Raw genomic sequence first — 57,671 nt, forward strand, 5'->3', positions numbered from 1 at the left:
ACCCCATGTCAGTCTAATACTATATTTTCTCAGTCTGGGTTTGATATCTTCTTACGCCTTCATATTCAGCAGCATCAGCCAACTATCCCGTCGAGAGCACATGTAATAAAAATGGCATTAGCCCGGTGGCTTTCCATGATTAAACGAAAAACAAACTTTTTAGGGTATCTCATACGTCGTTCATATGTAAGGCAAGCAAATGATAAATGGAGGTTAAAAATATGAAAAATCAACACGTAAAGAAACTTTCTTTTTTGGTACTCGCGGGTTTTATTTGTGCAGCAGGAGTGGGAAAACTCCAAGTTGCTTCTGCAGAACAGACAGCTCAAGCCCCAAAAGTGGAAATTGGTCAAAAATTTATAGCGCCCGAACTTAAACTAAAAGAAAATACGTATGTACTTGATTACAAAATGGCCGATGTGAACGGTGATTCTGTTGAAGACAAAGTGATATTGGTTGGAACAAAAGAAATGATTGATGGAAGATTAGATGCTTATGCCGACAATTTATCTATTGTAGTGCAGGATGGAAAAACCCAAGGATACGTAAAACATGATTGGGTGAACAAAGGGACAGATGGAACATTGGATGAGCAGTTTGGAAGAGAACCAAACCTAATTATTGGTGACTATACGGGTGATAAGGTGAACGATATTATTGTAACGGCTCCACAAGGAGGAAATGGTGGATACGTGGATCATCTTGTCTTAGCTTTGGAAGAAAGTAAACTGAAAATGGTTTTTTCTGATAACCAAAGCACTGTAAAACAATAAAACGATTAGTGATACACATTCCCAGCAAACTTACAATTATTCAACAAGAAACTCGATTTCCTTAAAGGGGCATCGAGTTTCTTGTTGATTCAAACTCTTCGTTCGTTAATCCACCTTTCACTCGAAAATACATTGCGGGTGATTTCAGGGACTCTCATATTTCCCATTTTTGAAAAACAAACTTTTTGGTTAGCTCAGTCGTCTTTTACAGGTAAGGAAAGCAAATGATACGGCGCGTATCAAGGGGAGAATCTTTAAATGGATAGAAAATTAGAAAAATTACTTATCCGTTTTATTACGGAAAATAAACAGAATGTGTATCAGTTAGCTTTCAGTTATGTAAAGAATGCAGATAACGCACTGGATATTGTTCAGGACTCTATCCACAAGGCGTTGTCATCTTCACACACCTTAAAATCCGAAGGTTCGATGAAAGCCTGGTTTTACAGAATCGTGGTGAATACATCTCTCGATTTCCTTAGAAAACAAAAGAGGATTCAACTAGTAGATGATCAGACGTTGGAATTACACGGCCTCATAAGTGAAGACGCCTACCATGACATCGATCTGGAGAAGGCTTTGGAGCAATTGCCTCAAGCCTTTCGAACTGTGGTTGTACTTAGATATTTTGAGGATTTAAAAATTGAAGAAATTGCGGAAGTGATGAACGAAAACATCAACACGATAAAAACTCGATTGTATCAATCACTCCGCAAACTTCGAATTCAAATGAGCGACGAAATTTTACAGGAGGTAAAGTAATATGAGCGAACAACTGGAACAATTGAAAAGAAAATATAAGAATACGCCTATCCCCGATGAATTGGATTTCGTTGTGAAGAAAGCTCTTAAACAAAGCAAGAAAAAACATGCGAACAAGAGGACGAAGAGTCTCGTTGGTGTTGGGGCAGCGGCTATTATATTTATAACAGGGATTAATGCTAGCCCCACATTTGCAAATGCCTTATCGGAAGTACCGTTGATTAGCTCGCTCGTCAAGGTACTAACTTTTACAGAATTTAAAGTAGATGAAGAAACGGCCAAAGCCGATATAAAAGTACCTGCCATTACAAACATGGAAAACAAAACCTTAGAAGCCACCTTGAACAACAAATACCTGGAAGAAAGTAAAAAACTGTATAACGATTTCACGGCTGAGATGGAGGAATTAAAGAAAAATGGCGGAGGTCATGTAGGTGTAAAAAGCGGTTATGATGTCAAAACCGACAATGATCAGATCCTTGCTTTAGGTAGATATGTTGTAAGCACGGTTAATGGTTTATCAAAATATACTTACGACACGATAGACAAGAAAAATCAGCTTTTGATTACCTTGCCGAGTTTATTTAAAGATGAAAGTTATATAAGCCTAATCAACGAAAATATAAAAGAACAGATGAGACAGCAAATGAAAGCAGATCCCGAAAAGGTTTATTGGTTAGATGAGAAGGGAGGCAACTTTGAAACCATTGCTAAAGATCAAAGCTTCTATATTAATAATGATGGCAAACTTGTCATCTGCTTTGAAAAATACGAGGTCGCACCCGGATTTATGGGCGTGCGTGAGTTTATCATACCAACCAATGTCATTACCGATGCATTAGTAAGTAACGAATATATAAAATAAAAATCGAAATCGAGTCATAGGTTCCATCGCGTATCCTGTGAAAACGAATCTAATGACTACATTGCCGCGGCTAACTGCATTACCTACGAAGGTCGTGCTGACAGCACCGTATGAAGTCTGGTATTCACTTCGGACCCGAAGTACATATATCGGGTTCGTCGTACATGTATTCTATTAGTTACTCGTCAGCTTAGTTGAAACCTAATTATTGTGATTGAAAGGGTAGAATACAGATGCATAGCATGAAACGAATGAAACAGAACTGTAGTAGCCGACTCGCGGTGGAGAACGGCATGATAAACGAACAATTCCCGCCATTCGCGGCAAACGTCGATATAGATGGGAAGGGCAGCCGGTATGCCTAAGCCGCTGAACGACAATGGCCGCTACATGCCTGGGCTTGACGGATTGAGGGCGCTTGCTGTATTAGCCGTCATCGTCTATCACCTCAATGGCAACTGGGCTCCTGGAGGGTTACTAGGTGTCGGCGTGTTTTTCGTATTGTCCGGGTACCTTATCACGGACATCCTCATTGCACAATGGAAAAGAGACGGGAAGATTGATTGGAAAGACTTCTGGTTAAGACGGGTACGGCGGCTGATGCCCGCGCTGCTCGTCACAATTGCGGTCGTCATGGTATGGATTACGTTACTCGATCGCTCCCAACTGGCACCGCTTCGTGGGGAGGTCCTGTCGACGCTGCTCTATGTCAACAACTGGTGGCGTATCTTTCACGAGGTTTCGTATTTTTCGAGCTTCGGTCCGCCTTCACCGTTTGGTCATTTCTGGTCGCTCGCCGTGGAGGAGCAGTTCTACCTACTGTGGCCGCTGCTTCTTGTTATCGGTCTCCACTTTTCACCGCGGAGATGGCGGCTTCTCGGGTTGACTTTCGGTCTCGCGCTTATTTCGGCGCTAGCGATGGCGTTGCTTTACGAGCCAGGTACTGACCCGAGCCGGGTCTACTACGGAACAGATACGAGAGCGTTCGCCCTGCTCATCGGCGCCGCGCTCGCAATGATATGGCCGAGCCGCAATCTCTCCGTAAAAGCTGCGCCTCAAGCACGTTTACTCATTGATTGCTTCGGGGCGGCTGGTCTGGTCACAATTGTGGTCATGATCTGGCAAACCGATCCGTACGACAGCTTTCTTTACCGAGGAGGATTTGTGCTGCTATCCGTCGCAACGGCCGTAGTGGTAGCGGCGCTCGTCCATCCGGTCAGCCGACTGGGAAAAGTGTTGGGGTGGAAACCGCTGCGGTGGTTTGGCGTTCGCTCTTACGGTATTTATCTTTGGCATTATCCGGTTATCGTCCTGACAAGTCCTGTGGTCAACACCGGCGGGACCAGTATTGTGCGCAGCATATTGCAGGTAATAGCGAGTGTTGTACTTACCGCGCTATCGTGGCGGTTTATCGAGGAGCCGATTCGCAACGGCGGTTTGGGTAAAATATGGATGCAGATGAGTGATCGGAAAATGCGGAGGAATCGGGTATCGATCGGTCGCAACATGGCTTCGGTGTGTAAGCTACTCGTACCTATACTTTTTTTAGTCACTATAACTAGCTGTGCTTATAGCGCGACGACGAGTTCAGTTTCACAAGGCGCCAGCAACCTTCAAACGGATGGGACAGCGTCGCCGAACTCTCAGCAAGAATTCGCTACAGCACTCGACAGCAAAGAACATTCGGGACTTGATGGCTCATTGCCACCGGACCATCCTGCCCGACCGGACGACTATACGAGGCCGGACGACAAACTTATTTCGGAGCCAAACGACTCAAAACAGCCCGTTGAGACTCCGAAGCCGGATACGGGCCAGGGAGTGACCGCGATCGGCGACTCGGTCATGATCGACGTTGCTCCTTATCTGAAAACTCTTCTTCCTGGAAGCACAATCAACGGCAAAGTGGGCCGGCAGTTGTCTGAGGCGCAGGACGTAGTCGATCAACTCAAGACCAACGGCAAGCTAGGCGACGTAGTCATTATCGAGCTCGGCACGAACGGACCATTCTCGGAGAAGACACTTGTTAATCTAATGAATTCGCTCAAAGACGTTCGGCAAATTGTACTTGTAAATACACGAGTGCCGCGTAATTGGGAACAAGTCGTCAACTCAGAACTGGAGGAGGCAGCTAATCAGTTCTCCAATGTGACACTCGTCGACTGGTACGCGGCCAGCGTCAACAAAGATTCGTATTTCGCACGGGACGGCGTGCATCTTGTCGAGGAAGGCGCCAAGGTATATGTTTCTCTGGTAGTGGAAGCGATCAAACCGCAACAAAACGGCGATACCGGAAGCCGCACAACTGTAACCGACCGTTAATTGCGAAAGCTGCCGAGACAAAGAGAAAGTCAGTGACATTCTATATACAGTCTAATACTATATTTTCATCGAACAGTTGAGTTATGTTCAAAAAGGATCTTTCCCTTCGCATCAATAGCTTCATCGCAAGGAAACCGAAACATAGGATAACCGCCTAAGTTAGCAAGATTGTTTAAAGCCGTTAGGATTTCCTCCATTTGCTGTTTACCAGTCGAAATTTGTTCTTTAGCTTTTGCGAGCTCGGATAAATTTTGTTTCTTGACTCAACTGCTCGATTTTCAAGAGAGGCCACTTTTGGCATTTCAACATCTATGTAGCTTACCTAGTCCATTTTACATCTGCACACGGGCCATTTGACACTCCAGTAAAATATATACTATAATTCCTACCAGAATGAAAATTCATTCCGCACGAAAGGAGTCATGACCTTGTCTGAAACCAAGCGCGAAATAATCTTGGAAGCAGCGCTCGTTCTGTTTGTAGAGCGCGGTTTTGATGGAACGACCGTCCCGATGATTTCCGAAAAAGCAGGAGTCGGTGCCGGTACCATCTATCGTTATTTTGAAAACAAAGAAGCGCTCGTTAATACGTTGTTCCAAGAAAGTGTGGGGGAGTTTCTTGAGACACTCCAAGATGGCTATCCTCGTACAAGTGACGACTTACGTGAGCAATTTCGGCATATTGCGAAGCAGACGATTCGCTACTCCAAAAAGAATTTGAACGCCTTGTTGTTTCTGGATTCCCACACAAATGGTCACTACCTGGACGAAGCCAGCCGAGCTGCATACATGAAGCTGCGCACATTTTTATTCGAGTTCATTGAACAGGGGCAAAAAAAGAAGGTCATTCGTCCGTTGCCAGCGGATGCATTGATTGCAATTGTCGACGGTGCATACATCGCATTGAACAAGTGCATCATGGCTGGCGAAATCGAAGAAACCCCCGAATTGCTTGCAGGCGTAGAGGAAGCTTGTTGGGATGCGATCAGAATTCATTAATTCTGATCCTTCTTTTGAACAATACGGAATGAATGTTCATTCCGAATATCTTTATCACAGAAAAAGAGAAGAAACGTATAGGAGTGAGTCGCTTATGGATAAGTCGATCAGAAAAAGTATGGGGCTTCTGGTGCTGGTCTCCCTTGCAGTAATGACGACGGCTTGCACGAACAATCACGATATGACCTCGTCTGCTGGGAGTATAGCCCAAGCTGAGGCCAAATTCGTAGAAGCGCATCTGATTCAGCTGAAAAGCTTTCAATCGACTAGTGAACTGTCGGGGACACTTGCGCCCATGGAAGAAACGACGGTTTCGTTTGAAGTAGCTGGTGAAATCAAGTCGTTGCCGTACAAGGAAGGAGACACAGTCAAAAAAGGAGATGTGCTGGCCCGTCTCCATTCTACTGACTACTCCCTCCAGCTCGCATTAGCAAACGCCAATGTGCATGGCGCAAACGCACAGCTTTCAAAAGTAAAAAATGGTGCGCGCGAACAAGAGGTCCAGCAAGCAAAAGTAGCGGTCGAAGCGAAGAAAATCTCACGGGATCAAGCACAGAAAGATTATCAGCGCATGGAACAGCTCTATAAAAACGGGGCGATTTCCGAAACCGAATTTGAAAGTGCCAAGCATGCGTTTGAACTAGCCGAAAAAGATTACGCCCAGGTGCAAGAGACCTATTCATTGGTGAAAGCAGGCGCTCGTACGGAGGATATCAGTGCCACAAACGCCAGCTACCAGGGAGCCATGGTGACCCGAGATCAGGCAGCAGCTACTTTGGCAAAAACCGAGGTGAAAGCACCTATTCAGGGAACTGTGCTGGCAAAATTGGCTGATGTAGGGCAGTTGGCAAATCCAGGTGCTCCTGTCTACCGAATCGGCAATATCCATCAGCTGAAAACAATCTTGCCTGTACCTGACAAGGACATCTCATCGTGGAAGGTAGGAGATGAAGTCGAGATTCGCTTGTACGAGGAGAAACGAAAAGGAAAGGTAACCAATATATATCCGGCCACGAACGAACAGACGGGCACGATTAGCGTGGAAGTAGTCATCGATAACACCAAGAAAGACTGGTTTGCTGGGCAAGTTGTCACTGTAAAGCGAACCCTGTCGCAAAAGAAAGGGATTTTTGTCCCTGCGGAGGCAGTTTTTAGCCGAGGCTCGGAACCCTATGTCTTCTTGCTAACAGATGGAAAAGCGACCAAAACGACTGTCACGATTGGTCAGTATGTGGACAATCATTTTGAAGTTACTTCTGGCTTGCAGGAAGGGGACATGTTGATTATGAAAGGTGCTGATCGCTTGCTTAACGGGGACTCTGTTACCGTAAAAGGAGGCAATCAGCCATGATCGAGTTTTTCATCCAGAAGCGCAAAATCACCCTCGTTTTCTTTACGATGCTCGTGCTGATCGGTTTGTCCATTACGGTTTCACTGCCGCAACAGGAGCAGCCAGACATCATTGTCAGCATGGCGACCATCACCACCGTGTATCCGGGAGCGACTCCGGAGAAGGTGGAGCAGACGGTCACGAAGAAGCTGGAAGAAAAAATCAACGAAGTACATGGCATTAAATCGATTAGCTCCGAGTCCCGTTCGGGCGTCTCGATTATCCATGTGAAAACCGAGAATGACGTTGTGCCGAAAAAGGTGTTTGAAGATGTACGGAAAAAAGTGAAGGATGCGGAGGCCGACTTACCGGATGAAGCAGAACAGCCTATCATCAATGATGACTTGAGTCGTACGTTCATCCAAACATTTCAAGTCACAACCGATTCTTTTGAAGAGGTTCTCCAATTACGCGATACACTGGATCTGTGGAAGGATCAGCTACGAACCGTTCCGGGCGTTTCCGATGTCACGATTCAAGGATTGCCAGAGCAAGAGGTGAAAATCGCTGTCGATGCCAAAAAGCTGCAACAGTACGGCATTTCCTGGGCGCAAGTAATGAATGCTGTGCAAACCAAAAATGAAACAACGCCGCTCGGTGATGTCAACATGGATACGCGGAAATACCAGCTCACATTACCTGTCAGCACCGATGTGGGGACCTTTGAAAAGGTAGTCGTAACACGTACGCAGGAGGGCATGCCCGTCTATTTGAAGGATATTGCCACCATTTCCGACAGTACCAAACGGGTGGAGTACCGGACGTACTATAACGGGAAGCCTGCTGCGACGATTAGCATCAATGCCGAGCTGGGAAGCGACGTTCCAAAGGTACATAAAGCAGTCAATGAGAAGCTCGCGGCGCTGGAAAAGAGTCTACCGTCATGGGCGAACAGAGAACCCGTGTTTGCGCAGGTGGATCAAATTGACAGTGTTTTTACTGAATTGTACGTGGAGATGATCATTGCCATCGTAGCGGTTCTTTTCATTTGTATGCTAGGTTTGAATTTGACGACATCCTTGATGGTCGCATTGGCAATTCCAATCTCGCTGGCCGCAGGGATGGTGATCCTGCCGTTCTTTGGCATTACGCTCAATCAGATGACCGTTTTTGGGCTCATCATTGTTCTTGGTATTTTGGTTGACGACGCAGTCGTAGTGAATGACAACATTGAGCGAAGGCTATCTGTATTGGGAGAGGACCCGTATACCGCTGCTGTAGCAGGGACGAAGGAAGTTGCGGTCTCCATCATTACGGCTACCCTGGCTACTATCTCAGCGTTTGGACCGATCATGTTTCTCCCAGGTGATGCAGGCCAGTTTATTTTTCCGGTACCACTCATTATCATCTTTACGATGGGGGCCTCGATGTTCATGTCCCTCACCATTATTCCGATTTACCGGGAATGGAACGAGCGAAGGAACAAGAAGCGGAGCAAAACAGAGACAGACTATCGGAAGCCAGCTGGCTTGCTGGGCAAACAAATCGATACACTGACGAATTGGTATGGCGATCGTGTTCTGAAAGTGATGTTAAAAAAGCCGCTGAAAACAGGATTGAGTGGGGTACTGATTGCTACTGCGGCCTATGGACTCGTTATGTTCGTCCCAGTACAGCTCTTTCCGGATGCTGACAGGCCACAGATGGTTGTGAATATAACGACGCCAGTTGGCGGTAATTTACAGGAAACGGATCGGATTGTTCTTGGTGTTTCCGAATGGATTTCGCAGCAGGCGCATATTCAAAAAGTCTCGTCTTTTGTAGGGGGCAACGCACCACAGATGCTGCCCTCTGCGCCGCCAGTTGGAATCGGAGAAAATGTCGCGCAATTGATCGTCACATTTGACCATAACAAAATGGATGCGCGAAAAGTGCTTGCGCCGTGGTCCGAGCAGTTTAAGATGATGTATCCAGAAGCGAATATCATTCCTTACAGTGCGAAGGATGGTATGTATACGGGAAGTCCGGTAGGGATTCGGGTGTACGGGGATGATTTGCAGGAGCTATACACGATTTCTGAGCAAATCAAGAAGCTCATCATGGAGATCGAGGGAACTTACAACACCAACGACACGCTGGGAAATGAACAGTATTCCCTCCAGTTCCAAGTGAATCAGGGAAAGATGGATAAGGAGCTGATCAATGAAGCGGATTTGACCAGAACATTGCGATTGATCAGCCAAGGCATTCCAATGGGGCAATTTGACAATGGGAAAAACTTGGTCGATATTACGCTGATAGCCGATCAGTCGGGAATGACGACAGAGCAAGTCTTCGCTCAACTCACGGTTCCAAATGCGCGTGGGCAGCTCATTCCGGTTTCACAAATAGCCGAAATGAAGCCAGACTTATCGATGCAGAGTATTCCTCGTTACAATATGTCCCGCAGTGTCACCATCACGAGTGATGTCCGAGATCGGACGGCCGCTGATGTGATGAGCGAAGTGAACGCGAAAATGAAGCAGCTGGAACTGCCGGACGGGTATGCTTGGAATGTGACAGGTGAAACAGAAGAGGAATCGGAAGTATTGCTCGATTTGGGAGTGCTTGCGGTTATTGCGGTCTTCCTTATCTTTTTGCTGATCGTCGTGCAGTTTAATTCCTTGTCTATTCCTGTTTTGGTGATGAGTACGGTATACCTCGCGATCGCGGGCAGCTTGATCGGACTATTCATCACGTCGACACCGATTGGATTCATGACGGTGGCGGGTTTTATCGCATTGGCAGGCATCGTCGTCCGAAACGGGATTGTCTTAATCGAATTCATCGAGGAGGCGAGGCATGAAGGCGTCGCTCTGCACGATGCGGTGATTGGAGCAGGGAAAGCCCGTTTGCGGCCGATTTTACTTACGACCTTCGCCGCAGTAGCAGGTTTGTCACCGATGGCGATTAAGGGGAGTGTGTTGTTTCAGCCGCTCGCCATTACAATCATTTCTGGCTTGCTGTTCTCGATGCTGCTCACGCTGATCGTCGTTCCTTCTCTCTATACAGTTGTAGCCATCCAAAAAGAGAAGAAGCGGGTAAAAAAGGAAGCGCAGAATCAGCTGTCAATCTAAGCTATTCAGGAGGAATGTTCAGACAAATGGAGAAAGGGGTAGAGGCACGAAGACGAACATTCACCAGGAAGCGAGGAAATGCAGATGGACCAAGTGAAATGGAACGTTGGGGTTATTGGCGCAGGCGTCATGGGCGAGCGCATGATGAACGCGATCCGTACCCACGAAAAATTTCGAGTAGCCGCAGTGAGTGATGTATCTGCGGAAAGAGCACAGGAAGCCGCGCAAAAGTCCGGCGATGTGCCTTGGTACACAGATTATAAGGAATTATTGAAAAAAGTAGAGCTGGACGTCATCTATTTGGCTGTCCCTCCCAAATTCCATCACGCCATTGCGCTTGATGTACTGGCGCACAAAAAGCATTTGCTCTGCGAAAAGCCATTGGCCAATTCGTTGACAGAAGCGCAAGAAATGCTGGAAGCAGCAAATGACGCAGGGGTTGTCCATGCGATGAACTTCCCGCTCTACTATCAAGGCGTTTTTCCTGAGCTCTCCCGCAGACTCGAAGAAATCGGAGAGATCCGCCGCATCGATATCCTGACACATTTTCACCAGTGGCCGCGTCCATGGCAACAAACACCTTGGCTGGCTGGTCGCGAGCAAGGCGGTTTCATCCGTGAAGTGCTACCGCATTTCACTCACCTGACTTACGAGCTCTTCGGAGACCTGCATGTAGTCCGCTCAGAGGTAGATTATCCAGCAGATCATGACCTATGCGAGACAGGTGTATCGGCCTTCCTGCGTCTGACAGATGGTACTCCGGTTACGATCAATGGCTTAGCCGGTATCGCACATGAGGAGCATTTGGATTATCGTGTGTACGGGTCAAAAGGGACATTGAGTGTCGTGAACTGGAGCAATCTGTTTGTGGGTGGACACGGCGAAACGCTCGTTCCGGCTGAAGTTCCACAGCAAGACCGTCTCTCCCTGCTGTTGGATGAGCTGTCCATTGCGATTAACGGTGGAGATGCCCGACTGGTTACGTTTGAGACAGGCGTGAAAGTACAGCAAGTGCTGGAAGCATTGCTCGGACATGAAAAAGTACACTACATCAAATAGAAATTAGCAGGAAAAGTCCACGAAAAAAGAGCAGGTAGGCAGGGGTATCACATCCTAGCGACTGCTCTTTTCTTTTGTTAGGGCTTGTATGTTTGTAAAAGCTGCTCAATATGCTTGATGGCAAAATGGACATGCTTGTTATCGTGTGTGAGTCTGCTTGCCATTATAGCCCCTTCAATCGAAGAGAAGATAACCGAAGCGACGGCTTCTGCGTCCATTGCGGAACGAAATTCTCCCTCGGCGATTCCTTCTTCCAGCAAGCCCTGCATGAACGATATGGTCTCTTGGTAAGCGGCGAGGGCATACTCGCGAAGTACAGGGAACGAGTGGTCACTTTCTACGGCTGTGTTGAGAAGCGGGCAGCCACCTTGGAGCGGGGGATTGTTTACCGCATCAGAATATACCTTTGCCATGGCTACGAGTTTTGCAGTGGCCGTGTCCTGTTTTTCCAGTGCAGCTGCAAAATGCGCATGTAACACTTCACCCGCATATTTGAAGGCCTCTATAGCGATTTCATCTTTACTGGCAAAACCCCGGTAGAGTGCGCCTTTGGTAAGTCCCGTTGCATCCATGATGTCTTGCATGGAGGTTCCTGTATAACCGTTTTGATTAAACAGCTCTGCTGACTTCTGGATAATATGCAGCTTTGTTTTTTCGCCTTTGCGCATCGCGATAGTCCTTTCATTCGGCCAACACGGTCTATATTCGTCCAAGTTATTGTAACATTTCTCGCATGTACGAAAGAAGGCAATCATGTAAAATCAAAAAGAGACCGAACGGTTCGGTCTCAAAAATCGAACAAAGGGTTGTGTGGCAGGATGAACCGAATCAAACCATATTCGATTGTCATTTTCGTCGCTTGTATGGCGATCACGTATGCACTCGTGCAAAACTTTATCATCGATCCAGAAGCGAAAGGCTTCCTCAGTCACAAATCTGTTTACAACAAAGAGCGAATGAACACATCGATCTGGCTTACGGTCATGTATGTCCATTTGTTTTTCGCCCTGATTGCTCTGGTCTGTGGAGTGGCTAACTTTTCGGACAAGCTGCTCGCAGAGAACCGCAAGCTACATAAAGTAACAGGCTATGTCTATCTTTTTAGTGTGTTGGTTGTGGTAGTCACATCCGGATATATGGCCCCTTATGTAACGGGCGGAAAAGTAGCGAGTTGGCCCTTCCATTTATTGAACATTATCTGGCCGGCTATCACCATTACGGCGCTCGTCAAAATTAAAAAGCGTCAAGTCATGAAGCATAAGGAATGGATGGTCAGGAGCTTCGTCTTCTTGTTCACCAACATGCTGATTCATCTATTAAAGCCGATCTTTGAAAAGGTGGTAGGTTTGCCGTATGAGATCAGCTACACAATCGGCGTCTATGTCGCCATGATTGGGCTTGTCTTGACGGCAGAGATGATCATTCGTACGAAACTGCGCGCACCGAAAAAAGCATGATAGACTCAGCGTTTCCTAAAAAGCTTCGCATCAACCAGTTTCATTGGTTCAGATGTGAAGCTTTTTTAGGAGGTAAGCCCATGGTTCTTTCCTACTGCTGCAAAGCCTTGCTCTGCATCAAAAAATCGATAAACGTACGCATAATCCCGTGAACAGGTGTATCCTTGAGGTAAATCAGCTCGAAGTTCCGGTTGATTTGCGGCAGATTCAGGACGTCTACTTCCTGCAGCTCGCCTTCGCTTAAATCTTTGGAGATGGCAAAGCGAGGCAAAAAGGCGATGCCCAGCCGTTGTTTGACCATCCGCTTCACGACCTCGATGTTGTCAGCCTCCATGACGACATTGTTTTGTAGCTGAAAATGGCTGAACGCATTGTTGATCAGCTTCCAGTCGAGCGAACCCCGATTGAACAAGATCAGTCGTTCACGTGCGACTTCTTCAATGGAAACCTGATGGCGGAATCCAAACGGATGATCGGGATAAATCGCTAAGACCATGTCATCCGGCATCAGCTGAATCCGGTTAATCTGTGGATGGGTAACGGCACGAGCAATTCCGAATGACACCTCGTGGTTCAGAACCATATCGAGCACCTGATGGGAATGCCCAGTAAGGATCGTCAGTTTGATTTTGGGGTACAACTGCTGGAATTGCTGGACGAGGTCAGGCAAAATGTAAAAGGCGGAGACAAAAACGGTGGAGATGGTCAATTCTCCCTCTACATCGCCTTGCGATCGCTGAATCGCTTGCTGTCCCTCTTGCAGCATATGCATGATGTTTTTCGCATAAGGAAGGAACAGATCGCCTTCTTTTGTAAGAGAAATGGTATGACCCGTACGCTGAAACAGCTTGCAGCCCATAGTCGTCTCGAGTGCTTTGATCCGCATGCTGACCGTGGGTTGTGACAAATAGAGCAAATCAGCTGTTTTGCTGAAGCTCCCGGTCAGGGCGACAAAGATGAATGCTTCAATTTGCTCCATATTCATGAGTAGTGGCTCCATTGTGTGAATTTTTAAACTTTCCGCGCAAAAAGGCGGTCGCTCCTCCTCGAATAAGCCTCGATAATGTTTTCTTAAGTGACTTATAGCAATAATTTATTGGATTCGCTCTCCAAAATACATTACCTTAACATTAACAGAATAGGTAGTGTTCTCAAAGGAAATTAGCACAAGGGATGGATACAAATGGCCAAAATGCCGATTATCGATTTGCACTGTGATGCACTGCTGAAAATTTGGGAGAAAAATGGGGCTTTGTCCTTTGCGGATGCGGACGAGCTGGATGTCAACAGGAAACGGCTATACGATGGCGGGGTAAAGCTACAGTGCTATGCCATCTGGACATCCCCTGAATTGTCCACGGAGCAACGTTTTCAAAAAGCTTTGGATCAAATTCATTACTTTTATACAGAAGTTCTCGGGAAACATCCAGAAATGAAACAAATCCGTGATTGGAGCGATCTCGACCTTTTGCAAGAGGGAGAGATCGGGGCGTTGCTGACATTGGAGGGTGTTGAGCCAATCGGCAACGATTTGAAGAAGCTGCACATTTTGTATCAGTTGGGGGTACGCTCTGTGGGCCTCACCTGGAACTTCGCGAATCTTGCTGCGGATGGTGCGCTGGAACCGAGGAATGCCGGATTGACGACCTTTGGTAAGGAAATCATTCAGTTCCACAATGAGCATAAAATGTTGACGGACGTCTCGCATCTAGGAGAGGGCAGCTTCTGGGATACGATTGAACTCGCTACATACCCGATCGCGAGTCATTCAAATGCACGAGCGATTTGCGACCATCCACGCAATCTGACGGATGAACAGGCAAAAGCGTTATTTGCCAAAGGCGCGAATGTACATGTCGTTTACTGCACCCAGTTTATCAATGAAACGACACCAACCACGATAGATGATCTGATCAAGCACATCGATCATTTTTGTTCACTCGGTGGCGTGCGACATATTGGGCTCGGCTCTGACTTCGACGGCATTACCGCGAAGGTCGTGGGCTTGGAGCATGCAGGGCAGAGCCAAAACCTGATCAACGAGCTGCTCAAGCATTATAAGGAAGAAGAAGTGCGCGGGTTTGCCTATGAGAACTTTCTGCGCAATCGTCCCGTGTAAGTGTTCGGCATAGCCTTACGAAAGGAATGGAATGCATGACGAAAAAAATTCGGCAGCTCGGTGCGACAATCGGGAGACTGCCGGTCGGTGAGAAGAATGACATAACGGATGTAGCCGGAGTCCGAGTAGGACATGTAACGATTCAGCATGAGCTGGACAACGAGGATTATGCATGCACGGGTGTGACAGCCATTTTGCCACATGGCGGTAGCTTGTTTCGTGAAAAGGTAACCGCAGCCAGCTATGTGATCAATGGCTTCGGCAAAACGACGGGACTCGTGCAAGTAAATGAGCTGGGTGTATTGGAATCGCCGATCATGCTCACCAATACGTTTTCCGTTCCAGCGGTTACACAAGGGACTCTGCAATACATGCTGGATACGAACGAAGAGATCGGGGACACGACCGGGACGATCAATATTGTCGTGGGCGAATGCAACGATGGTCATCTCAATTCCATTCGCCGCTGTGTCGTGCGCCCGGAGGATGCGAGAGTAGCGATTCAGAACGCAACGGACCAGGCCGTAGAAGAAGGCGCTGTTGGGGCAGGGACGGGGATGATTGCTTTTGGCTACAAAGGTGGGATCGGTTCGTCTTCTCGTATCGTAGTGGATGAGGAGCAAGCGTATACATTGGGGGCTTTGGTACTCAGTAACTTTGGCAACAAGAATGATTTCTTGGGAGCGAATCTGTTCACAAGCTGCAAAAACAATGAAAACGCAGTAGAGAAGTCCGAGGATGGCTCCATCATCATTGTACTTGCGACAGATGCTCCATTGAGTGATCGCCAACTGCTTCGGGTAGCGAAGCGCGCAGGAATCGGCTTGGGACGCACGGGGAGCCATTTTGGGCATGGGAGCGGCGACATCGTCATCGCTTTTTCCACCGCGCAAACGATTCCACACCAGACAACAGCCGTTACAGAAACACGCGTGCAACTACGTGAGGATCACCCGATCATGAACGAACTGTTTGCTGCTGCGGCAGAAGCGACAGAGGAAGCCATCTACCATTCTCTTGCGCAAGCAGTCACGACTATGGGAAGAAAAGGACGCATCGTTCATGCGTATCCGAGTCCGGACATAGGTGAGTAGTAACATAACCCTACAACTGTTGACATACCTTGAGTGTAAAGAGGTGCATGGTGTGAAATAGGAGGTAGGGTTATGTACATTGAAGTCGAAAAGGGTGTCACGATTTTTGTTGAAGACCTCAATCCTGGCCCGAATAGCAAAACGATTTTTTTCGTTCACGGCTGGCCGCTCAACCATAACATGTTTTCCTACCAATTCAACGTACTGCCCCAGCAGGGGTTCCGCTGTGTTGCCATGGACATACGCGGCAACGGCCAATCGGACAAACCGTGGAACGGCTATACGTATGATCGCTTAGCAGATGACATCTATGTCGTTTTGGAAGCACTGAAGATACGGGATGCCGTCTTGCTAGGTTTTTCGGTGGGTGGAGCCATTTCGATTCGGTATATGTCTCGTTATGAGGGGCGTCATATTTCCAAATTAGCGTTAGTGGATGCAGTTTCTCCTTTCTTTGTGAAAATGCCGGGTTCTCCATACGGCGTCCCGAAGGAGCAAGCAGATGGGCTGATCAGTCAGATGTACGCCAATTTGCCTGAGTTATTAAACACGGTTTCTTTGCAGTTTTTCAATCGAAATTTAGGGACGGCTACACTCCAGTGGTTTGTCAAAATGGGGCTGGACTCCGCATCCTATGCGCTCATCAAAATCATGCAAGCCGCAGCGAGAGAGAATGTAATCAATGACTTGGGTCAAATCCGTGTGCCAACCGGAATTTTTCATGGGATTCACGATCAATTGATTCCATTCAAAAGCGCCGAGCTCACCCAGCAGCAAATCAAAGGGTCGAAGCTGTTTCCGTTTGAAAACAGTGGGCACGGCATGCCGATTTGTCAGGCGGATGATTTTAATAAGAAGCTGGTGGAGTTTATTAACTCTTGAATGAGTCGAGTTAGAAGGCCAATATTTCTGCCTTGGTGCAGGATATTGGCTATTTTTTATTGAATTTACTAATATATGGTTTTCAATATATATGAAAAAACAACGATTAAGGATGGGGAAATTGAAGAAGAAACTGTGGATTTTTGTACTACTTATAGCAATATTTATGGGAGGTTTTTATTTTCTTGTGAAAGGTAATTCGCCATTGGATATTGGTACCCTTGCTTCAAGCAATGATCATAAATCTGTTGTTGTGGGAATTGGTAATAAGGGTTTTGGTGAAGTGAAAATATTGGATGTTTCAGTCAATAACGATGAAAAACCATCAAAAACAAAAGTACAAGTTAGTAATGCTTTACAAGGATTCATTGTAACTGACGATTATGATAATAAGGAATCAATACCCTATGGATTTCAGAATATTGAGGATATAGCGATGAAAGCTGGCACATCTACGAAAAACGATGAAATTTATGGACTGAGTGTTATTTATCATGAAGCAATAAACAGAGTGAATATAAAATACAGCTATCTTGGGATTACATTTGATGAAATGGTGTTCTTTAAAGCGGAGGTAAATCGATGAGCCAAATGAAAGTTGTACCTGTCGGAGTTCCTTGGATGATCAGTCCCTCACATGATTTTGCGAGTTTTACTGGTTATGAGGATCGGGAAGTAAGCGTGGAAGTGATGTGTGGATATAATAAAAAGCGCTACGACGAGGTTATGACTAAGCTACACGAGCAATACGGGGATGACATTCCAGACGACGAATACAATAAAGCAGGTAATGCTATGATCAAAATTACATTCAAGGCGATCGGTCTTTTTACGAAATACGGTAAAATGTACGGTTACGAACGATATGATTTCAGCATGCTTGATCCGTACTATGACGGAAGCTTATCTATCAGTGATGAATGGAACGAAACGGATGTTTGCCCAAATCCTGGATTCTATGAGGTTGTGGAATCTAACGTGAAAGAAGCATTTGGTTTTACATCCCCCAGAGTCAAGCATTGGGTATTATGCGCGCATGACTCATGTATCGATGTGTTGGCCTATTCATTTGAATGGGAAGAGATCGAATGGGGGAAAGCAATGTAAGGGTATCTCTCGGCTGGAAATAATGAGAAAAAATCAAAAGGCATTGCCCGTTCTTGCAAACAAGAGGGCAATGCCTTTGTTTTTCGTCCTGAAATTGAACAATTTGTTCAACATGAGCTAAACGATTTGTTCAAATCGTTCAAAGGCAATCGAACAATGTACGCATAGAAAAAGTACGGAATTCGTTCATTTTCAGTTGAAAAATATGATTGGCATGAAAATTGCTAATAGAATAATCCTCGGAGAAGAGAAACTATATTTTACTCTCGACGCACAACACTCGATTGGATTTTTCTTCATTTCCTACAGTAAGGTGTCATATTCATGTGTCTTTACGAAATTATAAATGAATCTGGTAGGAATCCTCGAAAAATGATCGAGTGGTGCGAAGAAATCATCGGAGGGGATATATTATGCAAATGAAAGCTGCTGTTACTCACGCAAAAGGTGAAGAATTTCATATTGAAACGATTCAACTCGATGAACCTAAGAGCGGAGAAGTTCTGATTCGCGTCGTAGCTTCTGGAATTTGCCACACAGATATGATTGCGCGCGATCAAGAATATCCAGTTCCACTTCCAGCGGTTCTGGGCCATGAAGGTGCGGGTGTAGTTGAAAAGGTAGGCGAGGGTGTTACTTATGTACAGCCTGGCGATCATGTGGTGCTCGGTTTTGCCCATTGCGGAAAATGCCATTATTGCTTGAGCGGACGTCCGTATGTATGTGAAAGATTTTTCGAGTTGAACTTCCTAGGAAACATGGAAGATGGGACAAAAAGACACCACTGCGGAGAGAAAGGGTTGTCCAACTTTTTCGGTCAGTCCTCTTTCGGAACGTACACGATTGTAAACGAGCGCAATCTGGTGAAAGTAGATAAAGATGTAGATTTGGCTCTTTTGGGACCGCTTGGCTGCGGTATTCAAACAGGTAGTGGTACGGTCATAAACAAGCTGAAGCCAGAGGCAGGATCAAGCATTGCCGTATTTGGTGCAGGAGCGGTTGGGCTTAGCGCGATCATGGCTGCGAATGCAATCGGCTGCGGTACGATCATTGCGGTCGATGTGCATGATAACCGTCTTGAGTTGGCGAAAGAACTGGGTGCGACCCATGTCATTCATGCGCGAAACGTTGATCCGGTGGAAGAGATCAAGAAGATTACGAATGGCGGCGTAAACTATGCTGCAGAAACTGCTGGTCGACCAGGCGTATTGCGTCAAGCTGTGGATGCCCTCACTTTCTGCGGAGTCGTAGCGCAAATCGGGGCACCGCCACTCGGAACTGATGAGAAAATCGATACGAACGACTTGCTCTTGCTCAACAAAACCATTACTGGCGTAGTAGAAGGGGCTTGCGTACCACGCATTTTCATTCCACAGTTGATCAATTTGTACAAACAAGGGAAATTCCCGATGGACAAGCTGGTGAAATTCTATCGTTTCGATGATATCAACCAAGCGGTGGCCGATTCTCATAGCGGTAAAACAATCAAAGCAATCATCAAGATGGACTAAGCTAGGAGGACACTTCATATGAGCAACATTTTCAGCGAATACACAAAACAATACATGGATGGAGAATGGCAAGAAGGAAAGAGTCAGAATAGCTATACCAACCGCAACCCATACGATCAATCCGAGCTGGTGAGCATCAAGCTGGCTACGGTTGAGGATGTAGAGCAGGCGTATCAATCTGCAAAAGCAGCACAAAAAGAGTGGGCAAAAACAAATGCATACGTTCGCTCTGGCATCATTCACAAAATCGCAGAAGTGGTAGAAAAAAATCGTGAGCTGCTCGTGAGTATTTTAGTATCCGAGACAGGCAGCACATTTGCAAAAGCGAATGCGGAAGTTGATTTTGTGGTCGGCGATATCAAGGAATACGCGTCCTTGCCATTACGAATGAAAGGTGAAATCCTGCCTTCCTTCATTCCAGGCAAAGAAAACCGCGTCTACCATCTGCCAGTTGGGGTCGTAGGTGTAATCAGCCCGTTTAACTTCCCGCTGTACTTGTCTATCCGCGCCATTATCCCTGCTCTGGCTACTGGTAACGGCGTTGTGGTCAAGCCGGATCTGCAAACATACATCTCCGGTGGATTGGTCATCGCAAAACTGCTCGAAGAAGTCGGCCTGCCAAAAGGCTTGTTTAACGTAGTCGTTGCAGATATTGCGGAAATCGGCGATGCCATGATCGAAAATCCGATTCCAAAAGTGATTTCCTTCACAGGCTCTTCCACTGCTGGTCGTCGAATCGGCGAAATCTGCGGCAAAAACTTGAAGAAAGCTTCCCTCGAATTAGGCGGAAACAACGTGATGATCGTCCTGGAAGATGCGGATGTCGAGCAAGCAGCAAGTGCGGCTGTCTTCGGGAAGTTCCTCCACCAAGGACAAGTTTGCATGGCGTTGAACCGCATTATCGTCCATCGCAAAATCTATGATCAATTCGTTGACGCCTTTGCGAAAAAGACTTCCATGATCCAAGCTGGAAATCCACAAGATCCGAACACATTTGTGGGTCCACTCATTAACGAAAGACAAGTGGAAAAAATCCAAGGCTTGATCGATCAAGCAATCGCGGAAGGTGCGCGTGTCGTTAAACGAGGTGAAGTACATGGTACATTGATGGAGCCTGTCATTCTTGCAGATGTCACCAATGATATGGCTACTGCGAAAAATGAAGTGTTCGGTCCTGTCGCTAACATTATACCGGTAGATAGTGAAGAGGAAGCAATCCGCATTGCAAACGAAACTGATTTTGGCTTGAGTGGATCTTTGTTTACACGCGATTTGGAGCATGGCGTAGAAGTCGCTCTGCAAATCGAAACGGGTATGATGCATATCAACGATCAAAGCATCAACACCGAGCCGAACGTACCATTTGGCGGAGAAAAATCATCTGGCTTGGGACGCCATGGCAGCGACTGGTCGCTGCATGAGTTTACATCTCCACGCTGGGTATCCGTTCAGAAGGAAACTCGTCCGTTTCCGTTTTAATAGATAGGAGCCAAATCCCTTCCGTTCAAAAAAACGAAGGGATTTGTTTTTTGTTTGAGGTGCTGTAGTGTGGGGAAGAAGCGCATTTCCAGTCTACGCTTCGGCCTACGCCCCGTATGGGGGATTGACTGTCCGCTCCGGAATAAATGGCGGGAGCGCTTCAAACGTAGAAGTTTCGAGGAAGAGTTCCATAAGTGAAGCTTAAATTCCCCGCCATTTATTCCTACGCTGGGTTGGGCTCCAGAGGCGCTTGGACTGGAAATGCGCTTCTTCTACGCAGCTTCTGTCAAATTCCTCGTTAGTTCATTCATGAGGGAATGCAATAATCTTTTAAGCGAGCACAACCACTCAGGCTGGTAAGAGAAAAAAGAAGAAATAAGCGAAAGTCTTTGGGATACCAACCGAAGCGTAATGGAAAAAAGGAAACCTGTCTTTAGCGTCCACCTCTGAAACGCTCCTTTGATGCGCGACTTTGGACGCGGGTTTCGTTTTTTACATGGAGCTGGGCAGGGATGACCCCCTAGCAGGTAGCCCAAGAACTTGAGCGTTTTCTTCTTTTTGCTCTCCACCACTATAGCCCGACATAGAGGTATAATAAAATAAGGAGAGATAACTAGATGGGAGGGTAGGCTATGTACAAAAATCGGATGAACGCCAGAGATACGTTTCTCTCTGCTGGACAGGTAAAAGCTGATGTTCCCGTCAGTATTTCAGAGTCATGGAGCAGGAGCCTGTCCCATAAAATCGATCCGAATTTGCGAAAAACGCCTGAAGTACTCAACCAAATGGATGTCCACATGCTACAGGAATCCAGCTTGTTATACCATGCGTATCAATCGATTATTCCAAAAATCCAATCATTCATTCATACAAAATATTCCATCATACTAGCAGATCATAAAGCGAGATTACTCCATGTCAATGCCGACCACCAATTGATGGAGCTGTTGACCAGCTTCAATGCAGTTCCAGGCGGAGTGTGGAGCGAGGAATTGTGCGGAACGACTGCATTTGGCACCACCCTCGTGGCTGGACAGCCAGTCGTCATCCACGATGCCCAACACTTTTGTGAGAGCTGGCAAAACATTTCTTGTGCGGGTGTGCCGATTTTTCATCCGATTACTAAACAGGTCATTGGCGTATTGGATTTGACGAGCTTTGCAGAGGATTTTCCTGCCCATGCCTTGGTCTTAACGCAAACGGTTGCGAAAAGTATGGAGATGGAGATTTTCAATCAGCTACAGATTCATCGGCTTTATCTGGAAAATACATTTCTCGAAAAAGAGCTAGCCATTTCCAATGATTTACTAGTGGCTATTGATTTGGATGGTCAGATCGTGCGGAGCAATGACCCGGCTACGACAGATCAACAAGAATGGTGCAACCGATTCGAGTGGCTCCACTACTTCCAATCCTGTCAGGAGCAATCCGATCTATCCCTCTTATCCACCATCGTTTCGACTGAGCGGCCTTTGCCTTTTTCACCCGATCCTGCTACAGGCAGACTTCAGCTCGTATCTTACAAAAATCGGCTGATCGGTGCGCTTGTTCAAATGCGCCGTCAACCCTCACGTTCTGCGAAAATCGTTGAAATTGCCGACATTCCATCCCAAAACAGTGGACTGCCGCGCAAGGAAGCTGCGAAAGAAATGGTGGGAGAGTCACCACAGTGGCTTGGCTTGCTGCAAAAATTGGACAAGGTCGCTGGGCGTGATATGTCTGTGCTTTTAATTGGGGAAAGCGGAACGGGGAAAGAAGTGCTATCCCAGTACATTCACGACCATAGCTTGCGAAGACATAAGCCTTTTGTCGCGGTAAACTGTGCAGCCTTTGCCCATGATCTGGTTGCGAGCGAGTTGTTTGGCTATGCACCGGGGACGTTTACGGGCGGCTTGAAGGAAGGAAAAGTGGGGCTGTTTGAAGTTGCAGACGGAGGCACCTTGTTTCTGGATGAAATCGCGGAGCTCCCATTACCCATTCAGGCGATGCTACTGCGCGTATTGCAGGAGAAGCAAGTGACCCGCATCGGAGAATACAAGGCTCGCCCTTTAGATATTCGGATCGTCGCTGCCAGCAATAAGGATCTGAAAAAAATGGCTGACGTCGGACAATTCCGTTTGGATCTTTACTACCGGTTGAATTCAATAGAACTAAAAGTCCCTCCACTGCGCGAGCGAAAAGAAGATATCGTCCCAATGGCCGAACACTTTTTGGGCGCACACAGGCACGGATCTTTTGCATACCGCTTGATGCCGGACACGATGGACGCATTGCGACTGTACGATTGGCCGGGGAATGTCCGAGAGCTGAAAAATGCGATCGAGCATGCTGTCGTCTTTGCGGAGGATGACCGAATCTTCCCATGGCATATACCAGATATGATCCAGGAGTCAACAGGGACAACCGAAGACAGCAAACGGCTTTTGCAGTCCACGCCGCTAGATAATGAACGTGCGCAAATCGTGGAAGCATTGAACGACAGCCGCTACAACTACACAAAGGCAGCCAAGCTGTTGGGGATTTCCCGGGGCACGCTGTACAATAAAATGAAAAAATATGAGATTACGTAGAAAAGGAGTGTTCCTAGAGCATGTTGAATGGCTTTTGGAACACTCTTTTTGCTAACTAGAATCTTAGAGCCAAAGGCAGGGGAATGGAATGGACCACGCATGCGTTTCAGCACTGGAAGCATTTGTGAAGCAGTTCATGGAAAAGGAAAAGGTGCCGGGGCTCTCCATTGGCATCTCCCGGGATGGGGAGACCATCTATCAAAAAGGCTTTGGTGTCACCGATCTGGAGACGAATCAGCCAGTAACACCTGATACCATTTTCGGCATTGCTTCGGTTACCAAATCGTTTACGGCTGCAACCATCATGCAGCTCGTGGCAGAAGGCAAGCTGACTGTTGACGACTCGATTCGCAACTATTTGCCTGATTTACAAGTAAAGGGGGACATACATACTGACAACATCACGATTCACCATTTGCTCTCTCACACTTCAGGTGTTCCGCCGCTATTGCGCCGTGAAGAGCTGACGAGACTCCCCGAGCATATTGCCTATTTGAACGAAGTCCAGTTTGCCCCCCTTGGTGTGCCGGGTGAGTATATCAGTTACAGTAACGACATGTTTCTCCTCCTGGGAGCGATTATCGAGCGTGTCACTGGGCAACGCTATCGTACCTATGTAACAGAACAGCTGCTAGCGCCACTCGAAATGAGTCGCTCGACCTTTAACCTGGAAGAAGTCGCTCGCTTTGCCGATGTCTCCGTCCCTTATATCAAAGGGGAGGATCAGCAATTGAAAAAGGTAACGTGGCCCACGCTCGGCAACTATGAAGTGGGGGGAGGCATCCGATCTTGCGTCGTTGATTTGCTGAAATACGGACAGCTCTATATTAATGCTGGGCGCTATAAAGAGAAGCAGGTAGCAGATGGAGCCTCGCTTAGCGCCATGTGGCAGCCAGTTCATCGAGTGACAAAGGACGCGTGGTATGGCTATGCGCTCAAAACAACTCCCCATTATGCAGGAGTAACGCTAGTTGAGCATGGGGGCGGCCAGCCCGGGGTATCGTCGAACTTCGGGTTTGTACCGGAAAAAGGGCTAGTCGTCAGCGTTCTTTCTAATCTGGAAAACGTGCCGATCCGCAACGTCTGGCTGGCTGTTGTGAATGCTGCCCTTGGTTTACCGCTTGCATACAAAGAAGACGAAGCTCCGCTCTATACGCCAACGAGAGAAGAGCTAGAGAAGCTCGTCGGGACGTACACGTCAGGGGAAGGCGGAAGATTGCGACTCTTCCTTCGAGATGATGCTCCTGTTGCAGAGGTAGCTGGTATTGAGTACGAGTTACGGGCCAGCAGCCACGATACGCTGATCGATGTACAAAACGGTCAACCGCTACGCTTCTTTTTCAAAAAACAGCAGCAAGCATGGGCGGTCCTCATGGGGCTGAGGATGCTTTGTAGGAGCGAGTAGGCTATGTATTTTGTTGACATACCAGCGGCGACCTAAGACATGATAATAAAATCTTTGACTCGCCACTGGTATGACTGTATCCTCAGTTTGGTTGGTATTCCCCTCCCTAGACTAAAAATGATACGTCGAGATTAAAAAGGAGAGACAGCAAAGAACGAGCGCCGGTATTGCTTTCGGAAAAGGATCTCTAGCAATCACAAGTAGGATGAAGGCAGCTACCAACATGGTCACGCCTAAAAGCAATCCTGATAGTAATGCAACGGTCGAAAACCATATGCCAATAATCAAGCCTATGGAACTGATGATTTCAATAAAGCCAGTTAAGAAGTTAAAGAGGGGAGGGAGTCCAAATCGATCAAATTCATTCGCCATTTTACCGGAAATAATTTTTGTACCTGTAAACATAAAGAAGATCGCAACGATGACTTGCAAAATAATTATGGTCATGACGGCTTCCTCACTTTCGTTATTCAGTATCAAATTTAATATATGCTATAGCATGTATTTGATGGAGAAAGTATCTGCCTCTCCATTTATTCATCCTTTACTACTTGATAGAGTTTATCGAGCAAAGCATGCAATTCCGCAATCTCTACATCGGTAAGTTTTTGCGTGACATGACTATGCGCTTCGGTAACGACGGGTATAAGCATTGATTTTAGCTCCATCCCTTTGTCACTCAGCAACAAATTATGAGAGCGTCTATCCTCGTCATTTAAAGTGCGAATGACGATTCCCTTTTTTTCAAGCGAGTAAATCATTCTGACGACGGTGGTTTGATCTCGGTCAATAGCATCCGAAAGTTCCTTTTGTGTTATCGCTCTTTCTCCATCCATTACACTAAGAATTCCCCATTGCTCTGGCGTGATCTCAAATTGTTTTAACCTCTTCTTAAAATAGTTCGTCATTTTCATATCTGTGCGGTGAAGAAGAAATCCGGTCAGATTGAATAATTCCATAGAAAATCCAAGCTCCTTTGTTTACATGCTATAGCATATAAAATGCTAGCTTATTTATTCCAGTTAGTCAAATAAAATAGTGTCGGGAAAGCCTCAGTGAAAAAAGAGTAAAGAAAACGAAAAAACTGGTAAAGATATTAAAACTTATAATTCAGAATATTTAATATAATACGAACTATCTCGCAAAAAGATCATGAGGGGGTTCGTGTATGGGATTTCGTTCCTGGATTTCTGTGGCGCTCCAATTAACGATGGCGACAGCATTGCTTGTAGGCTGTAGTCAGCCGGCGGCCACTCCTGACTCAGCATCGCCGTCAGGTGCGAATGGCGTCACGCTAAAAATGGTCGAGAGCATTACTAGCCCACAACGAACTGCGCTGTTAAAAGAAATGCTAGCCCAGTTTGAAGCAAAGAATCCGGGGATCAAAGTCGATTTGATTTCACCTCCCTTTGAAGGAGCCGATCAGAAGATCACACAGATGCTGATGGCAAAAGAAGAGCTGGACGTACTGGAGGTTCGTGAATTCAATGCCAAGCAGTTTTCGATGAATGGCTTTATTGAAAATTTGAAGCCCTACACAGACAAATGGAAAAATTACGATCAACTGACCGACGTCGCTAAACGTCGAGCCACTTGGGTGGACAAAACACCTTATTACATTCCGAATGGACTGTACCAGCGCGTCTTATATTATCGGACGGATTGGTTTAAGGAAGCTGGGATCGAGGTGCCGAAGACGTGGGATGAGCTCTTGGTCGCAGCCAAAAAGCTGACGGACCCAGCCAAAAACCGCTACGGATACAGCTTCCGGGGAGGGGCGACTGGGTGGGATTACGCGCTGATCACCATGTGGGCCTACAACGGGACAGAGGTCGACCCTGACTCTGCCTTTTTCATGAAGGATGGACGCACGCTCTTCTCCACGCCGCAATCACTAGAAGCGATGCAGTATTACAAACAGCTTTACAAGGAAGGCTCTCCAAAAGATTCGGTAAGCTGGGGCTTTCAGGAGATGGTACAGGGGTTTGTAGCGGGTTCGACTGCCATGCTGATTCAAGACCCTGACGTCATCGATGGAGCCAAGGAGAAGATGCAGGAAGGGACGTGGGCGACCGCTCCGATTCCGATTGGTCCTTCGGGCGTCGCTCAACAAGTAGTTGGTGGGCCAGGTTGGGGAATGACGTCGTACTCGAAGCACAAGGAAGAGGCGTGGAAGCTAATTGAATTCCTCTCTGATCCAGAACAGAGCACTCATTTTGCGAAAAAGACTTCCACGATTCCTGTCGTGAAAAGCGCGGCAGAAGATGAATTTTACAAGACTGGTTACTTCCAGCCGTTTATTGAGATGAGCCAGCAGCCGACGAAGTTCCTTGATGTTTCACGTCCTGTGGACTACAAAGGCTGGGGAGCTTGGCAAAGCACGGCGGATAAAGATATTCAGAGCTTTTTGCTCGATCAGCTCACCGCAGAGGACCTGCTGAAAAAATGGGATCAATACTGGACGAAAGAAAAAGCCGAACGAAAGTAGACGTGGGGGGATGGTAGCTTGGACACACAAAAACCCATCGTCATGACGACGAAGCAGGTTGTGCCGGAAGGGAAGAAATCGTTCCGGATTTCCAAAGAAGGTCGCTTCATATTTTTGTGCCTCTTGCCCGCCATTTTGTTTGTTTCGGTCTTTACGTATTATCCACTCGTGCGTGGAATCATCATGTCTTTTCAGAACTACACGCTCTTTGACTTGATGAATATTCAGTTCATCGGGCTGGACAACTTTGTGAACGTACTGACAAGTCCAGACTTTCCGCGAGTTGCCATGAACAGCTTTTACTGGGTGTTTTTCTCCCTCGTCTTTCAATTGATGTTTGGCTTTATGCTGGCCCTCTTGATGCGTAAAAAATTTCGCGGAAGAGGGATTTACCAGGCATTTGTCTTTTTCCCGTGGGCGATGTCCGGTTTTCTGATTGGGCTGATTTGGCGGTGGATGTTCAATGCCCAGTTTGGCGTCATTAATGATTTGCTCTTGAAAACGGGTCTGATCGATGCGCCGATTTCCTTTTTGGCGGATGGCACTTGGGCGATGGCTGCCGTCATTATCGCGAATATTTGGTATGGAGTCGCGTTTTTTGCCATCATGATTCTGGCTGCCCTGCAATCGATCCCAGAGGAGCTGTACGAAGCGGCGGCAATGGATGGAGCGGGGCGGATTCAGCAGTTGTGGAGTGTGACACTGCCGTATATCATGCCTACGATGCTTGTGACAATCCTGTTGCGGGTCATCTGGATTCTCAACTTCCCAGATATTATTTATGCGATGACAAATGGAGCTCCTGCAGGCTCCACGCATATTTTCGCTACCTACATGATCGATAAAGTCATCTTTGGACAAGACTACGGGCAAGCCTCGGCAGTAGGTGTCATCATCGTGCTGATTTTGATGTTGTTCTCGATCTTTTACGTGAAAGCGACCAAAGTAGAGAAGGGAGGGGACTTCTGATGCACCGTGAACATCTAGGGTGGAGGACTGGCAGAGCGATTGTATTGACCCTGTTTCTTGCTTTTGCGATTTTCCCGCTGTATTGGATTATCATTACGTCGCTCAAAGGTCAAAAGGAAATCTTTTCGCTCCCGATTCAATATTGGCCGGAACAGGTGACGTTGATCAACTACTTGGAGATCTTCCAGATTTCCCACTTTCAGGTGTATATCTGGAACAGCTTTCTCGTTTCCTTGGTCGCTTCGGCTATGGTCGTATTCATCGCGATGCTCGGTGGTTACGTGTTGGCCCGCTTTTCGTTTAAAGGAAAGCGGCAGGTAATGTTCGGATTTCTCGTCACCCAAATGATCCCGATGTTCATTGGCATGGCGCCGTTGTATATGATGATGTCCAAGATGCACATCTTAAACAGCCTGTTTTCGTTGATGCTCATCTACACGGTCATGCTGATTCCATTTTGTACGATCATCATGTCTGGCTTTTTCCAACGGATACCCAACGCTTTGGAGGAAGCAGCAATGATGGACGGCTGTTCCCGGTTGAGCGCCCTGTTTCACGTCATCGTGCCGATCATGCTCCCCGGAATTGCGGCCACGTTTATTTTCGCGTTCGTCCAATGCTGGAACGAGCTGATTATGGCAGTTCTGTTCATTGATGAAGAGTCAGTCAAAACGATTCCCGTCGCGATGAACGCCTTCATCAAAAAGTACGATATCGAATGGGGAGCGATGTCGGCAGCTACGGTGCTGTCAGTCATCCCGACGATGCTGCTGTTTGCGTTTTGTCAAAAGTACTTGGTGGAAGGGCTCACACAGGGTGCCGTAAAAGGCTAGAAGTAGTCACGCATGCCAGCTTGATACGCTGTCTCATCGTCGTTTTCCAGACCAAACAGCGCTTCCTCCAAGGCGAATGTACTACGGTAAAATCGCATCCTTGTCATCACCTGCTCAAGCTGGGGGTATACCGGAGTGAAGTGCTGCAAAAACGGTTCCCCGTAGCTGGCGCAGAGTCCTGCGAGGTCGTATGCCGGATCGCCCACACCCGAGCCGCCAAAGTCAATGATGCCTGTGATGCGCTGTTTTATCGGGGAGTACAAGATATTCCCTGTGCCAAAATCTCCGTGAGTCAAGCAAGGCTGAAAATCAAAGTGGGCAGGGTTTGCCAGATACGATTCGAACCGCTCGGCTACATCCTTTTTCGCTTGCTCACGCATTGCTGGGAACAAGTGCGAAACAATCTGTTCATACAGCTCAGTCAACTGCTTGGCCATGTCAAAATCGCCAGGGATGAGCTCTGGGAGCAAGGAGGAGACGGGAAGCTGGTGCAGTTCATGAAGAAATTGTGCCAGTTGGGCAGCGACAGTGGGTACCGAATTTTGACGAGAGGCTTCTTGAAAAGCTTCTCGGGTAAAAGGCTCACCTTCGAGTAGCGGATATCCGGCAAACACCCGCCCAGGTATTTCCTCGGCAAAGGACAAATAGATCGGAGTCGGAATCGGCAGGGAGAGATATGGTCTTACCGTACGTAAAATGTTTGTTTCGACCTTCAGTTGCTCGATTCCGGCGGTATATTTCGGGAAGCGAAACACGTACGCGTCATTGACGATGAGCACATCATTGTTTTGGCCCATCTCGTTAAAGTAGGCGGAAGTGATGGTCAATTCCGGATAAGTTGCTTGAATGTGTTGGATATACGCTTGCGTTGTCATCATGATTCTCCTTCCAATACTCCGCATTTCGAAAAAAGAGCACTCTCCCCTAAGGAAAGTGCTCTTTCGTATTTACGATGCTGCCAGTTCAAATCTGACGAGCGTTTCTTTGGTGTCTGCGAGCTTCTCTAGTTCAACAATTCGCCAGTTATGGGAGATTGTCCTGCGCATCCACGCCAATGCATCGTCTGGTAAGCGAACGTGGTGCAGCGCTGTTTCCTCAACGTGATAATCGTGCTCTGCTTGGATGTTGTAGCGTTTGTTTAGCAAAAACTTAATCCCGTTAAAAGTGGTGAACTTGATCTGGTAGCCTTCGCGAATCGCAGCCTCCAGCGTAGAGGGATCATTTTTGGACAGTTCAAAGAGATGGGTGTAATCGTACTTGCCGCCCTCCACGTCCGAAAAAGGCGTAGGGTCACCTGTTCTCAGCTTGTGGATGATTTCCTCATCGACGAATCCATGGGCACGGGCTGCCTCTAAGAGCATCGTTTCCCACTGGGATAGTTTTACGGTAGACATGGACTGTCCCCTCCTCTTATCACGATGTAACGGGACGGACATCGCCCGCCTTTCTTCAAGTATAAAGCAATGAAATTGTACTTCTCAACTACAATTCCGACTGTTTTAGTATGAAAAGTGCGGCGAACTGTTTTGATTAGGATGAAAGCGAGGAGAGCTTCTTCTTTTCACGCGGCTCCTTTGAGGTTGTGGTCAAGGTCACACCTGCAATGATGAGAACCGCACCGAAAAACTGTACAGCCGTTACAGGCTTTGCCAGCAATAGTAAGCCAAACAGCATGGCAATAAACGGTTCCAGATTGGCAAACATCGCTGCTTTGGCAGCGCCTACCTTCTGTAGTTGACTGTTCCAGATTAGGGTCACAATACCGTGCATGATGACAGCGGTGACAAACAAGAGAATCCAGGATGAGAGGCTGGTGCTTACCGTGGCCGTAGGGATGCTGATCAGGACAAAAGGCAGCATCGATCCGAAGCCGATCAAATTGGATACGAGCGTCGTCACGAGTGGAGGAAGTCGATGTCCCAACAACCTGACGAGTATGATCGAGGTCGCGAATGTCAGCATCGTCAATACAATCCAAAGGATACCTACATCAAAATGCAGCTCTGCCCCTGTATAAATGACGAATAAAACGCCTGATGTACCGATCACCGAACCGATTGCCATGCGGCCAGTCAGTGATTCTTTCAAGAACAAGGCAGCCAAGAGAGCGGTTGTAATCGGCGTCAGCGCCAGGATCAGAGCAGAGGTGGTCGGATCAGCCGTTACGAGCCCTTTGTAAAAGGACCACTGGTTGATGAATACGCCGACCACTCCCAGTACCGCGAGCAAGAACCAGTCCGTACGAGTGAGCTTTGGCATTTTCAGACGCCCTCTGGACCAAATGAGCAGAAACAGCACGATAAACAAGAGACGCATAGCCGACAAAAAGAGCGGAGAAAACTCTGCGACGAGCATTTTCCCGAAGACGAAATTGCTGCCCCAAGCGGTTACGCAAAAAATGAGCAGCAAGTAGGAGCGTAGCATAGGATTCGTTCCTTCCTGTGGGTCAGCGAGTGTGATCCGGCGTTCGGATGTACCGTTTCCATAGCCAGGTCATGCACAAGTAGGCCGTTAAGACCAGAGCTGTACATAAGGAGGCAATCCAGATTGCCATCATCGGATCGACGTACATCCGGCTGCTATAGCCTGCGACGAATCCCATAACTGCGCTGATCAAAATGAAAGTAGGTGCCTTCCCCTTCGTCAACACGATGACGACGACAGGCAAAAACAGCGAGGCATACATAATGCCAAAGAAGAACAGCAAATCCAGCAAGGTCGGCTGGAAGTAGATCGTCAAACCATACGAAAGCGCACCGATAGCAATGGCAAGGATGTAGCCCAAACGGATTTTTTGCCGTTCTGAAGCGTCTGGGCGGAACAGCTGATAGACGTTGTTGACCATCAGACTGATCATGGAATGAAGACCTGCACCAAAAGCGGACATGATCGCACCGAAGGCACAGAGGACAAATAATATAAGCAATATCATCGTGTCAATCTTGCGTACGAGATCAAACAACAGCGAGTAAATATCATCAAAGCCGCCCGTAAAAAGAACGATGATGATCAGCGAGGAAAACGCCAGTGGTACGGTGGCAAAAATGAGTCCGGACACCAGAAAGGTAGGGACGATCTTTTTTTCTTCCATCATATAGAGACGCTGCCACGATGCCTGATCGACAAACACTTGACCAAACCCAATCAACAGCCCGGTAATGATAAAAAAAAGACCCTCATTGTTGTTGAGCACCAGAAGGTAAGGATGGTAAAGACGCAGTCCGTTATAGACATGCTCGACACCTTTACCGACGAAAAAGTAGACGGGAATCAGGATGATGGCCGCAAACGTAATGACAATTTGTACGATGGCAAAACGATGGATCGAGCGAATACCTCCGATGCCTGCAAACAGCACACAAAATCCAAAAAAGCAGAGCAAGCCGAGCGGGATCGGTAAGCCAAACAAGATGTTCAGCAATACGCCCCCAGCCATTCCCTGGACGAACATCGCTTCAATCGTGGTAATCAAAAGGATGATGATCATTAGCCAGTAACCAAACGGATGTAGCTTGTCCCGCATGTAATCCCCGATAGTCATCCCTTCTGATAACTCACGGCGGACCTTACGCCCAAGCAGTCCAAACATACTAAGGGCAAATGCTCCCATCAAAGCGAAGCCGATCCCGCCAAATATCCCGTATTTGACGAGTGCTTCTGGTGAACCGAATATTGTGTTTCCGGTCACCCAGCGGGCGAGGATCGAGACGACGCCAAGCCCAATGCCGATCTTTGCTGCGCCTACCACGTATTCGCGAAAGGATAAGTAGGTCAAGATGCATTCCCCTTGTCCCGGTATTCTTTCGGGGTTTTCCCCACTACCTTGCGAAAAATGGTGCTGAAATAGTGTTGGCTGTTGAAGCCAGTCCGCTCGGCAACCGTCGATATGCTCCAATCAGGATGAGCGATCAGGAACTTCTTCGACATTTGAATGCGGTACTGCATTAAATACTCGGAAAAGGAGACACCCACTTCTTCATGAAAGCGGCGACTCAAATAGGTAGGATTGATATGGACCTCTGCGGCAAGATCAGCTAGATTCAGCTTCTCCGCGAATTTTTGATGAATGATGTTCATCGCATCGGAAATAATTCGGGTGTAAGCGGAGAGGGCAGGGCTCTTCTGATATTTTTTCAGAATGTCGACCAGCTCGCTCTCAATGACGGGCTTCGTGATGTAATCCACGACACCGAGGCGGATCGATTGCTTGGCATAATGAAAATCTTGATAAGCCGTGACAATGATGAGCTCGATGTCTTTGTGCTGGGCTCTCAGCTCTTCGCCAAGCACCAGCCCGGATTTCCCCGGAAGATTAATGTCCAGAAAGGCGAGATGAAGAGGAACCTTCTGGCTGATCGCCATGGCTTGACTGCCATCTGCGGCCTTGTAGAATTTCCACAAGGGGAACATGGGCTGAATCAAATACTCGAGCTGGTCCAGCTCCAATGGTTCGTCATCCACGAGTAGTACGTTCATCTTCTCACCTCAGATCGATTTGTTCATAAGTACAGGGCCACCTGACAGACACAAGAGTTCCTCCCTCAGATATCGGAGCAAGCTCCAGATGTGCATGATCACCAAAACAAAGGTGGAGCCGCCTGCGGATGTTGTCCAACCCGTGACCGCTCTTCTCATGTGGCTGTTCCGTTTCGATCTCACTTTCATTCTGGAAGGCTGTGAGTCCGGAAGAACCGTTGTCGATGACCGTAAGCAGGACATCGTCATCTTTTCGGCTTATGCGGATGTCTAAGATAGCTTCGCCCATTTTTCGTTCCAATCCATGCTTAAATGCGTTTTCCACAATCGTCTGCAAGACGAAAGGGGGAATGGATGCTTGCAAGAGATCATCTGCACAATCAAGTTGAATCCGGAGCCGATCGCCGAAACGCAGCTTTTGAATCTCCAAATATTGCTCCGTGTACGTAATCTCCCGCGCCAATGAAATCAATGGCTCTGTGGATTTATATTTGAATTTGAGAAACTGGGAGAGGACTTCGAGCGCTCTCACCAGTTCCTTCGTTCGGTTCAATCGCGCCAGACTCAGAATGACATTTAGCGTATTAAACAAGAAGTGAGGCTGGATTTGTTGATTCAACTGATTGTAAAGCGCTTGCTGCAATTCTTTCTCCAGCTCGATCTTCAGATTTTTGTTTTCTAACAGATCAATCCGCTTCTCGAAAATGAACAGAAACAATAAAGCAATAGCTCCTATGATAGGAGCCAAAATAAACAGCAGAATGAGCAATGTGAAACCTTCGAAGCTTATCATGAGATCCCTTCTGTTATGGATAGATTTTGCAGTTACCATCATATCATGCTGCTTCGTGATCTCTTGCGATTTTAGAAAATTTTAATCTCTATTACTAGACTTGAACGATGTGGCAGGCGACTTGATGAGTATCGTGTAGGCTGATCAAGCCAGGCACTTCTGTTTTGCAGCGATCAATCGCATACGGGCAACGCGTATGGAAGCGGCAGCCCTGCGGAGGATTGATCGGAGAAGGTACATCGCCGCGCAGAATGATCCGCTCCTGCTTTTTGCTTACGTCCGGTACCGGGATCGCAGACAGGAGTGCCTGCGTGTAAGGATGCTGCGGATTGTCGAACAGCGACTTTTTATCCGCGATCTCTACCACTTTACCGAGGTACATCACCATGACGCGATCCGAGATGTGACGAACGACGCCGAGGTCATGAGAGATAAACAAATACGTCAGCTTGAACTGCCTTTGCAATGATTTCAGGAGATTCAGCACTTGAGCCTGAATGGATACGTCGAGTGCCGATACGGCTTCGTCACAAATGATCAGCTTCGGTTGCATCGCGAGTGCACGGGCAATCCCGATCCGTTGGCGTTGTCCGCCGCTGAATTCATGCGGGAAGCGGTCAATTTGATCCGGACGCAAACCTACATAGCCGAGCAGCTCGATTATACGCTCGCGGCGTTGATGCGCAGGAACGATATTTTGGATCGCCAACGCTTCCCCGAGAATAGCGGATACCGATTGGCGCGGGTTGAGTGAAGCAAATGGGTCCTGGAAAATGACCTGCAAATGCTTGCGCATGTCGCGCATTTGCTTCTTGGACATCGCCAGCAGATCTTGTCCTTCGAATAGTACCGTTCCGCTCGTCGGTTCATCCAGACGGAGGATGGCACGACCGGTAGTGGATTTTCCACAACCGGATTCGCCTACAATACTCAGTGTTTCACCTTCATGGATCGTGAAGCTAATGTCATCCACGGCTTTTACGTGGTTGACGGTACGGCCTAAAATGCCGCCTTTGATCGGGAAGTGCTGCTTGAGATTTTTTACTTCGAGCAGTGGTTTTTTCGTTGGATTCGCTTGTGTCGTCATCATGGTCATACCCCCACTTCCGTAGCAGTCTTGGTGTCGCCGTCCCACTCAGACGTATACATCCAGCAGCGTACTTTGCTTCCGTCTGCATACTCCAAGAGCTCAGGAAGCTTCGTATTGCACAGCTCTGTTGCATGCGGGCAACGTGGAGCGAATCGGCATCCAACTGGCATGTTGAACGGACTTGGTACATTTCCTTTAATCGCTTGCAGCTCTTCCACGTCCTCATCCAGACGGGGGAGGGAGTTCATTAGCCCCACTGTATAGGGATGGCGTGGATTCGAAAACAAGTTTTGTGCAGTCGTGTACTCCACGACTTTTCCTGCGTACATGACTGCAACGCGATCGCATGTTTCAGCAACAACGCCCAGATCGTGGGTAATCATGATAATGCTCATGCCCATTTCGACTTGCAGCTTTTTCATCAGCTCGAGAATCTGAGCCTGAATCGTAACGTCCAAAGCGGTTGTCGGTTCATCCGCGATCAAAATTTCCGGGCGGCAGGCGAGAGCCATCGCGATCATGACGCGTTGGCGCATACCCCCAGACAATTCATGCGGCTCTTGAGTCGCGCGTTTTTCCGGGGAAGGAATACCGACCAGACGCAGCATGTCTACTGCTTTGTCCCATGCTTCCTTACGTCCCATGTTTTGGTGCAGGCGCAATACCTCTGCGATTTGTTCCCCAACCGAATAAACCGGATTAAGCGAGGTCATTGGCTCTTGGAAAATCATCGAAATCTCGTTGCCGCGGATCGCGCGCATGTCTGCTTCTGATTTTTTCGTCAGGTCTTGCCCTTTGAAAAGGATTTCTCCTCCTACAATTTTTCCCGGAGGACTGGCAATCAAACGGAGGATCGAGAGGGAAGTGATACTTTTTCCACAGCCCGATTCTCCTACCAGACCTAGTGTCTCTCCTCTATTTAGAGAGAAATCAACGCCGTCCACTGCTTTACTGACGCCATCGTCTGTGAAAAAATGCGTTTGCAGATTGCGAACGTCCAGGATGATATCTCGTTGTTCCGGCATGGTGATCCCTCCTTAGTTCAGATCAATTCGTTTATTAAAGTAGCGATACAATACATCGACGAGTAGGTTCACGAATACGAAGATAATGGAAGCGATCAGTACGCCGCCTTGTACGACAGGCAAATCACGCATGCGGATCGCATCGACAATTAGACGACCCAAGCCGTTGATGGCAAATACAGATTCTACGAGAACCGTACCACCCAAAAGGAATCCGAACTGCAAGCCAACGACCGTAATAATCGGGATCAACGCGTTTTTCAAAGCATGCTTGTAAATGATGACTGTTTCACGCAGGCCTTTTGCTTTCGCTGTGCGGATGTAGTCTTGACGCACGACGTCGAGCATACTGGAGCGAGTCATACGAGCAACGATGGCAGCCCCAGCGGTACCGAGTGTGATCGCTGGCAAAATCATGTGCTTCCAGGTGCCCCAGCCTGCAACAGGGAAGAGTTGCAGCTTGACGGAGAACGTGTAGATTAAGCTCAAGCCGAGCCAAAAGCTTGGTAAGGATACACCGAGCAAGGCAATAACCATGATCGTAATATCAGCAGCAGAGTATTGCTTGGTAGCAGAGACGATACCTGCGATCATACCGAGTACAACGGTTACAAAAATACTGGCGAGTGCGAGTTCGATGGTAGCAGGCAAGCGCGCCATAATCTCATCCCACACGGGAAGATTAGAGCGAAGTGACGTACCTAGATCACCTTGGAACACGTTAAAGACATATTGCGCGTACTGAACCATGATGGGTTGATCCAAGCCGAGTTGTGTACGCATTTTTGCAATCGTTTCTGCAGAAGCGCCTTCACCGGCGAGCAATACAGCCGGGTCGCCAGGAACCATTTGCATGATCAAAAACACGACCAGAATGACACCGAGCAGGACGGGAATCATCTGCAGCAGGCGACGGATAATGTAAACAAACATGAAGATTTCCCTCCTATTGTTTCATTCGTGGATCGAGAGCGTCCCTGAGGCCGTCCCCAAAGATGTTGAAGCCGAGAACAAGAGTTGCAATAGCGAAACCAGGGAACATGGCCAGATGCGGAGCGGTAAACAAGAAGTCGCGTCCGTTACTAAGCATGGCGCCCCACTCCGGCAGAGGAGGCTGTGCTCCCAGTCCGAGGAACGACAGGCCAGCGGCGGATAGAATCGCGGTAGCTAGGCGCATCGTTGCCTGTACGATAATAGGAGACAAAATGTTTGGAAAAATGTGTCTAAAGATAATCGTGAAGTCATTGGCACCGAGTGAGCGGATCGCATCGATGTACTCCAGTTTTTTCACGGTCAAGGTAGAGCCGCGGACGATCCGTGCAAATACAGGAATCGAGAAGATACCAACGGCGATCATAACGTTAAAGAGACTTGGCCCTAAGGCACTGACAATGGCCAGAGATAGCAGGATTCCCGGGAAGGCGAGCAAAACATCGATGATACGGGAGATGACCGTATCTACCCAGCCTCCGTAGTAACCGGATAATAAGCCAAGAATAATTCCGAAAAATGCACCAATAAAGACGGCGACGAATCCGACGGACATCGAGAGCTGCGTTCCGTATAAAAGACGGCTCATTACATCCCGACCTTTGTCATCGGTACCCATCCAGTGCTCAGCAGATGGTGGCTTCAATTTGTTAACCAAATCAATCTCATAGGGATCGTAAGGAGCGATGAATGGTGCCAACAGGGCAATCGCGATGTAAAAAATCACGATACAGCCGCCTACCATGGCGAGTTTGTTTTTTCGTAGTTTCCTGTAAAAAGTCCGCCATCTGCTAGGGCGTGCAGCCGCTGCTTTCGGCGGAAGAGCTTGATTAGTTGGTGCAATCTCAACCTTCATGGTGTAACCCCTCCTTTGCTTACGTCAAAGTTATCAGAAAAATGTACGAAGTAAAGGCAATTTGAACAAGTCGTAAAAATAGTGAAAATAGACGTAAAGATTGTGCAAATCAAGTCTTCCGGCTTCCTAGATAATGGGGGAGAAAGGAATGGAGAGAGACAAAGAGAGGGTGGATAATGGATGGGCGTTACCTATTGGTTGACCAATGTTCGTTTGGAGACGGGCTACCGTCGGGAAAACGGTGTCGTCACGGGGACAGAGGCATCCTTGTTTCACATTTTGGTAAAAGACGGAAAATTCGCGCGTATTGTACCAGCGACAGAGAAGCTTACAGACGGTATTTTGCAAAAGGATGCAAAAGGCTTATTGGCACTCCCATCTTTCGTAGAGAAGCATGTTCATTTGGACAAAACGCTTCAGGGAGAACCATGGCGGGCCGTTATTCCTGTGTCCAATATTATTGAGCGTTGCGAGATTGAGAAGCGCACACTGCCAGGATTGCCGACAACCACACAAGAGCGTGCGGAGAATCTGTTGGAGATCCTCTTGTCTTATGGATCGACACACGTACGTACACATGTGGACATTTACCCAGAAGTGGGAATCTCCAATTTGGAATCAGTAAAAGCAGCATTAGCAACCTACGCGGATCGAGTCACCCATGAGATCGTCGCATTCCCGCAGCATGGCTTGTTGCGTACAGACGCAAAAGCACTCTTGCGTGAGGCATTGCGCCAAGGTGCGACTCATGTCGGAGGCGTAGACCCAGCTAATGTGGATGGCGATATAGAAGAATCTTTGCACCAGATGATGGAGCTGGCGGTAGAAGCAAACGCAGGTGTGGACTTGCATTTGCATGACCCGGGACATTTGGGAACCTACACAATGAAGCGACTAGCAGCAATGACCGTAGACGCTGGCTGGCAAGGCCGCGTAGCAATTAGCCATGCGTTTGCGCTCGGAGACATCCCTGTGCAGGAAGCAGAAGAGATGGCGACGATCCTGCGGGAAGCGGGCATTACGATCATCACCAGTGTGCCATTTAGCCGCGTTATTCCACCTGTGCAGCTTTTGCACCAAAATGGCGTCGACGTTGCGGTCGGCTGCGACAACATTTTTGACACGTGGCAGCCATACGGAAATGGCGATGTGCTGGAGCGCCTCTGGCGACTTGCTGAACGCAATCGTTGGCTGGACGAGTTGTCTCTGTCACAATCGCTGCGTTTTATCACAGGTGGCAAAACGACGTTGGATGCCAACGGAACACAGCTGTGGCCTGCACAAGGTGAAGACGCTAGCCTGATCCTCGTGAACGCGACCTGCTCGGCAGAAGCGATCGCGCGCCGTGCCGATCGACATGCTGTATTTTTCAAAGGCACTCTCGCTTCTGGTCAAGTGGAAGAAGTGAACGTTTAAGAGGGGGGAAAAGCCCGTGAAATCTTCTCCTTATTGGATCGTCAACGCGCGATTGGAAAACGGGTATGAGTGGGAAGAAGGCGTGATCACTGGAACGCGGACAGAGCTGTGCGATTTGCTCATTGAGCATGGGAAAATTACACGGATTGTCCCTTCCAGTGAGATTTTGGAAGATGGGCTACCTAAAAAGGACGCGAAAGGCTTACTGATTTTGCCGTCTATGGCCGAGAAGCACATTCATCTGGAAAAAACGTATTACGGCGGTCCGTGGAAGGCAACAACTCCCGTAAAAAACTTGTTCGAACGCCACGCTGAGGACAGAGGGCTGTTGCCAATGTACCTCAAACAGGCTCAGACAGGAGCAGAAAATATTCTCTCGCTGCTGGTGGAAACAGGAGTTACGCATGTAAGAACGCATTGTCATGTAGACCCACAGGTTGGTCTTGGGTTCTTGGAAGGAATGAAGAAGGCGTTCGAGACGTATGCAGACCGTGTCTCCCACGAAATCGTTGCTTTCCCGCATTATGGCATGCTGCGTACACAAGCGCGAGACATGGTACGTGAGGCACTGCGTCAAGGCGCCACTCATGTAGGCGGCGTCGATCCAGGTGGAGTAGACGGAGACATCGAGCGTTCTCTGCAAACGATGCTAGAGTTGGCAGTCGAAGCGGATGCCGACATTGACATGCATTTGCATGATCCGGGGCATCTCGGCGTATTTACGATGAAGCGCCTCGCTGATCTGACGGAAGAGGCAGGCTGGCAAGGACGTGTCACGATTAGTCACGCGATGGGGTTAGGCGATGTTTCGCAGGAAGAAGCCAGAGAGATGGCACAACGACTCGCCTCCCTTGGTATCTCCGTTGCATCGACCGTGCCGATCAATCGCCTGACCATTCCGATTCCGTTGCTGCATCAAGAAGGGGTTGCCGTCATGCTTGGAAACGACAGCTTGACTGACAACTGGACACCCTTTGGCAGTGGAGACTTGTTGGAAAAAGCAGGACGACTGGCTGAACGCTTTCGCTTGACGGATGAAAGATCGTTAGGCGTAGCACTCGGCTTCGTGACAGAAGGGCGGATCACTCTCGATGAAACCGGAAATCGCCTGTGGCCATTGGTTGGAGATGAGGCGAGCCTGATGGCGGTCGAAGCGACATGTTCAGCAGAAGCTGTTGCGAGACGTGCCAAGCGCAAGGTCGTTCTTTTCCAAGGCAACCGGGTAGCGGGTGAGTGGTAGTACTACTTTTAAATAGAAAGGATGTCATGGATAGATGTCTACAGCCTATTGGATTACCAACCTCCGCTTGGAGAGCGGATACCGCAAAGAAAACGACAAGGTGGTTGCTACAGATACTGAAGTGGCGCATCTATTAATCGAAGACGGACGAATTGCACAGATCGTGAGTGGAGCTGCTCCACAAACCGAGCTGCCAACGAAGGATGCCAGCGGTCTGTTGGCACTGCCGTCATTTAGGGATATGCACATCCACATCGATAAAACGTACTATGGCGGTCCTTGGAAAGCCGTGACACCAGTGAAAAACATCTTGGGTCGACTGGAAGAAGAGAGCCAGCTCATGCCGAAGCTGTTGCCAACAGCACAAGAGCGCGCAGAAAAAATGCTGGAATTGCTGCTGTCCGCAGGCTCCACCCATATTCGCTCCCATTGTAATATCGATCCGTACATCGGACTTAAAAACCTGGAAGCGACTATGGCAGCCCTGGAGACCTTCAGCGGCAGATTGCAGTGCGAGGTCGTTGCCTTCCCGCAGCAAGGTCTTCTGCGAAGCAACCAAGTGGAGAACATCCGCCAAGCCTTGAAAATGGGCGCAACCTACGTTGGGGGTGTAGACCCGGCGACAGTGGATCAAAACATCGAGAAATCGCTCGCTACCATTTTTGAGCTGGCAGTCGAAGCGAATGCTCCAATCGACGTTCACTTGCATGACCCGGATCATCTCGGGGTGTTTACATTCAAGCGTCTGGCTAAAATGACCGAAGAAGCAGGATGGCAAGGTCGCGTTACGATCAGCCATGCCAATTCCCTTGCTGACATCAGTCTGGAAGAAGCAGGCGAAGTAGCTGAAATGCTCGCTGGATTGGGCATTTCGATCACTTCCACCGTACCGGTGAACAGAGGGACGATTCCCATTCCATTGCTGCATGAAAAAGGTGTCTCCGTCTCTCTCGGAGACGACAGTATTACTGATCACTGGTCGCCATTTGGACAAGGCGATAGCTTAGAAAAAGCAGGTCGCTTGGCAGAGCGCTTCCGTATGCAGGATGAGCGTTCACTGTCCCAAGCACTGGGCTTTATTACAGGCGGGAAGACGCCGCTGGATAAAGAGGGCAACCGCATGTGGCCGAATGTTGGCGACGAGGCGGATATCGTATTCGTTCACGCATCCTCGGCAGCAGAAGCAGTTGCACGACGTGCGAAGCGTCAAGCGGTCATGTATCGTGGTAATGTTGTTTCCGGGGCTTTGTAAAATCGAAAAGGAAAGAATAAAAAGGCAGAACCACAGGGTTTTGCCTTTTTTCTTTTGGTAAGTGTCTATAGTGGCCATAACGTGGAATTTATTTTCGTTTATATTGGTTTATTCCAATTTTATTAAACAATGGATTTTATTTGAGTTACTATTAGTAAAACTCATATTTTTCAGACATGTTTTGGGGGTGTCATTTTGTCGTTCATTGCAGAGACAAAAAACGTAGAACGCACGTTTGGTAGAGGGGCAACTGCCGTCAGAGCGCTTGCGGGGGTAAAAATACGTGTAGAATCAGGACGATTGCTCGTACTAAAAGGCAGATCAGGATCAGGAAAAACGACTCTATTAAACCTTTTGGGTGGTCTCGATCGTCCGACGGCAGGAAGCGTGTACTTTCAGGGACGAGAAATCGGCCAGCTATCGGATCATGAGCGAACGAAGATCAGGCAAAAGAACATGGCATTTATCTTCCAGTCGTTTGGTTTGCTGCCGCTGATGTCAGCCGCTGAAAACGTCGAGTTTGGACTCCGCCTGTCAGGGGTGCCTGCTGCCGAATGGAGGGAGCGTGTTCGCGAATCGCTGGATATCGTTGGTTTGTCCAAACGGGCGCATCATCGGCCGTTTGAGATGTCCGGTGGAGAACAGCAACGCTGTGCGATTGCCAGAGCTGTTGCGAACAGGCCGACACTACTATTGGCGGATGAGCCGACAGCTGAGCTGGATAGTAAAACGGGTCTGCAAATTAGCCGTTTGTTTCGCCAACTGGTCGATGAAGGTGCTATGAGCATTGTCATGACGACACATGATCCTGGTGTAATGGAGGTGGCGGACGATGTCTATGAATTGGAGGACGGTCGTATCAAGGAATAGCAAAATAAAATGGGCGTACTTGAGCGTTTTCCTTTTATTGACGGGCTGTTCCCTATTCCCTAAGGAAGAGGAGGTTCTGGCTCCGCCATTAGTGGAGCCGTCGCCTATCAAATACGAGGTGGCAGAAGTTTTACAAGGGCCGATCGTAAAAAGTGTGAAAGGAAACGCCTCCTTCACGACCGTGAAAACGGCGGAGCTCTCTTTCCCAGAGACGAAGGGACTGCGGCTGAAGTCGTTCTCTGTCCAAGGCGGCGATCAGGTGAAAAAAGGACAGGTACTTGCTGAATTGGATGCGGCTGAAATGGAGAGGTCGATCGAGTCGGCCCGGTATGAAGTGGAGAAGGCAAAGCTGGAGCTGCTTGAAGCCCAGCAGGATAATCACTACGAAGTCGAATCCGCCAAGCTGGACGTTTTGAAGGCAGAGATGAACGCTAAGGTAGACGAGACCAAGCTAGCCAAGATCGAATTGGAAAAGGTTAAGTTAGACTTGGCGAAATTGCAGGATCCCAAGAAGCAGCAGTACGTGGTGGAGCGTGCCAGGCTGAACGTGAAGCAAAAAGAGATGGACTTGAAGAATCTGCAACAGCGTTGGGCTGAGACCAAGCTGATCTCGCCTTTTGACGGAATCGTGCTTTTCGTAAGCAATCAACAGGTAGGGGATGAGGTGGAGGCGCATCAAAAGTTGGTAACGATAGGCGATCCGAACAAGCTGTTCGTGGTGTATACCGCTCCCGAGAAAGAGGCGCTGCAAGATGTTAGGGAAGGGATGAAAGTGATTCTCTCGGGCAAAGACGGCGAAAAAGGCGAGGGGACAGTTGTTCAGACGCCCCTGCATGTCCCTTCCAATTTACCAGAGGATTTGACGAAGCTGTATCAGAGAAGTCTACTCATTACACCGAAAATCCCTCCAAAGGGCTTAGAGATCGGGACAGGAGTCAGTATTGAAGTGATTGTGGACAAGGAGGATCAGACGCTTTTTATACCGAGAAAAGCACTTCATGAATTATCAGGCAGGAAGTACGTTCGGGTGCTCGACGGGAATAGCAAGAAGGAAGTGGACGTGGAGACTGGTATCATGACCCAGACGGAGGTTGAGATTCGCAAAGGTCTTTCGGCAGGCCAACTGGTTATTTTGGAATAGGGGGACAATGTCGTGGCGATGCTGCAAATGATCTTGCGGAAAATGATGAATAACCGCTGGCTGGTCGGCAGTCTGTTGATTGGTCTAATCGTCGCTGTCGGATTGGTATCGAGTATACCGGCATTCACGTCAGGGGTACTCCAACGCATGTTGACCAAGGATATGGAGGAATACCAGAAGAATGTGAACCGCTTCCCCGGTGGCTTGCTGATCGCGGTCAATCAAAACAAACTGGGAAAGAATGGGGCGGTACTTGTAGACGAAATGACCGCTCATCTACAAAACGAAGTAATCGCTGAACTGGATGTTCCGGTGTATGCAGGAGTGACAGTTTTACGGACCATTCCGTTTCAAGCCATTCAGGAAAACATACAGCCGAAGAGCTTGCTCAGTTCCGACAGTTCGCGGATCTATTCGCTGAGCGGACTTGCGCAGCATATGACGCTTGTCGACGGTCGCCTGCCTGCTGCAACACCCGTTGATGGCGTGTACGAAGCACTGGTAACAGAAAAAGCGTTAAAGGACCGCCGGATGGTGCTTGGCAGCTTGTATGAGCTGACCACGAACCAGGTAGAAGGACTCAAGGTGCGAATCAAGCCGGTCGGTGTTTTCAAGGAAAAAGAGGGGAACGATCCGTATTGGTTTGCTTCGACCAGTGAATACTCCAGTGGCTTCGTATTGGATGAACGACTTTTTCGGAGTGTGTTTTTGGAAGAGAAAAATCTGGTCATTTCAACCGAGATGTATACGGCCTTTCACTACCAATCTTTTCGGATCAGCGATACAGAGAAGCTGAATTCATTGGTGGCCGGAATCGAAGGGAAGCTGCAACAGCATGGATTGAAAAAAGCGGAGATCAACGTTCAGTTTCCGGCGGCTAGTCTCGTGGGCAAGTACAATGAGCAAGAGAAGCAATTCAAAACCATTCTCTGGTCACTCTACATCCCCATTTTCATTATGCTGGGCCTTTATCTCGTGATGGTTTCGGGATTAATTGTGGAAAGGCAACGAACGGAAATCGCAGTGCTGGGCAGCAGGGGAGCCAGCAGAATGCAGATTTTTTCTATTTATTTCATGGAGATCGCCATTCTTGGGGGATGTGCTTTTCTGATCGGTCCCTTAGTGGGGATTCAGCTTAGTAAGATCCTTGGCGTCTCGAATGGATTTCTCGAATTTGTCGATCGCAAAGGTTTGGATGTCACGATCAGTCCGGAAGTATTCGTGTATGCTGCGTGGATGGTGGTTGCTTGTATTACACTTGTTTTGATTTCTGTGTTTCTGGCAACCAGGCAAAATATCGTCACGCACAAGCAAAACATGGCGAGAATGAGTGGATCCGCCATTTGGCACCGGCTGTTTTTCGACGTATTGCTGCTTGCGATATCGTGGTATGGATGGTATTCCTATCAAAACGCCGCCGAAACCGCAGCAAAAACGAGCGAAGGAGCTACGGCGATCTCGATCGATTTCCTTCTCTTTTTTGTGCCCGTTCTGTTTTCGCTCGGTTTTGGCCTGTTGCTTCTCCGGTTGTACCCGTGGCTCCTGCGTCTGATGTCTTGGGCAGGACGCTCCTTCTTCCCGCTTTCTCTGCATACGACGCTGGTTCAGGTAGGGAGAGCTCCACGTCAGTATCATTTTCTCATGCTGTTTGTGACGATTACGGTCGCAGTAGGAATGTTCAGTGCAAGCATGGCACGGACGATCAATCAAAATGCAGAAGAGAGAATCCGTTACCAAATCGGCGCGGATATTCGTTTGAAGGCAGAGTGGCAGAGCGACAAACCGGAAGTAACGGTTTATCGGGGAGGAAGAAATGCGGAAGAAGGTGAGGAAGCAGAAGTGGAACAAGCGCCTGCAGCTCCTCCCGTTCAGTATGTAGAGCCAGATTTCGAAGTGTACAGTCGATTACCTGAGGTTGAGCATGTAACAAAAGTCTTTGTGAACGGCCTGGCGGAGGCTTCTTTTCGGGGCGATCCTGTGAAGGACGTCACCTTGATGGCGATCGAGCCCAAAGAGTTTGCAAAGACCGCTTGGATGAAGTCTGACTTGCTGCCGCATCACTTCCACGATTATTTGAATTTGATAGCAAAAGAACCGCGCGCCCTATTGCTGTCTCGCAGCCTCGCTGACAAGCTGCAGGTGGTAGAGGGACAAACCATCCTGCTCGGCTGGGGGGATTCTCGCAGGGTTGAAATGATTGTGTATGCTATCGTGGATTACTGGCCGGGATGGAATCCTGCGCCTGTAAAAAGTACATATGGAAGCAGTATGGAAGAACAGTATTTGGCAGTCGCCAATCTCCCGTTTGTGCAAGACAAAATGCGCCTGGAGCCTTATGAGGTTTGGATTAAAATGAAAGAGGGAGCCTCTTCTGAATCGCTGTACAAGGGTCTGTCACAAGAGGGAGTCAAGCTCGCCATGCTGAATAATGCCAAACAGCAAGTGATCCAGATGAAAAACAGCGCATTTTATTTGGGGCTGAACGGATCGCTGACGCTTGGGTTCCTGCTTTCCATGCTGGTAACCTTTATCGGCTACGTGTTGTACTGGGTGCTTACACTTGGAGCGAGAAAATTGCAATACGGCGTGTTCCGGGCGATGGGAATGCCATTCAGACAGCTTCTTGCCATTCTTGCGTGGGAGCAGCTCTTGACGTTTGGTGTCGCTTTTGCGATGGGAATGACAGCGGGCAAGCTAGCAAATAGCCTGTTTTTGCCTGCACTTAGTCTCTATTTACATGCCGATAAGCAAGTTCCTCCCTTTACCGTTATTTCGATGCTGCAAGATGAACAAATCATTTATACGTTCATTGCCGTGACACTGGTGATCGGAATCGGGATCGTTGGTATTCTGCTATCACGGATGCAGATCCATCAAGCCGTAAAGCTGGGGGAGGACTAATCAGATGATCGTATGCGAAAATTTGGTGAAAATCTACAAGGCAAATGATCTGGAAGTGGTCGCGCTGCAAGGGTTGGATTTGCGTGTAGAGACCGGAGAGCTGATGGGGATCATTGGGAATAGCGGCAGCGGCAAATCAACGCTTTTGAACATGCTGGGAGGGCTGGACCGTCCCTCGGCAGGAAAACTTTCCGTCGCGGGAGCTGATTTATTTCGATTGACGACTTCCGAGCTGGTTCAGTATCGCTTGCAGACCGTAGGCTTTGTCTGGCAGAACAACGCCCGCAATCTGATCCCGTATCTATCCGCACTGCAAAATGTGGAGATGCCAATGCTTTTGCGGGGCAAGCGAAAAAGGGAACGCGCCCACGAGTTGTTGGAACTGGTGGGGCTGGGCCACCGAAAAAAGAACAAGCTGAGCGAACTTTCCGGCGGGGAGCAACAGCGGGTAGCCATCGCGATCGCGTTGGCGAACGAGCCCAAGCTGCTTTTGGCAGATGAGCCGACTGGCAGTGTAGATACTCGAACGGCAGCTATCATTCTCGATTTGTTTCAAGAGCTGAACCGTTCGTTTGGGCTAACCGTCGTCATCGTGACTCATGATTTGGAGCTAGCGCGCAAAGTAGATCGTGTCGTAGCCATTAGGGATGGGAAAACGTCCAGCGAGTTGTTGCGGCGAAAAGGAACAGAAGAAAATACTTCCGAGTCTTCGGATGAGTCAGCTAACGAGGACACTCATGAGGAATTGGCGGTGCTTGATCAGGTGGGGAGGCTGCAGATCCCAATGGAGTACCTCCAGGCGATCCAGGCGGACGGCAAGCTCCGAATTGAGCTGGAAGAAGATCGAATTATCCTAAAGGCGCCTGTAGCCTCCACCAAAACAGACACGTGAATGTGACGTGTCTGTTTTTTGTTCAGCTAGTGGGATACGCCTGTACCTAAAATGCATGGCACCAGCATAAAGGATCATCTCCCCCACAATGAGGGCAACAACCTCCTGTATATCGAAGGCGAATTTGATCTGAATGGAGCACACCATAATCGGTAATCGGTTCGACGCCCGGGATTGGTTCATCTGGGATCTCGCGCACTTTCATGTCCGACCACTTTCCGCTCCAGGAACATATCCTGCACGTTAATCTCTCAGCTGTAGGGTGCAGCGCATTCTCGATGACGATCATACATTCTTGACTGTTGGTATGACAAGTAGGACAATCGTGAAGCTTCATGATTCATCACCTCTCAAGTTTGCATACATCACCAAAATAATCGATAACGACATCACGGAAGTCTTGGGCAGCTCGCGAAATGTACCGACTCTTGTGCCATAATAAAGCGATTTCCCGTACCAATTCGTGATTCTCTACTCGAAGATACTTGATTTGTTCACGAGAATCTCTTGCCGTGCTTGGTATGAAGGCTATGCCAATTTCTGCTTCCACTAACTGGATTAGCCTTGCAGGTTCATCTCCCTCATACACATATTTAGGTGTGAATCCAACCGACTTGCATATAGAGTCTACGAAATCGCGTGTCCCGTACCCTTTCTTTACACCGACGAACCATTCATCCTTTAGATCTGTCAAAGATACGATGCTTCGGTCTGCTAATCGATGTCCCCTTGGAACAGCTACGAGAATAGGGTCAATGAAGACGATTTGACATTCAATGCCATCCTCTTGGATAGGAGGGGAGGACAAGCAAAAATCGATCTCTCCTCTATGGAGAAGCGTAACCATTTCCAGCGTGGTGAGCATTTGTACATGAAACTGGATATCGGGTCGCTTTTTCCGAAACTCTCGAAGGATATTGGGTAGTGTGCTTGCCGTAGTCACCGCCAATTCAAGCGTGCCATGTTCCGGGTTGGACAAATCGCGAAGCTCCAGCTTCCCCTGTTCCAATTCAAACAAAGCTCTATCCACCCGGCAGAGGAATTTGCTTCCGAACTCATTCAGACGCAGCTTTCTCCCTTTTCGATCAAACAGCGGGACTCCCAGATCCTCCTCCAATCGTTGAATCGTTTTGCTTAGGGACGATTGGGTCACATGCAGACTTCGTGCAGCTTCGGTCACGTGTTCCATCCGAGCTACCGTGAGAAAGTATTGCAGTTGAAGAAGCTCCATTCAGCACCCTCCATTCATTCCTTCCAATCAATGAAATTATAACGTGAAATGCGTTGGAGTAAATGTTTGATTTCCAGTACGATATCATCAAAACGCTTAAGGGGGCTAAAAAATGGGGGCTCACAGCAGGTGGTTGATGATTTCCGTTGGACTGGGGATATTATTGAACCCATTAAATTCTTCGATGATTTCGGTTGCGATTCCAAGGCTGCAAGATGTGTATCGTCTTGACTTCACGGTTGTCTCGTGGATCATTTTCTCTTTCTACATTGCGAGTGCGATCGCTCAACCTGTTATGGGAAAAGCAAGCGATTTGTTCGGCCGCAAGAAGATATTTCTTACCGGGCTTGTCGTATCCTTCGTAGCCTCAATATTGGCTCCATTATCACCAAACTTTGGATGGCTCATTGTGTTCCGAATTGTGCAATCGATCGGAACCAGCATGATGGTTGCGGTTGGAATGGCTATCGTACGAATTCATATTACGGAGAAACAAGCGACTGCGCTTTCCGTACTGTCCATATTCCTATCCGGAGCAGCAGCGATTGGACCTTTTGTTGGCGGGGTCTTGCTTCATTATTGGGACTGGTCTGCGATCTTTCTCATTAATATTCCGTTCGTGGTGGCGAGCTTGCTAGTAGCCTGGAGGATGATTCCAAAGGATGAATCGGCAGCATCTGCTGCACATAACATGTCCTTTCGAAAATGGTTGGATTTGATAGATGCAACAGGGATCGTGCTCTTCGCAGTGGGTCTGGTTGCATCGCTCGTTGGATTACTGTCAGCAAAATCATCGGGGCATGTCTCATGGTGGCATATCATGGTTGGAGGGATCGGCCTCATTACACTGGGGGCTTTCGTACGACATGAGTTAAAAACGACTTCTCCGTTTATACCTCTACGGACATTCGCCAAGTATCCTGCGATGACATGGGTCAATATCGAATTCATGCTCGTGAACGTCCTTTTTTATTCGCTTTTTTTCGGGCTTCCGTCCTACTTGCAAATGGTTCGTCATGTCAGCGAGTTTCATACAGGAATTCTCATGCTCAGCTTAGGTTTATGCTCACTTGTGGTGTCTCCACTAGCAGGAAGATGGATTGATCAATCAGGACCTCGGCCTGCATTGCTCGTATCCGCCATTCTTATGACATTTGGGTCATTGTGGCTCGTGACGTTCAATCAAGATTCACATGTGATTAGTGTATGTGTGGCGTTAGCAGCATTCGGTATTAGCAACGGGTTAAACAATGTAGGAATGCAAGCAGCCTTGTTCAAAAGTTCTCCAAAAGAAATCATCGGAGTAGCATCCGGATTATTTCAAACCTCCAGATACTTGGGAACCATTCTCTCCTCGTTGTTGATCGGCATTGTAATGGGAGATAAGTTTAGCGCCGAGGGGTTGCAAGCGCTTGGCATTATCCTCACGACAATCGCATTGTCTTTGGTACTGATGAGTTGGCGACGGGAATCAAGGCAAAGGGGGGAGTCGTAGGTTCACCCATCCCTATTCAAAATCGCAGGCATGATTCATCACAAATTGTTTAAATTTTTCAGTGGCAGGTGATAAATATCGCCCTTCTACCCAAGCAATGCCAATGGTACGTTGGCACTTCGGGCTTTTGACAGGGATTTGTGTGATATTACTCTGGTCCGTTCCCTTTAAATTGGGCAAAAGGGAGATTCCCAGTCCAGCAGCGACTAGTCCTGCAACGGTATCTGCTTCCTCTCCTTCAAATGTAATCGGAGGTGTAATGCCCGCTTCTTGAAACAATTGCTCGACGGTAATACGAAGGGAGTACCCTGCTTTTAAATGGATAAATGATTCATCTGCAATCTCTTCCAACGTAATCGAGGTGCGATTTGCATATTTGTGGTCTTTCGGGACAATCACAAAAAGCTCTTCATTCCAAAGCGGCTTCCATACAAAGGGAGATTTCATATCCATAGGAGCTAGTAGACAAAGATCAAATTCTCCTCCTTGCAACTGATTCATAAGCGTATGGGAGGGACCTTGTCCGAGTCGAAAATGAATGTTTGGGTAGTGGGAGCGAAAAGAAGCCAGTAAATCAGGGATACGACTGGTACTTAACGTGTGCAGAAACCCAAGAGACACTTCACCCTTATCTGGATCAAGTAAATCCATGATTTCTTGTTTTCCATCATGGAATTCCTTCATCATATTTTCGACTCGCTTTAAAAAGAGATGACCATATTTATTGAGCCGAATCGAACGTCCCTGACGGTCAAATAAGGGCACGCCTACTTCATCCTCAAATCGGGCAATCGAACGACTGAGGGCAGACTGGGAAATCGAGAGAGCTTTGGCAGCATGTGTCACGTGTTGGATTCTTGCCAGTGTCTGAAAATATTCAAACTGTTGCCATTCCATTCGAAAGCACCACTTTCCGTTCGGGTTTTTCATTACATAAATGCATGAAAAACATGATTATAATGAATTATACATCATAGATAAATGGTGATACCATGAAACCATAATCATCCTGAAATGATATGGTGATCACATGATACAACAAGGCACGCCACTCTTCCGCAAAACCAGCTTTGCTTTCTTTGCCGCTGGTTTCAATACGTTTGCTATTCTTTACTGCGTACAGCCTTTATTGCCGGAATTTTCAAAAGAATTTGCGGTTAGTCCAACGACAGCAAGCCTTTCCCTCTCGATTACAACAATGGTTCTTGCCGTCAGTATGCTCATTTTTGGTTCGTTGTCTGAAGTATGGGGACGCAAGCCAATCATGATCGTTTCCATGCTCGCTTCCTCTGTGTTTTGTATTCTCACAGCATTCAGTTCGAATTTTCATGTTCTCCTCGTATTTCGAACGATTGAAGGAATTTCATTGGCCGGTTTACCCTCCATAGCGATGGCGTATCTTGGAGAAGAAATCGAATCCAAAAGTCTGGGAGCGGCTATGGGGCTCTATATATGCGGCAATTCAATTGGGGCTGTGTTTGGCAGGGTTTTCTCAGGAATGATGAGTGACTACTTCGGCTGGCAGATCGCAATAGGGGGAATTGGTCTCATAAGTTTAGCTGCCACACTGATTTTTTGGAACACCTTACCACCTTCACAACATTTCAAAGCACGCCCCTTCGTCATTAGAAAGTTAGGTCTGTCTTTAATAGACCATCTAAAGGCTCCACGTCTCATTTGTTTATTTGTCATCGGCTTTTTACTTTTAGGTAGTAATGTAGCGTTGTTCAATTACATCGGTTATGTATTGCTCGAAAAACCCTATTCACTCAGCCAAACCTTTATAAGCTGGACGTTTTTAATTATGATCATCGGAATGTTCAGCTCTGTCTGGACAGGAAAATTAATCGATCGTCACGGTAAGCAAAGGCTGTTATTCATTAGCTTATTCCTTGCATTAATCGGCGTCTGTTTGACCTGGGAAGCGAATCTCCTTATGAAGATAGTAGGGCTTGGATTTTTTACTTTTGGATTTTTTGGAGCTCATGCCGTTGCAAGCAGCTGGGTGGGACAGCTTGCTTTACAGAACAAAGCACAGGCCTCTTCCTTGTACTTGTTTTTCTACTATACGGGTTCAAGTGTAGGAGGAACACTCGGAGGATTGTTTTGGTCCGCATACGGATGGGGAGGCGTCATCAGCATGAATGTCGGCTTTCTCCTAGTTGGCTTCATACTTTGGGCGTGCGTCTCAAAAATGGTACACAATGCGAAGAAAGTGACGAAAATAGCCAACACATGTGCCCCAAAATAAAGAAACGGAAAAACTCAGTATCGTTTTTGTGATACGAAGTCTTTCCGTTTCTTTATAGGTCAAAAGATAAGCCGATTGCCAGCGCCAATAAGACGGCGAAAGCACCACCTGCAAGCGAGCCAGCGACATTGACGGCATCGTTGTTCCAACCAGCGCGACCGCGGATTCGCACGGCTGGCTTGCCGCAGTGACGAGCCTGCTCGATTTCACGACCGCAAGCGCCGCAACGGTACATTTGCTGCCAAGTCGCACCGATCCATGAATCAACCAGTGACCCTATCATGCCCGCTAGTCCTGCTATGCCGATCCAAGCTACCAGTCTAAGGGGAGGGGTGATCACATCCGGCGCGGTTTGGCTGGGTAGCGCAAGCAGCAACCACGCTGCACCGCCGATAAATAGGCCACCAGCCAGCGAAGCACCCATGCCCAGGCCAGAAATACCGCCAGAAGTGCCGGGTGGAACACGCTGACCCGTCTTGATCAATCGCGGAGGCTTGCGGCTTAAACCGCCGATTTCTGTTGCCCATGTATCGGCTGTGACCGCCGCCATCACGCCGAGGAACGCGTACCACCAAAGCGGATGCGGCCACGCCCAATTTGCTACACATATCAGGAGTCCGAGCCCGCCGTTTGCTAGCACCTGGCCGGCATCGCGTCTCCCTGTTTTCTCATAACCGCTCTCGGCCTCTTGCTTTTTATGCTTTTTCCACTTGGACAATAAGGTGGACGAGACAAAAAAAGCGATGAGAGAGCCGAACCAGATAGGGCTACCGAGTGCGTACATCACGGTGCCCAGTATCACTGCCGCCAAAAAGCCGGAGCCGGACAGCGACCGTTTTACATAAGCCGCCCCCGCAATCCCAGCGCTACAGGCCAGACCGATTAACCACTCCACAGGTTCCCTCCCCCTTTGCTTTGAACTATTATACCTCAACGTAGCAGGCAAAATGAGGGAGTTTATTGCTAGAACGTTACAACATGCAAAAAGTTGGGCATAGATAGACGTGTTGTACGATCGGGTATCTTATTTAGAGAAAGGGTGATTTGTTATGAAGACTTCTCTCAAAGAGAATGCGGTGTCGTTTTTGCAACTGGTAGCGTCGGGGAATGTGCGAGAAGCATACCAAAGATACACAGGTCCGAATTTCCACCATCATAATCCCTTTTTCCGTGGCGATGCTCATTCTCTTATGCTCGCAATGGAAGAGAACGCCGCAAAGAATCCTCATAAGATTCTCGAAGTGAAACGGTCCATCGAAGAGGGGGATATCGTTGCAGTCCATTCCCATGTGAAGCAAAACCAAGAGGATCTTGGGGGAGCTGTGGTCCATATCTTCCGTTTTCATAACGACCAGATCGTCGAATTCTGGGATGTAGGCCAGGCCATACCGGATGATTCCCCCAATGAGAATGGAATGTTTTAAGAACGGCAGCCAATGCATTTGGCTACCGTTTGACCTTACTCAAAGATGGTCATTTCCTTCTGATTGATATCTAACACTTCCATCTTCACCATACCACCAAGATGATGTGGCACTAAATCAGACAATTCTTTTAGCGCCATATGGAATTCATCACTTCTTGATTCATCTATTAATTCAATACAGAGGAATGCATTTTTCGTGTTTTCTGTTAGCATTGTCCTCTGAGCTTCACGCCAATTCCAGCATCTGCATATGGCACCGTCATCATCTTTATAAACAATTTCCCCTTCATAGGGCGGAGCATTTTCATCCTGTCCCAATGGGAGAAACGGTTCGTTGCCATTTGCCTGCGTCAGGCGAATATCGCCTACAAAAGTGTCGATATCTTCTCCACCACACGGAAGTCCATAACGCAATGAAATGGAATTATAGATGTCAACAAGCGGGTTTATTGTTCCGATGGGGTTGCCATTTTTGACTCTTTTTAATAAAGCTTCAATCGAACACCTTGCGCCTTTCTTTGTCTTGAATTTCTGAAAAGCTTCTCGCCAAACGGAAATGACAGGATTACTACTGAATTCCTCTAGACTTAAGAATTTATGCGCGTCTTTCTCGGCTTCCTTTAGCAGCTTTTCGTAGATTTCAACGTCCCTCATTGAATTATCAATTCCCTGGCAAATCACGATACCTATTTTCGCATGCGGAAATAACGACCAAAAATCATCTTCAATGATAAATCTAGGCATATCCTATCTCTCCATTCTTATGTTTTGGAGGGGCTCGCAAAGGCGGAGAAAATCCCTAGCGCAATATAAAAATAACCAGTTATCTGATTCACTACCTTTGAACTCGCCGTACTACTCACAATCCGCTTTCTCATACTTGCTGCGAGAACGGCATACAGACCATCGCTAACAAAAGCTAGGATAATAAATATCGTTCCTAAAAGCAAAAATTGAACGGTGACTGACCCAGCAGTAGGTGATATGAATTGCGGAAAGAAGGCTAAAAAGAAGAGGGCTGTCTTAGGATTCATTACCTCTACAAGCGCTGATTCGTAAAAAATCTTTCGTAATTTTTTGCGAGGGGCTTTTGGAATTTCGGAATCTGTTCTATCAGCTTTAGAAAATAAAGTCTTACACCCCAGATAGATAAGATAAGCAGCACCCAAGTATTTCACGATATGAAAGGCTGTTGTTGATGTCATAAGGATCGCAGAAACTCCAATTGCTCCAGCTAAAACGTGAACAGAACTACCAAGAGACACTCCTAGAACTGATACCAGACCCGCTTTCTTCCCTTGATCGATACTTCTAGCCATAATATAGAACACGGCTGGTCCAGGTATGATTAACAATGTAGAAGCGGCAATGACAAATAGCCAAATAGTTGAAAATTCCATAAGAAGCAACTCCTTGTTGTATCTATAGGCTGATCATTTAAATAACTCTTTCCGTTGCCCACGCATCCACTGAGCAACCTGAATTTCCCCTTGTTCATTTGATTTTTCAAGCTCTGCCACAATCGATTGATAATCGGTGTTGTTGCGATTTTGGCTCATTTTGGCTGCCCCTTGAATAGAGGTGATTTCAATCTCAAAGGCAACGATTCCTTTCATTTCTCTCTCAAGCAGCTCAGGATCAAACGTCTCCCAGAGCCGACCATTTTCCCGGTGAGATTCATAGTGGGTAAGCATCGAATCCAAAGCAGATTTCAGTTCATCCTTCCTAAGGATACGCGCTGTCCCATACGCATGTACAGCGAGATAGTCCCATGTGGGAACCTGTTCACTCTCATACCAGCTTGACGAAATATAAGCGTGCGGTCCTTGAAAAATAAGCAAAACATCCCTATTGTTATCCAAGGTTTTCTTCTGCATGTTTCCGTATGCGATGTGCCCAGTCGCATAGATTTTCCCTTCCTCTTCATGAATTTCCAACGGAATGTGCGTAGCCAACGGGCGGTGTTGATCAACCGTAATCAATAAAGCAAACGGGTTAGACTTCATCATTTGAACTGCCTCATCATGTTTCATCTGATACTGCTTAGGAATGTACACAGTAACCACCCTTTCAACGTGTATTTGAACCAAGCGTATGATACAAACTGACATAAAAAAAGATACAATAACAAACAAATATACATGTCAGGAGGGGTGGTAATGAAAAATACCATTTTTACATTCAAAGATCATTCTCCTAAATACAAACAAATCTATGAGAAATTTAAATCATTTATTGAACAAGGCGATATAAAGGCGGATGAGCTATTGCCCTCCATTCGTCAACTTGCAGATTCCTTACATGTAAGCCGTAATACAACATTAATGGCGTATGAACAACTTGTTGCGGAAGGATATATTCGTGGAGAGGGCCGAAAAGGTTATTTTGTAAATGAGTTAGAGCCTGTTTTATTTCAAGAGGCTCGCCGTTCTTTTACTCACAAACAAACAGAGCAGGTATCATCTGTTCGTATAGATTTTCGCGCAGACGTCGTCGATCAATCGCATTTCCCTTTAAAAACATGGCGGAGGATTTCGAATCAAGTATTAACGGCAAAGGACAGCTTTCGGTACGGGGAACCTTTTGGTGAATGGAGCTTACGTGAGCAAATCGCAGCATATTTACTTCAGTCTCGTGGAGTGAAAACAGAACCAGATGCGATCATTATCGGAAGTAGTACCCAACAAATGCTTGTGTATCTCGGTCTTGTCCTGAAACATGATTTTTCTAGCGTGATTGTGGAGGATCCTGGTTATGATGGCGCTAGGGAAGCTTTTCAATTAAATAGTTTTACACTGGAAACAGTACCCGTTTATGAGACAGGTGCTGATTTCTCACACTTGGAACAAATGAAATCACGATTGATTTATGTGGCGCCGTCCCATCACAGTCCATATGGGGTAAGCATGTCCATTCAACAAAGGCATACCCTTATCCATTGGGCAAAAAATAGGCAAGGATATATTATCGAAGACGATTATGATAGTGAATATCGCTATACCCAACAACCATTTCCGGCTCTCGCTTCCATCGATTCAACAAGGGTGATTTATCTCGGGAATTTCTCGAAGTGCTTTCTGCCAGGAATTCGTTTAAGTTATATGGTGTTGCCACAGCCGCTTATCAACCTTTATAAAAATCAATTCGCACATTTCGAGAGCACCACTTCACTACTTAGCCAATTCGC

53 protein-coding genes (1 of these 53 running past the window's edge) are annotated in these 57,671 nt (G+C 47.6%); 33 read left to right on the forward strand and 20 right to left on the reverse strand.

Going from position 1 to position 57,671, the window contains the following annotated elements; genetic code table 11:
- The first annotated feature begins 221 nt into the window (after positions 1-221).
- From HP398_RS07955 to HP398_RS07990, 9 genes are all read left to right on the forward strand, one after another.
- Complete coding sequence (locus HP398_RS07955; protein ID WP_173622327.1) at positions 222-773, forward strand: hypothetical protein; 552 nt, start codon at positions 222-224, stop codon at positions 771-773.
- 258 nt (positions 774-1,031) lie between these two features.
- On the forward strand, positions 1,032-1,535 hold the full coding sequence (locus tag HP398_RS07960) for an RNA polymerase sigma factor SigV (protein WP_173622328.1): 504 nt from the start codon (positions 1,032-1,034) through the stop codon (positions 1,533-1,535).
- A 1-nt stretch (position 1,536) separates the two neighbouring features.
- On the forward strand, positions 1,537-2,400 hold the full coding sequence (gene rsiV, locus HP398_RS07965; protein WP_017250947.1) for an anti-sigma-V factor RsiV: 864 nt from the start codon (positions 1,537-1,539) through the stop codon (positions 2,398-2,400).
- Between the two features lie 242 nt (positions 2,401-2,642).
- On the forward strand, positions 2,643-2,765 hold the full coding sequence (locus HP398_RS31165; protein ID WP_256436325.1) for a hypothetical protein: 123 nt from the start codon (positions 2,643-2,645) through the stop codon (positions 2,763-2,765).
- Positions 2,758-4,722, forward strand: a complete 1,965-nt coding sequence (locus tag HP398_RS07970) for an acyltransferase family protein (protein WP_173622329.1) — start codon at positions 2,758-2,760, stop codon at positions 4,720-4,722. Before HP398_RS31165 ends, HP398_RS07970 begins: the two co-directional genes overlap by 8 nt.
- Positions 4,723-5,150: 428 nt before the next feature.
- Entirely contained in the window at positions 5,151-5,720 is a 570-nt protein-coding gene (locus HP398_RS07975; protein WP_017250950.1) for a TetR/AcrR family transcriptional regulator, read from the forward strand.
- Positions 5,721-5,814: 94 nt separating this feature from the next.
- Entirely contained in the window at positions 5,815-7,071 is a 1,257-nt protein-coding gene (locus HP398_RS07980) for an efflux RND transporter periplasmic adaptor subunit (RefSeq protein WP_173622330.1), read from the forward strand.
- Positions 7,068-10,166 (forward strand): efflux RND transporter permease subunit, encoded by a 3,099-nt coding sequence (locus HP398_RS07985; protein ID WP_173622331.1) that lies wholly within the window; start codon positions 7,068-7,070, stop codon positions 10,164-10,166. The genes HP398_RS07980 and HP398_RS07985 overlap by 4 nt, the downstream gene beginning before the upstream one ends.
- Positions 10,167-10,250: 84 nt before the next feature.
- Positions 10,251-11,225, forward strand: a complete 975-nt coding sequence (locus HP398_RS07990; protein ID WP_026043279.1) for a Gfo/Idh/MocA family protein — start codon at positions 10,251-10,253, stop codon at positions 11,223-11,225.
- 77 nt (positions 11,226-11,302) lie between these two features.
- Here HP398_RS07990 and HP398_RS07995 read toward each other — a convergent pair whose 3' ends face one another.
- Positions 11,303-11,893 carry a TetR/AcrR family transcriptional regulator gene (locus tag HP398_RS07995; protein WP_069845715.1) on the reverse strand — a complete coding sequence of 197 codons (591 nt, stop codon included), beginning with the start codon at positions 11,891-11,893 and terminating at the stop codon, positions 11,303-11,305.
- Positions 11,894-12,043: 150 nt separating this feature from the next.
- Between HP398_RS07995 and HP398_RS08000 the strand changes: the two genes are divergently transcribed.
- Positions 12,044-12,682 (forward strand): DUF2306 domain-containing protein, encoded by a 639-nt coding sequence (locus tag HP398_RS08000; protein WP_173622332.1) that lies wholly within the window; start codon positions 12,044-12,046, stop codon positions 12,680-12,682.
- A 91-nt stretch (positions 12,683-12,773) separates the two neighbouring features.
- Here the strand turns inward: HP398_RS08000 and HP398_RS08005 are convergent, their stop codons facing one another.
- Entirely contained in the window at positions 12,774-13,667 is an 894-nt protein-coding gene (locus HP398_RS08005; RefSeq protein WP_007716122.1) for a LysR family transcriptional regulator, read from the reverse strand.
- 198 nt (positions 13,668-13,865) lie between these two features.
- On the opposite strand from HP398_RS08005, the gene HP398_RS08010 reads away from it, so the two are divergent.
- From HP398_RS08010 to HP398_RS08050, 9 genes are all read left to right on the forward strand, one after another.
- Positions 13,866-14,801: a dipeptidase gene (locus HP398_RS08010; RefSeq protein WP_173622333.1), complete on the forward strand. Its 936-nt coding sequence runs from the start codon at positions 13,866-13,868 to the stop codon at positions 14,799-14,801.
- A gap of 35 nt (positions 14,802-14,836) precedes the next feature.
- Positions 14,837-15,895, forward strand: a complete 1,059-nt coding sequence (locus HP398_RS08015) for a DmpA family aminopeptidase (RefSeq protein ID WP_173622334.1) — start codon at positions 14,837-14,839, stop codon at positions 15,893-15,895.
- Between the two features lie 72 nt (positions 15,896-15,967).
- Entirely contained in the window at positions 15,968-16,777 is an 810-nt protein-coding gene (locus tag HP398_RS08020) for an alpha/beta fold hydrolase (protein WP_173622335.1), read from the forward strand.
- A gap of 112 nt (positions 16,778-16,889) precedes the next feature.
- Entirely contained in the window at positions 16,890-17,363 is a 474-nt protein-coding gene (locus tag HP398_RS08025; protein WP_026043280.1) for a hypothetical protein, read from the forward strand.
- Positions 17,360-17,884, forward strand: a complete 525-nt coding sequence (locus tag HP398_RS08030; protein ID WP_173622336.1) for a hypothetical protein — start codon at positions 17,360-17,362, stop codon at positions 17,882-17,884. The genes HP398_RS08025 and HP398_RS08030 overlap by 4 nt, the downstream gene beginning before the upstream one ends.
- A 413-nt stretch (positions 17,885-18,297) precedes the next feature.
- On the forward strand, positions 18,298-19,395 hold the full coding sequence (locus tag HP398_RS08035) for an NAD(P)-dependent alcohol dehydrogenase (protein ID WP_173622337.1): 1,098 nt from the start codon (positions 18,298-18,300) through the stop codon (positions 19,393-19,395).
- A gap of 18 nt (positions 19,396-19,413) precedes the next feature.
- Positions 19,414-20,874, forward strand: a complete 1,461-nt coding sequence (locus tag HP398_RS08040; RefSeq protein WP_017250962.1) for an aldehyde dehydrogenase family protein — start codon at positions 19,414-19,416, stop codon at positions 20,872-20,874.
- 632 nt (positions 20,875-21,506) lie between these two features.
- Positions 21,507-23,444 (forward strand): sigma-54-dependent Fis family transcriptional regulator, encoded by a 1,938-nt coding sequence (locus HP398_RS08045; protein ID WP_173622338.1) that lies wholly within the window; start codon positions 21,507-21,509, stop codon positions 23,442-23,444.
- Between the two features lie 88 nt (positions 23,445-23,532).
- On the forward strand, positions 23,533-24,849 hold the full coding sequence (locus HP398_RS08050; RefSeq protein WP_173622339.1) for a serine hydrolase domain-containing protein: 1,317 nt from the start codon (positions 23,533-23,535) through the stop codon (positions 24,847-24,849).
- A gap of 111 nt (positions 24,850-24,960) precedes the next feature.
- Here the strand turns inward: HP398_RS08050 and HP398_RS08055 are convergent, their stop codons facing one another.
- Positions 24,961-25,296: a DoxX family protein gene (locus tag HP398_RS08055; RefSeq protein WP_017250965.1), complete on the reverse strand. Its 336-nt coding sequence runs from the start codon at positions 25,294-25,296 to the stop codon at positions 24,961-24,963.
- 86 nt (positions 25,297-25,382) lie between these two features.
- Positions 25,383-25,808, reverse strand: coding sequence for a MarR family winged helix-turn-helix transcriptional regulator (locus tag HP398_RS08060; RefSeq protein WP_017250966.1), 426 nt, complete (start codon positions 25,806-25,808; stop codon positions 25,383-25,385).
- Positions 25,809-26,017: 209 nt separating this feature from the next.
- Here HP398_RS08060 and HP398_RS08065 point away from each other — a divergent pair, with 209 nt between their 5' ends.
- From HP398_RS08065 to HP398_RS08075, 3 genes are read left to right on the forward strand one after another with little or no spacing between them, the layout of a single operon-like run.
- The gene (locus HP398_RS08065) at positions 26,018-27,337 is read left to right on the forward strand and encodes an ABC transporter substrate-binding protein (RefSeq protein ID WP_017250967.1); all 1,320 of its coding nucleotides are present in this window, start codon (positions 26,018-26,020) and stop codon (positions 27,335-27,337) included.
- An 18-nt stretch (positions 27,338-27,355) separates the two neighbouring features.
- Positions 27,356-28,306 carry a carbohydrate ABC transporter permease gene (locus HP398_RS08070; RefSeq protein ID WP_173622340.1) on the forward strand — a complete coding sequence of 317 codons (951 nt, stop codon included), beginning with the start codon at positions 27,356-27,358 and terminating at the stop codon, positions 28,304-28,306.
- Positions 28,306-29,139 carry a carbohydrate ABC transporter permease gene (locus HP398_RS08075; protein ID WP_173622341.1) on the forward strand — a complete coding sequence of 278 codons (834 nt, stop codon included), beginning with the start codon at positions 28,306-28,308 and terminating at the stop codon, positions 29,137-29,139. Before HP398_RS08070 ends, HP398_RS08075 begins: the two co-directional genes overlap by 1 nt.
- Here the strand turns inward: HP398_RS08075 and HP398_RS08080 are convergent.
- The 10 genes from HP398_RS08080 to nikC all read right to left on the reverse strand — a co-directional run bounded on the left by HP398_RS08080 (position 29,136) and on the right by nikC (position 38,369).
- Positions 29,136-30,014 carry a phosphotransferase family protein gene (locus HP398_RS08080; RefSeq protein ID WP_173622535.1) on the reverse strand — a complete coding sequence of 293 codons (879 nt, stop codon included), beginning with the start codon at positions 30,012-30,014 and terminating at the stop codon, positions 29,136-29,138. The genes HP398_RS08075 and HP398_RS08080 overlap by 4 nt on opposite strands.
- Positions 30,015-30,086: 72 nt before the next feature.
- Positions 30,087-30,533: a hypothetical protein gene (locus tag HP398_RS08085; protein WP_173622342.1), complete on the reverse strand. Its 447-nt coding sequence runs from the start codon at positions 30,531-30,533 to the stop codon at positions 30,087-30,089.
- 136 nt (positions 30,534-30,669) lie between these two features.
- Complete coding sequence (locus HP398_RS08090; protein WP_017250972.1) at positions 30,670-31,563, reverse strand: DMT family transporter; 894 nt, start codon at positions 31,561-31,563, stop codon at positions 30,670-30,672.
- 22 nt (positions 31,564-31,585) lie between these two features.
- Complete coding sequence (locus tag HP398_RS08095) at positions 31,586-32,914, reverse strand: sodium:solute symporter family transporter (RefSeq protein ID WP_017250973.1); 1,329 nt, start codon at positions 32,912-32,914, stop codon at positions 31,586-31,588.
- On the reverse strand, positions 32,911-33,615 hold the full coding sequence (locus HP398_RS08100; RefSeq protein ID WP_017250974.1) for a response regulator transcription factor: 705 nt from the start codon (positions 33,613-33,615) through the stop codon (positions 32,911-32,913). Before HP398_RS08100 ends, HP398_RS08095 begins: the two co-directional genes overlap by 4 nt.
- A gap of 4 nt (positions 33,616-33,619) precedes the next feature.
- On the reverse strand, positions 33,620-34,408 hold the full coding sequence (locus HP398_RS08105; protein ID WP_017250975.1) for a sensor histidine kinase: 789 nt from the start codon (positions 34,406-34,408) through the stop codon (positions 33,620-33,622).
- A 94-nt stretch (positions 34,409-34,502) separates the two neighbouring features.
- Positions 34,503-35,498: an ABC transporter ATP-binding protein gene (locus HP398_RS08110; protein ID WP_254475972.1), complete on the reverse strand. Its 996-nt coding sequence runs from the start codon at positions 35,496-35,498 to the stop codon at positions 34,503-34,505.
- A 2-nt stretch (positions 35,499-35,500) separates the two neighbouring features.
- Positions 35,501-36,523 (reverse strand): ABC transporter ATP-binding protein, encoded by a 1,023-nt coding sequence (locus HP398_RS08115; protein WP_017250977.1) that lies wholly within the window; start codon positions 36,521-36,523, stop codon positions 35,501-35,503.
- Between the two features lie 12 nt (positions 36,524-36,535).
- Complete coding sequence (nikB, locus tag HP398_RS08120) at positions 36,536-37,456, reverse strand: nickel ABC transporter permease (RefSeq protein WP_017250978.1); 921 nt, start codon at positions 37,454-37,456, stop codon at positions 36,536-36,538.
- Positions 37,457-37,469: 13 nt separating this feature from the next.
- A complete protein-coding gene (gene nikC / locus HP398_RS08125) occupies positions 37,470-38,369 on the reverse strand; it encodes a nickel transporter permease (protein ID WP_017250979.1) in 900 nt (299 codons plus the stop codon).
- Between the two features lie 180 nt (positions 38,370-38,549).
- Between nikC and HP398_RS08130 the strand changes: the two genes are divergently transcribed.
- The 7 genes from HP398_RS08130 to HP398_RS08160 all read left to right on the forward strand — a co-directional run bounded on the left by HP398_RS08130 (position 38,550) and on the right by HP398_RS08160 (position 48,081).
- Positions 38,550-39,785: an amidohydrolase gene (locus HP398_RS08130; protein WP_173622343.1), complete on the forward strand. Its 1,236-nt coding sequence runs from the start codon at positions 38,550-38,552 to the stop codon at positions 39,783-39,785.
- Between the two features lie 16 nt (positions 39,786-39,801).
- Positions 39,802-41,025, forward strand: a complete 1,224-nt coding sequence (locus HP398_RS08135) for an amidohydrolase (protein WP_173622344.1) — start codon at positions 39,802-39,804, stop codon at positions 41,023-41,025.
- 34 nt (positions 41,026-41,059) lie between these two features.
- On the forward strand, positions 41,060-42,277 hold the full coding sequence (locus tag HP398_RS08140) for an amidohydrolase family protein (RefSeq protein WP_017250982.1): 1,218 nt from the start codon (positions 41,060-41,062) through the stop codon (positions 42,275-42,277).
- A 195-nt stretch (positions 42,278-42,472) separates the two neighbouring features.
- A complete protein-coding gene (locus HP398_RS08145; protein WP_017250983.1) occupies positions 42,473-43,147 on the forward strand; it encodes an ABC transporter ATP-binding protein in 675 nt (224 codons plus the stop codon).
- Positions 43,110-44,288, forward strand: coding sequence for an efflux RND transporter periplasmic adaptor subunit (locus HP398_RS08150; protein WP_026043284.1), 1,179 nt, complete (start codon positions 43,110-43,112; stop codon positions 44,286-44,288). Before HP398_RS08145 ends, HP398_RS08150 begins: the two co-directional genes overlap by 38 nt.
- 18 nt (positions 44,289-44,306) lie before the next feature.
- On the forward strand, positions 44,307-47,189 hold the full coding sequence (locus HP398_RS08155) for an ABC transporter permease (RefSeq protein WP_217368617.1): 2,883 nt from the start codon (positions 44,307-44,309) through the stop codon (positions 47,187-47,189).
- A gap of 4 nt (positions 47,190-47,193) precedes the next feature.
- A complete protein-coding gene (locus HP398_RS08160) occupies positions 47,194-48,081 on the forward strand; it encodes an ABC transporter ATP-binding protein (protein WP_017250986.1) in 888 nt (295 codons plus the stop codon).
- Between the two features lie 343 nt (positions 48,082-48,424).
- On the opposite strand, the gene HP398_RS08165 is transcribed toward HP398_RS08160, so the two are convergent.
- The gene (locus HP398_RS08165) at positions 48,425-49,312 is read right to left on the reverse strand and encodes a LysR family transcriptional regulator (RefSeq protein ID WP_173622346.1); all 888 of its coding nucleotides are present in this window, start codon (positions 49,310-49,312) and stop codon (positions 48,425-48,427) included.
- Positions 49,313-49,424: 112 nt separating this feature from the next.
- Here HP398_RS08165 and HP398_RS08170 point away from each other — a divergent pair, with 112 nt between their 5' ends.
- Entirely contained in the window at positions 49,425-50,807 is a 1,383-nt protein-coding gene (locus HP398_RS08170) for an MFS transporter (RefSeq protein WP_017250988.1), read from the forward strand.
- A 12-nt stretch (positions 50,808-50,819) separates the two neighbouring features.
- On the opposite strand, the gene HP398_RS08175 is transcribed toward HP398_RS08170, so the two are convergent.
- Entirely contained in the window at positions 50,820-51,704 is an 885-nt protein-coding gene (locus HP398_RS08175; protein WP_173622347.1) for a LysR family transcriptional regulator, read from the reverse strand.
- Positions 51,705-51,837: 133 nt separating this feature from the next.
- On the opposite strand from HP398_RS08175, the gene HP398_RS08180 reads away from it, so the two are divergent.
- A complete protein-coding gene (locus HP398_RS08180) occupies positions 51,838-53,058 on the forward strand; it encodes an MFS transporter (RefSeq protein WP_017250990.1) in 1,221 nt (406 codons plus the stop codon).
- Between the two features lie 52 nt (positions 53,059-53,110).
- Here HP398_RS08180 and HP398_RS08185 read toward each other — a convergent pair whose 3' ends face one another.
- Positions 53,111-53,953, reverse strand: coding sequence for a DUF92 domain-containing protein (locus HP398_RS08185; RefSeq protein WP_173622348.1), 843 nt, complete (start codon positions 53,951-53,953; stop codon positions 53,111-53,113).
- Positions 53,954-54,107: 154 nt separating this feature from the next.
- Between HP398_RS08185 and HP398_RS08190 the strand changes: the two genes are divergently transcribed.
- Positions 54,108-54,482 (forward strand): nuclear transport factor 2 family protein, encoded by a 375-nt coding sequence (locus HP398_RS08190; RefSeq protein ID WP_017250992.1) that lies wholly within the window; start codon positions 54,108-54,110, stop codon positions 54,480-54,482.
- A gap of 35 nt (positions 54,483-54,517) precedes the next feature.
- Here the strand turns inward: HP398_RS08190 and HP398_RS08195 are convergent, their stop codons facing one another.
- The 3 genes from HP398_RS08195 to HP398_RS08205 are packed head-to-tail and all read right to left on the reverse strand — an operon-like array spanning position 54,518 to position 56,541.
- Positions 54,518-55,228: a B3/B4 domain-containing protein gene (locus tag HP398_RS08195; protein ID WP_173622349.1), complete on the reverse strand. Its 711-nt coding sequence runs from the start codon at positions 55,226-55,228 to the stop codon at positions 54,518-54,520.
- Positions 55,229-55,245: 17 nt separating this feature from the next.
- Positions 55,246-55,884, reverse strand: a complete 639-nt coding sequence (locus tag HP398_RS08200; RefSeq protein ID WP_173622350.1) for a LysE family translocator — start codon at positions 55,882-55,884, stop codon at positions 55,246-55,248.
- A 33-nt stretch (positions 55,885-55,917) separates the two neighbouring features.
- Positions 55,918-56,541 carry an FMN-binding negative transcriptional regulator gene (locus tag HP398_RS08205; protein ID WP_173622351.1) on the reverse strand — a complete coding sequence of 208 codons (624 nt, stop codon included), beginning with the start codon at positions 56,539-56,541 and terminating at the stop codon, positions 55,918-55,920.
- 102 nt (positions 56,542-56,643) lie between these two features.
- On the opposite strand from HP398_RS08205, the gene pdxR reads away from it, so the two are divergent.
- Positions 56,644-57,671 carry the 5' portion of a MocR-like pyridoxine biosynthesis transcription factor PdxR gene (gene pdxR / locus HP398_RS08210; protein WP_173622352.1) on the forward strand. The gene runs 352 nt beyond the window's last position, so the window shows 1,028 of its 1,380 coding nt (coding positions 1-1,028); it begins with the start codon at positions 56,644-56,646; the stop codon falls past the right edge of the window.

Origin of the sequence: Brevibacillus sp. HB1.4B, assembly GCF_013284285.1 — a bacterium.
Classification (GTDB): Bacteria; Bacillota; Bacilli; order Brevibacillales; family Brevibacillaceae; genus Brevibacillus; species Brevibacillus porteri.

Coding starts and splice junctions, on each gene's coding strand:
- HP398_RS08055 (WP_017250965.1), bottom strand. CDS start 25,296: ATGACCATAATTATTTTGCAAGTCATCGTTGCGATCTTCTTTATGTTT.
- HP398_RS08190 (WP_017250992.1), top strand. CDS start 54,108: ATGAAGACTTCTCTCAAAGAGAATGCGGTGTCGTTTTTGCAACTGGTA.
- HP398_RS08025 (WP_026043280.1), top strand. CDS start 16,890: ATGGGGAAATTGAAGAAGAAACTGTGGATTTTTGTACTACTTATAGCA.
- HP398_RS08035 (WP_173622337.1), top strand. CDS start 18,298: ATGCAAATGAAAGCTGCTGTTACTCACGCAAAAGGTGAAGAATTTCAT.
- HP398_RS08065 (WP_017250967.1), top strand. CDS start 26,018: ATGGGATTTCGTTCCTGGATTTCTGTGGCGCTCCAATTAACGATGGCG.
- HP398_RS08160 (WP_017250986.1), top strand. CDS start 47,194: ATGATCGTATGCGAAAATTTGGTGAAAATCTACAAGGCAAATGATCTG.
- nikC (WP_017250979.1), bottom strand. CDS start 38,369: ATGAAGGTTGAGATTGCACCAACTAATCAAGCTCTTCCGCCGAAAGCA.
- HP398_RS08195 (WP_173622349.1), bottom strand. CDS start 55,228: ATGCCTAGATTTATCATTGAAGATGATTTTTGGTCGTTATTTCCGCAT.
- HP398_RS08030 (WP_173622336.1), top strand. CDS start 17,360: ATGAGCCAAATGAAAGTTGTACCTGTCGGAGTTCCTTGGATGATCAGT.
- HP398_RS07985 (WP_173622331.1), top strand. CDS start 7,068: ATGATCGAGTTTTTCATCCAGAAGCGCAAAATCACCCTCGTTTTCTTT.
- HP398_RS07970 (WP_173622329.1), top strand. CDS start 2,758: ATGCCTAAGCCGCTGAACGACAATGGCCGCTACATGCCTGGGCTTGAC.
- HP398_RS08075 (WP_173622341.1), top strand. CDS start 28,306: ATGCACCGTGAACATCTAGGGTGGAGGACTGGCAGAGCGATTGTATTG.
- HP398_RS08010 (WP_173622333.1), top strand. CDS start 13,866: ATGGCCAAAATGCCGATTATCGATTTGCACTGTGATGCACTGCTGAAA.
- HP398_RS08080 (WP_173622535.1), bottom strand. CDS start 30,014: ATGACAACGCAAGCGTATATCCAACACATTCAAGCAACTTATCCGGAA.
- HP398_RS08170 (WP_017250988.1), top strand. CDS start 49,425: ATGGGGGCTCACAGCAGGTGGTTGATGATTTCCGTTGGACTGGGGATA.
- HP398_RS08110 (WP_254475972.1), bottom strand. CDS start 35,498: ATGATGACGACACAAGCGAATCCAACGAAAAAACCACTGCTCGAAGTA.
- HP398_RS08005 (WP_007716122.1), bottom strand. CDS start 13,667: ATGAATATGGAGCAAATTGAAGCATTCATCTTTGTCGCCCTGACCGGG.
- rsiV (WP_017250947.1), top strand. CDS start 1,537: ATGAGCGAACAACTGGAACAATTGAAAAGAAAATATAAGAATACGCCT.
- HP398_RS08200 (WP_173622350.1), bottom strand. CDS start 55,884: ATGGAATTTTCAACTATTTGGCTATTTGTCATTGCCGCTTCTACATTG.
- HP398_RS07980 (WP_173622330.1), top strand. CDS start 5,815: ATGGATAAGTCGATCAGAAAAAGTATGGGGCTTCTGGTGCTGGTCTCC.
- HP398_RS08180 (WP_017250990.1), top strand. CDS start 51,838: ATGATACAACAAGGCACGCCACTCTTCCGCAAAACCAGCTTTGCTTTC.
- HP398_RS07990 (WP_026043279.1), top strand. CDS start 10,251: ATGGACCAAGTGAAATGGAACGTTGGGGTTATTGGCGCAGGCGTCATG.
- HP398_RS08015 (WP_173622334.1), top strand. CDS start 14,837: ATGACGAAAAAAATTCGGCAGCTCGGTGCGACAATCGGGAGACTGCCG.
- HP398_RS08105 (WP_017250975.1), bottom strand. CDS start 34,408: ATGATAAGCTTCGAAGGTTTCACATTGCTCATTCTGCTGTTTATTTTG.
- HP398_RS08090 (WP_017250972.1), bottom strand. CDS start 31,563: ATGCTACGCTCCTACTTGCTGCTCATTTTTTGCGTAACCGCTTGGGGC.
- HP398_RS07955 (WP_173622327.1), top strand. CDS start 222: ATGAAAAATCAACACGTAAAGAAACTTTCTTTTTTGGTACTCGCGGGT.
- HP398_RS08115 (WP_017250977.1), bottom strand. CDS start 36,523: ATGCCGGAACAACGAGATATCATCCTGGACGTTCGCAATCTGCAAACG.
- HP398_RS08040 (WP_017250962.1), top strand. CDS start 19,414: ATGAGCAACATTTTCAGCGAATACACAAAACAATACATGGATGGAGAA.
- HP398_RS08060 (WP_017250966.1), bottom strand. CDS start 25,808: ATGGAATTATTCAATCTGACCGGATTTCTTCTTCACCGCACAGATATG.
- HP398_RS08050 (WP_173622339.1), top strand. CDS start 23,533: ATGGACCACGCATGCGTTTCAGCACTGGAAGCATTTGTGAAGCAGTTC.
- HP398_RS08165 (WP_173622346.1), bottom strand. CDS start 49,312: ATGGAGCTTCTTCAACTGCAATACTTTCTCACGGTAGCTCGGATGGAA.
- HP398_RS07960 (WP_173622328.1), top strand. CDS start 1,032: ATGGATAGAAAATTAGAAAAATTACTTATCCGTTTTATTACGGAAAAT.
- HP398_RS08155 (WP_217368617.1), top strand. CDS start 44,307: ATGCTGCAAATGATCTTGCGGAAAATGATGAATAACCGCTGGCTGGTC.
- nikB (WP_017250978.1), bottom strand. CDS start 37,456: ATGTTTGTTTACATTATCCGTCGCCTGCTGCAGATGATTCCCGTCCTG.
- HP398_RS07995 (WP_069845715.1), bottom strand. CDS start 11,893: ATGCGCAAAGGCGAAAAAACAAAGCTGCATATTATCCAGAAGTCAGCA.
- HP398_RS08175 (WP_173622347.1), bottom strand. CDS start 51,704: ATGGAATGGCAACAGTTTGAATATTTTCAGACACTGGCAAGAATCCAA.
- HP398_RS08140 (WP_017250982.1), top strand. CDS start 41,060: ATGTCTACAGCCTATTGGATTACCAACCTCCGCTTGGAGAGCGGATAC.
- HP398_RS08045 (WP_173622338.1), top strand. CDS start 21,507: ATGTACAAAAATCGGATGAACGCCAGAGATACGTTTCTCTCTGCTGGA.
- HP398_RS08150 (WP_026043284.1), top strand. CDS start 43,110: ATGTCTATGAATTGGAGGACGGTCGTATCAAGGAATAGCAAAATAAAA.
- HP398_RS08100 (WP_017250974.1), bottom strand. CDS start 33,615: ATGAACGTACTACTCGTGGATGACGAACCATTGGAGCTGGACCAGCTC.
- HP398_RS31165 (WP_256436325.1), top strand. CDS start 2,643: ATGAAACGAATGAAACAGAACTGTAGTAGCCGACTCGCGGTGGAGAAC.
- HP398_RS08130 (WP_173622343.1), top strand. CDS start 38,550: ATGGGCGTTACCTATTGGTTGACCAATGTTCGTTTGGAGACGGGCTAC.
- HP398_RS08020 (WP_173622335.1), top strand. CDS start 15,968: ATGTACATTGAAGTCGAAAAGGGTGTCACGATTTTTGTTGAAGACCTC.
- HP398_RS08000 (WP_173622332.1), top strand. CDS start 12,044: ATGAACCGAATCAAACCATATTCGATTGTCATTTTCGTCGCTTGTATG.
- HP398_RS08085 (WP_173622342.1), bottom strand. CDS start 30,533: ATGTCTACCGTAAAACTATCCCAGTGGGAAACGATGCTCTTAGAGGCA.